The sequence below is a fragment of the Streptomyces sp. HD genome (assembly GCF_028369295.1).
Taxonomy (GTDB): Bacteria; Actinomycetota; Actinomycetes; order Streptomycetales; family Streptomycetaceae; genus Streptomyces.
On the sequence record NZ_JAQMYP010000011.1, the window covers coordinates 113,761 to 171,431 of the forward strand.

42 protein-coding genes and 7 pseudogenes (2 of these 49 only partly in view) are annotated in these 57,671 nt (G+C 70.8%); 20 read left to right on the forward strand and 29 right to left on the reverse strand.

Going from position 1 to position 57,671, the window contains the following annotated elements:
• Positions 1-513, reverse strand: the start of a protein-coding gene (locus POF73_RS13535) for a peptide MFS transporter (RefSeq protein ID WP_272114945.1). Its footprint begins 993 nt before the window's first position; only the first 513 of its 1,506 coding nucleotides appear in the window; it begins with the start codon at positions 511-513; its stop codon lies beyond the left edge, outside the window.
• Positions 514-993: 480 nt separating this feature from the next.
• On the opposite strand from POF73_RS13535, the gene POF73_RS13540 reads away from it, so the two are divergent.
• Positions 994-1,671 carry a response regulator transcription factor gene (locus POF73_RS13540; RefSeq protein ID WP_272114946.1) on the forward strand — a complete coding sequence of 226 codons (678 nt, stop codon included), beginning with the start codon at positions 994-996 and terminating at the stop codon, positions 1,669-1,671.
• Between the two features lie 163 nt (positions 1,672-1,834).
• Positions 1,835-3,109 (forward strand): ATP-binding protein, encoded by a 1,275-nt coding sequence (locus POF73_RS13545; protein ID WP_272114947.1) that lies wholly within the window; start codon positions 1,835-1,837, stop codon positions 3,107-3,109.
• A 241-nt stretch (positions 3,110-3,350) separates the two neighbouring features.
• On the opposite strand, the gene POF73_RS13550 is transcribed toward POF73_RS13545, so the two are convergent.
• Entirely contained in the window at positions 3,351-3,923 is a 573-nt protein-coding gene (locus tag POF73_RS13550; protein WP_272114948.1) for a GtrA family protein, read from the reverse strand.
• Between the two features lie 176 nt (positions 3,924-4,099).
• Between POF73_RS13550 and POF73_RS13555 the strand changes: the two genes are divergently transcribed.
• From POF73_RS13555 to POF73_RS13565, 3 genes are read left to right on the forward strand one after another with little or no spacing between them, the layout of a single operon-like run.
• Positions 4,100-5,239, forward strand: coding sequence for a 5-(carboxyamino)imidazole ribonucleotide synthase (locus POF73_RS13555; protein ID WP_272114949.1), 1,140 nt, complete (start codon positions 4,100-4,102; stop codon positions 5,237-5,239).
• Positions 5,236-5,775: a 5-(carboxyamino)imidazole ribonucleotide mutase gene (gene purE, locus POF73_RS13560; protein ID WP_272114951.1), complete on the forward strand. Its 540-nt coding sequence runs from the start codon at positions 5,236-5,238 to the stop codon at positions 5,773-5,775. The genes POF73_RS13555 and purE overlap by 4 nt, the downstream gene beginning before the upstream one ends.
• A gap of 5 nt (positions 5,776-5,780) precedes the next feature.
• Positions 5,781-6,971 (forward strand): dipeptidase, encoded by a 1,191-nt coding sequence (locus POF73_RS13565; protein WP_272114952.1) that lies wholly within the window; start codon positions 5,781-5,783, stop codon positions 6,969-6,971.
• Between the two features lie 68 nt (positions 6,972-7,039).
• Here the strand turns inward: POF73_RS13565 and POF73_RS13570 are convergent, their stop codons facing one another.
• On the reverse strand, positions 7,040-7,399 hold the full coding sequence (locus POF73_RS13570) for a VOC family protein (RefSeq protein ID WP_272114953.1): 360 nt from the start codon (positions 7,397-7,399) through the stop codon (positions 7,040-7,042).
• A gap of 128 nt (positions 7,400-7,527) precedes the next feature.
• On the opposite strand from POF73_RS13570, the gene POF73_RS13575 reads away from it, so the two are divergent.
• Positions 7,528-8,043, forward strand: coding sequence for a CGNR zinc finger domain-containing protein (locus POF73_RS13575; RefSeq protein WP_272114954.1), 516 nt, complete (start codon positions 7,528-7,530; stop codon positions 8,041-8,043).
• A 193-nt stretch (positions 8,044-8,236) separates the two neighbouring features.
• Here POF73_RS13575 and POF73_RS13580 read toward each other — a convergent pair whose 3' ends face one another.
• Positions 8,237-9,580, reverse strand: a complete 1,344-nt coding sequence (locus tag POF73_RS13580) for a UDP-glucose dehydrogenase family protein (protein ID WP_272114955.1) — start codon at positions 9,578-9,580, stop codon at positions 8,237-8,239.
• 188 nt (positions 9,581-9,768) lie between these two features.
• Here POF73_RS13580 and POF73_RS13585 point away from each other — a divergent pair, with 188 nt between their 5' ends.
• The gene (locus POF73_RS13585; protein WP_272114956.1) at positions 9,769-10,926 is read left to right on the forward strand and encodes an acyl-CoA dehydrogenase; all 1,158 of its coding nucleotides are present in this window, start codon (positions 9,769-9,771) and stop codon (positions 10,924-10,926) included.
• A gap of 162 nt (positions 10,927-11,088) precedes the next feature.
• On the opposite strand, the gene POF73_RS13590 is transcribed toward POF73_RS13585, so the two are convergent.
• The gene (locus tag POF73_RS13590) at positions 11,089-11,646 is read right to left on the reverse strand and encodes an acyl-CoA thioesterase (RefSeq protein ID WP_272114957.1); all 558 of its coding nucleotides are present in this window, start codon (positions 11,644-11,646) and stop codon (positions 11,089-11,091) included.
• A 119-nt stretch (positions 11,647-11,765) separates the two neighbouring features.
• Between POF73_RS13590 and POF73_RS13595 the strand changes: the two genes are divergently transcribed.
• Positions 11,766-13,040: an LCP family protein gene (locus tag POF73_RS13595; protein WP_272114958.1), complete on the forward strand. Its 1,275-nt coding sequence runs from the start codon at positions 11,766-11,768 to the stop codon at positions 13,038-13,040.
• 63 nt (positions 13,041-13,103) lie between these two features.
• Here the strand turns inward: POF73_RS13595 and POF73_RS13600 are convergent, their stop codons facing one another.
• Together POF73_RS13600 and POF73_RS13605 are read right to left on the reverse strand one after the other, a co-directional pair.
• On the reverse strand, positions 13,104-13,466 hold the full coding sequence (locus tag POF73_RS13600) for a four-helix bundle copper-binding protein (RefSeq protein WP_272114960.1): 363 nt from the start codon (positions 13,464-13,466) through the stop codon (positions 13,104-13,106).
• A 198-nt stretch (positions 13,467-13,664) separates the two neighbouring features.
• Positions 13,665-15,119, reverse strand: a complete 1,455-nt coding sequence (locus POF73_RS13605; protein WP_272114961.1) for an LCP family protein — start codon at positions 15,117-15,119, stop codon at positions 13,665-13,667.
• Between the two features lie 146 nt (positions 15,120-15,265).
• On the opposite strand from POF73_RS13605, the gene POF73_RS13610 reads away from it, so the two are divergent.
• Entirely contained in the window at positions 15,266-16,294 is a 1,029-nt protein-coding gene (locus POF73_RS13610) for a glycosyltransferase family 2 protein (protein ID WP_272114962.1), read from the forward strand.
• 21 nt (positions 16,295-16,315) lie between these two features.
• Here POF73_RS13610 and POF73_RS13615 read toward each other — a convergent pair whose 3' ends face one another.
• From POF73_RS13615 to POF73_RS13635, 5 genes are all read right to left on the reverse strand, one after another.
• Positions 16,316-17,902, reverse strand: a complete 1,587-nt coding sequence (locus POF73_RS13615; protein WP_272115034.1) for an LCP family protein — start codon at positions 17,900-17,902, stop codon at positions 16,316-16,318.
• 400 nt (positions 17,903-18,302) lie between these two features.
• A complete protein-coding gene (locus tag POF73_RS13620; protein ID WP_272114963.1) occupies positions 18,303-20,105 on the reverse strand; it encodes an LCP family protein in 1,803 nt (600 codons plus the stop codon).
• 227 nt (positions 20,106-20,332) lie between these two features.
• A complete protein-coding gene (locus POF73_RS13625; RefSeq protein ID WP_272114964.1) occupies positions 20,333-21,514 on the reverse strand; it encodes an LCP family protein in 1,182 nt (393 codons plus the stop codon).
• 579 nt (positions 21,515-22,093) lie between these two features.
• Positions 22,094-22,882 (reverse strand): hypothetical protein, encoded by a 789-nt coding sequence (locus POF73_RS13630; protein WP_272114965.1) that lies wholly within the window; start codon positions 22,880-22,882, stop codon positions 22,094-22,096.
• Positions 22,883-23,186: 304 nt separating this feature from the next.
• Entirely contained in the window at positions 23,187-24,863 is a 1,677-nt protein-coding gene (locus POF73_RS13635; RefSeq protein WP_272114966.1) for a PucR family transcriptional regulator, read from the reverse strand.
• A gap of 375 nt (positions 24,864-25,238) precedes the next feature.
• Here POF73_RS13635 and POF73_RS13640 point away from each other — a divergent pair, with 375 nt between their 5' ends.
• The 5 genes from POF73_RS13640 to POF73_RS13660 all read left to right on the forward strand — a co-directional run bounded on the left by POF73_RS13640 (position 25,239) and on the right by POF73_RS13660 (position 32,059).
• Complete coding sequence (locus tag POF73_RS13640; protein WP_272114968.1) at positions 25,239-26,132, forward strand: FAD binding domain-containing protein; 894 nt, start codon at positions 25,239-25,241, stop codon at positions 26,130-26,132.
• The gene (locus tag POF73_RS13645) at positions 26,132-26,743 is read left to right on the forward strand and encodes a (2Fe-2S)-binding protein (protein ID WP_272114969.1); all 612 of its coding nucleotides are present in this window, start codon (positions 26,132-26,134) and stop codon (positions 26,741-26,743) included. The genes POF73_RS13640 and POF73_RS13645 overlap by 1 nt, the downstream gene beginning before the upstream one ends.
• A 5-nt stretch (positions 26,744-26,748) precedes the next feature.
• Positions 26,749-29,133: a xanthine dehydrogenase family protein molybdopterin-binding subunit gene (locus POF73_RS13650; RefSeq protein ID WP_272114970.1), complete on the forward strand. Its 2,385-nt coding sequence runs from the start codon at positions 26,749-26,751 to the stop codon at positions 29,131-29,133.
• A gap of 262 nt (positions 29,134-29,395) precedes the next feature.
• A complete protein-coding gene (locus tag POF73_RS13655) occupies positions 29,396-30,853 on the forward strand; it encodes an NCS2 family permease (protein WP_272114971.1) in 1,458 nt (485 codons plus the stop codon).
• Positions 30,854-30,901: 48 nt separating this feature from the next.
• Positions 30,902-32,059 carry an XdhC family protein gene (locus POF73_RS13660; RefSeq protein ID WP_272114972.1) on the forward strand — a complete coding sequence of 386 codons (1,158 nt, stop codon included), beginning with the start codon at positions 30,902-30,904 and terminating at the stop codon, positions 32,057-32,059.
• Between the two features lie 15 nt (positions 32,060-32,074).
• Here POF73_RS13660 and POF73_RS13665 read toward each other — a convergent pair whose 3' ends face one another.
• A complete protein-coding gene (locus POF73_RS13665) occupies positions 32,075-32,515 on the reverse strand; it encodes an SRPBCC family protein (protein WP_272114973.1) in 441 nt (146 codons plus the stop codon).
• Between the two features lie 239 nt (positions 32,516-32,754).
• Between POF73_RS13665 and POF73_RS13670 the strand changes: the two genes are divergently transcribed.
• Together POF73_RS13670 and POF73_RS13675 are read left to right on the forward strand one after the other, a co-directional pair.
• The gene (locus tag POF73_RS13670; RefSeq protein WP_272114974.1) at positions 32,755-33,765 is read left to right on the forward strand and encodes a DUF2278 family protein; all 1,011 of its coding nucleotides are present in this window, start codon (positions 32,755-32,757) and stop codon (positions 33,763-33,765) included.
• A gap of 106 nt (positions 33,766-33,871) precedes the next feature.
• Positions 33,872-35,101: a cytochrome P450 gene (locus POF73_RS13675; protein WP_272114975.1), complete on the forward strand. Its 1,230-nt coding sequence runs from the start codon at positions 33,872-33,874 to the stop codon at positions 35,099-35,101.
• Between the two features lie 14 nt (positions 35,102-35,115).
• Here POF73_RS13675 and POF73_RS13680 read toward each other — a convergent pair whose 3' ends face one another.
• Positions 35,116-35,316 (reverse strand): AbfB domain-containing protein, encoded by a 201-nt coding sequence (locus tag POF73_RS13680; RefSeq protein ID WP_443049511.1) that lies wholly within the window; start codon positions 35,314-35,316, stop codon positions 35,116-35,118.
• Positions 35,317-35,535: 219 nt separating this feature from the next.
• Complete coding sequence (locus POF73_RS13685) at positions 35,536-37,044, reverse strand: family 43 glycosylhydrolase (protein WP_272114976.1); 1,509 nt, start codon at positions 37,042-37,044, stop codon at positions 35,536-35,538.
• Positions 37,045-37,272: 228 nt separating this feature from the next.
• Between POF73_RS13685 and POF73_RS13690 the strand changes: the two are divergent.
• A pseudogene (locus tag POF73_RS13690) lies at positions 37,273-37,971 on the forward strand (FAD-dependent oxidoreductase); the annotation flags it as partial.
• Positions 37,972-37,976: 5 nt separating this feature from the next.
• Here POF73_RS13690 and POF73_RS13695 read toward each other — a convergent pair.
• From POF73_RS13695 to POF73_RS13710, 4 genes are all read right to left on the reverse strand, one after another.
• Positions 37,977-40,655, reverse strand: coding sequence for a SpoIIE family protein phosphatase (locus POF73_RS13695; protein ID WP_272114977.1), 2,679 nt, complete (start codon positions 40,653-40,655; stop codon positions 37,977-37,979).
• 141 nt (positions 40,656-40,796) lie between these two features.
• Positions 40,797-41,933, reverse strand: a complete 1,137-nt coding sequence (locus POF73_RS13700; protein WP_272114978.1) for a PP2C family protein-serine/threonine phosphatase — start codon at positions 41,931-41,933, stop codon at positions 40,797-40,799.
• Positions 41,934-42,035: 102 nt separating this feature from the next.
• On the reverse strand, positions 42,036-42,794 hold the full coding sequence (locus tag POF73_RS13705; protein WP_272114980.1) for an IclR family transcriptional regulator: 759 nt from the start codon (positions 42,792-42,794) through the stop codon (positions 42,036-42,038).
• Between the two features lie 35 nt (positions 42,795-42,829).
• The gene (locus tag POF73_RS13710) at positions 42,830-44,902 is read right to left on the reverse strand and encodes a SpoIIE family protein phosphatase (RefSeq protein ID WP_272114981.1); all 2,073 of its coding nucleotides are present in this window, start codon (positions 44,900-44,902) and stop codon (positions 42,830-42,832) included.
• Between the two features lie 346 nt (positions 44,903-45,248).
• On the opposite strand from POF73_RS13710, the gene POF73_RS13715 reads away from it, so the two are divergent.
• Entirely contained in the window at positions 45,249-47,756 is a 2,508-nt protein-coding gene (locus tag POF73_RS13715; protein WP_272114982.1) for a SpoIIE family protein phosphatase, read from the forward strand.
• A gap of 135 nt (positions 47,757-47,891) precedes the next feature.
• Here POF73_RS13715 and POF73_RS13720 read toward each other — a convergent pair whose 3' ends face one another.
• The 7 genes and pseudogenes from POF73_RS13720 to POF73_RS13750 all read right to left on the reverse strand — a co-directional run bounded on the left by POF73_RS13720 (position 47,892) and on the right by POF73_RS13750 (position 53,725).
• Positions 47,892-48,647: an SDR family NAD(P)-dependent oxidoreductase gene (locus POF73_RS13720; RefSeq protein WP_272114983.1), complete on the reverse strand. Its 756-nt coding sequence runs from the start codon at positions 48,645-48,647 to the stop codon at positions 47,892-47,894.
• A pseudogene (locus POF73_RS13725) lies at positions 48,644-49,572 on the reverse strand (fumarylacetoacetate hydrolase family protein). The gene POF73_RS13720 and the pseudogene POF73_RS13725 overlap by 4 nt, the downstream one beginning before the upstream one ends.
• A gap of 13 nt (positions 49,573-49,585) precedes the next feature.
• Positions 49,586-49,819: pseudogene (locus POF73_RS13730) on the reverse strand (VOC family protein); the annotation flags it as partial.
• Positions 49,813-50,206: pseudogene (locus POF73_RS13735) on the reverse strand (amidohydrolase family protein); the annotation flags it as partial. The pseudogenes POF73_RS13730 and POF73_RS13735, both read right to left, overlap by 7 nt.
• A gap of 32 nt (positions 50,207-50,238) precedes the next feature.
• Positions 50,239-51,401, reverse strand: a pseudogene (locus POF73_RS13740) (FAD-dependent oxidoreductase).
• A gap of 384 nt (positions 51,402-51,785) precedes the next feature.
• Entirely contained in the window at positions 51,786-52,748 is a 963-nt protein-coding gene (locus POF73_RS13745) for a cyclase family protein (RefSeq protein WP_272114984.1), read from the reverse strand.
• Positions 52,745-53,725 (reverse strand): fumarylacetoacetate hydrolase family protein, encoded by a 981-nt coding sequence (locus POF73_RS13750; protein WP_272114985.1) that lies wholly within the window; start codon positions 53,723-53,725, stop codon positions 52,745-52,747. Before POF73_RS13750 ends, POF73_RS13745 begins: the two co-directional genes overlap by 4 nt.
• Positions 53,726-53,944: 219 nt before the next feature.
• Here POF73_RS13750 and POF73_RS13755 point away from each other — a divergent pair.
• Positions 53,945-55,064 (forward strand): annotated as a pseudogene (locus tag POF73_RS13755) (IS630 family transposase).
• Between the two features lie 18 nt (positions 55,065-55,082).
• Here POF73_RS13755 and POF73_RS13760 read toward each other — a convergent pair.
• A complete protein-coding gene (locus POF73_RS13760) occupies positions 55,083-55,847 on the reverse strand; it encodes an alpha/beta fold hydrolase (protein WP_272114986.1) in 765 nt (254 codons plus the stop codon).
• Between the two features lie 108 nt (positions 55,848-55,955).
• Between POF73_RS13760 and POF73_RS13765 the strand changes: the two genes are divergently transcribed.
• Positions 55,956-56,867, forward strand: coding sequence for a LysR family transcriptional regulator (locus tag POF73_RS13765; protein WP_272114987.1), 912 nt, complete (start codon positions 55,956-55,958; stop codon positions 56,865-56,867).
• 178 nt (positions 56,868-57,045) lie between these two features.
• Here the strand turns inward: POF73_RS13765 and POF73_RS13770 are convergent.
• Both POF73_RS13770 and POF73_RS13775 read right to left on the reverse strand, forming a co-directional pair.
• A pseudogene (locus tag POF73_RS13770) lies at positions 57,046-57,281 on the reverse strand (MFS transporter); the annotation flags it as partial.
• Positions 57,282-57,329: 48 nt separating this feature from the next.
• A protein-coding gene (locus tag POF73_RS13775) for a recombinase family protein (RefSeq protein ID WP_272114988.1) crosses the window boundary here: on the reverse strand, positions 57,330-57,671 show its end. It continues 543 nt past the right edge of the window; the window shows 342 of its 885 coding nt (coding positions 544-885); its start codon lies off the right edge, out of view; the stop codon is at positions 57,330-57,332.

Here is a 57,671-nt window from a genome sequence, read left to right on the forward strand (position 1 = left end):
GGCGAAGGCACCGGTGTTGATACCGATGTAGAAGACGGTGAAGGCACCGTCGCGGCGCGCGTCGTTCGGGCCGTCGTAGAGGTGGCCGACCATCGTGGAGATGTTGGCCTTCAGCAGACCCGAGCCGATCGCCACGAGGGCGAGGCCCACGTAGAACACGCCTGCCGACGGCAGGGCCAGGGTCAGATGGCCGAGCATGATGACCAGGCCGGCCACGGCCACCGTCTTGCGGGGGCCGAGGAAGCGGTCCGCGACCCAGCCGCCGGGCAGTGCCAGCAGGTAGACGAGCGACACGTACACCGAGGCGATGGTGATCGCCGTCGGACCGCTGAGGTTCAGGCCGTTGTCGGCCACCAGATACAGCGGGAGCAGGGCCTTCATGCCGTAGTAGGAGAAACGCTCCCACATCTCGGTCATGAAGAGAGTGGCCAGGCCGCGGGGGTGGCCGAAGAAGGTCTTCTCGGAGCCGGGGGTGCCCGGGCGGGCCGAGTCCTTCGTCAGGCTGGACGCCATGGTGATCCTTGTTGGTCGGGACGCGTATGCGTGAGCGGTGACGCGCCCGGTGGGGGGCTGGCCGATACCGGCGGGACCCGCCCGCCCTACCACCCCACGCCCACGGGGAGTTCCGCTCCGGGTCACGAAGCGGCGGACGGCGGTCACCGGGATCCACGCCCCCGTCCTTGAGGGCCCGGCCACAGGTCATTCCAGGCACAAAAGAGACCTTCAGCGTCAAATGCTGCCGAAGGTCCCGCAGTGCTACAGGCGTAGATTCACCATACGTCAGGAAAGGGCCGGATATGGAAGGACTTGAGACCGGGATCACAGGTGTCCAGGGAACCGCGGCTGACCTTTCCAAGGTCCTTTCCAGGATCGCACCTTCTACGCATAGGTCTGCACCACGCGGTCGAAAGTAAGGCACGGGTCGGCGGCGAGTAAGAATCAAGGAGTCCGATCACACTCCAGCTCTTGTCATGGGCGGACTACCATCAGCTCATGACCCGTGTACTGCTCGCCGAGGACGACGCGTCCATTTCGGAGCCGCTGGCCCGCGCACTGCGCCGGGAAGGGTACGAGGTCGAGGTGCGGGAGGACGGACCCACCGCACTCGACGCCGGACTGCAGGGCGGGATCGACCTGGTCGTGCTGGACCTCGGTCTCCCCGGCATGGACGGCCTGGAGGTGGCCCGCCGACTGCGTGCCGACGGCCACACCGTGCCGGTCCTCATCCTGACCGCGCGCGCCGACGAGGTGGACACCGTCGTCGGTCTGGACGCGGGCGCGGACGACTACGTCACCAAGCCGTTCCGGCTCGCCGAGCTGCTCGCCCGGGTGCGGGCGCTGCTCCGGCGCGGGGCGGCGGAGCCGCAGCAGCCGCCCGCCACGCACGGGGTGCGGATCGACGTCGAGTCGCACCGGGCGTGGATGGGGGACGAGGAACTCCAGCTCACCGCAAAGGAGTTCGACCTGCTGCGGGTGCTGGTGCGGGACGCCGGGCGGGTGGTCACCCGGGATCAGCTGATGCGGGAGGTCTGGGACACGACGTGGTGGTCGTCGACCAAGACGCTCGACATGCATATCTCGTGGCTGCGGAAGAAGCTGGGCGATGACGCGGCGAACCCTCGGTACATCGCCACGGTGCGGGGTGTGGGTTTCCGGTTCGAGAAGAGCTGAGCAGCGCCTCATCGCCGTTCGGGCCGTGCCGCTCCGCGCGACTGCGGGCCGTCGTGGGCTGGTCGCGCCCACGCGGCGGAGCCGCGGATCGATACAGCCTCGCGCCCCTTTTGGGGCGTTGCCCTGCTGGGCGTCGTGAAGTTCTCGCTCGAAGGATCACACCGTGCGTCGCCGCCTCATCCAATCGACCCTCGCTGTCGTGCTCGTCGTGATCGCCGTGTTCGGTGTGTCGCTCGTCATCGTCGAGACGCGGACGATCACCAACACCGCGCAGGAGCGGGTGGACACCGAGGCGGTCCGGCTGGTCAGCATCGTGGACAGCCGGCTGCTCGGGGAGGAGACCGTCGACGCGTCCGTGCTGCGGGACCAGATCCAGGGGGACCGGTACGCCGAGATCCGGATCCCGGGCAAGTCGGTGATCGAGGTGGGCACCAAGCCCACCGGTGAGGTCATCAGCGCCCGTGAGACGGGCGAGGAGGGCGAGACGGTCACCGTGCAGGAGCCGCGGTCGTCGGTGACGCGGGAGGTCGGCCGTACGTTGCTGATCATCGGGGCGGTGGCGCTGCTCGCGGTGATCGCGGCGGTCCTGCTCGCGGTCCGTCAGGCGAACCGGCTGGCCTCGCCGCTGACCGACCTCGCGGAGACCGCGGAACGACTGGGCTCGGGCGACCCGCGTCCCCGGCACAAGCGCTACGGCGTCCCGGAGCTGGACCGGGTGGCGGACGTACTGGACTCCTCGGCCGACCGCATCGGCCGCATGCTGACGGCGGAACGCCGCCTTGCCGCGGACGCCTCGCACCAGCTCCGCACTCCCCTCACGGCGCTCTCGATGCGCCTGGAGGAGATCACCCTCACCGACGATCCCGACACGGTGAAGGAGGAGGCGACCATCGCCCTGACGCAGGTGGAGCGCCTGACGGACGTGGTGGAACGCCTGCTGACCAACTCCCGCGACCCCCGCAACGGCTCCGCCGTCACCTTCGACCTCGACGAGGTCATCCAGCAGCAGCTGGCGGAGTGGCGCCCGGCGTACCGCAGCGCGGGCAGGGCGATCGTCAGCTCGGGCAAGCGGCACCTGCAGGCGGTGGGAACGCCGGGCGCGGTGGCCCAGGTGCTGGCGGCCCTGATCGAGAACTCCCTCATGCACGGCGGCGGCACCGTGGCGCTGCGTACCCGCGTCACCGGCAACCAGGCGGTCATCGAGGTCACCGACGAGGGCCCCGGCATCCCGGCCGACCTCGGCGCCCGTATCTTCGAGCGCGCCATCAGCGGCCGCAACTCCACGGGCATCGGCCTCGCGGTGGCCCGGGACCTGGCCGAGGCCGACGGCGGCCGCCTGGAAATGCTCCAGACGAACCCCCCGGTCATCGCCCTGTTCCTGTCCCGCACACCCCCGGCGAAGAAGCCGACGGAGGATTCGGGGCCGACGGTCAGGTAAGAGGCAGCATGCAGCACCGGGCTCCGCTTCTTTTCTTTCAGCCCGTCCGGCGTTCGAGAACAGGACGGCCGTCTCTCGACGCCTGTCCATTCCTTCAGCCCGTCCGGCGTTTGAGGACAAGGCCCTTCAGGGGCCGGAGCGGGGGTCTGGGGGCGGCAGCCCTCAGAAGGGCCGGGGTCGAAGGGGCAGCGCCCCTGGAGGATGGGACGGGTAGGGGCGGTGGGGGCGAGGAAAGCCCCGGTCAGCCCACCCGCTGCCGAACCCGAGGCTTGGCAGGCGCGGCCGTTCGCACGTCCAGGAACGATTCCGCACCGTCCGCAACACCGGCAACCGCCGGCTCTTCGGAAGGCAGCGCGCGGAACACCCACGTCCGGTACGACCAGAACCGGAACAGCGTCGCGATCCCGATGCCGAGGAACTTGAAGACGTTGCTCTGGAGTGGGCTGTCCCACCCGAAGCCGTACGTCGCCGCGTACAGCACGCCGTTCTCGATCACCAGGCCGACCACGCTGAACAGCAGGAACAGGCCCAGTTCCTTCGTACGGCGGCTCTTGTCACGATCGCGGTACGTGAAGTAGCGGTACCCGATGTAGTTGGTCAGGGTCGCGACCGCCGTCGCGATCACGCTCGACCGCACGACCTGGAGGTCGGTCACATGCCGCACCAGGTTGAACACGAGGAAGTTGACCAGAACCCCGGCCCCGCCCACCGCCCCGAACTTGGCGACCTCCCGTACCAGCCGGTCGAGTCGCTGTCGAAGAGCGCTGCGAGACACCGGAGGCGCCGCATGAAGCCCCGAGGAACCACGTCCCATGGTCGTGAAGGCTCCTGTCGGTCGATGTGTCGGTCGATGTGTCGTTCTGTTTCGTCAACCCAGCCATGCTAACCACCCCCCTCGGCGATTGCCTGTGCGCGAGCTCATAGGTCGGGGAAGAGGCCGGGAAAAGTCCGGTAAGAGGGTCGCGTCGGCCCGGCCGATACCCTAGGGGCGTGACGTTCCCGGTAGTCGGCATGGTCGGCGGGGGCCAGCTCGCGCGTATGACGCACGAGTCAGGCATCCCGCTGGGCATCAGGTTCAAGCTCCTCAGTGACACCCCTCAGGATTCCGCGGCGCAGGTCGTCAGCGATGTCGTCATCGGCGACTATCGCGACCTCGACACGCTGCGCGACTTCGCGAGGGGCTGCGATGTGATCACCTTCGATCACGAACATGTACCCACAGAGCACCTCAGGGCCCTGGAGGCGGACGGCATCCCCGTGCGCCCGGGCCCGGACGCGCTGGTGCACGCCCAGGACAAGGGCGTGATGCGCGCGAAGCTCGACGCGATCGGCGTGCCCTGCCCACGGCACCGCATCGTGACCGACCCGGAGGACGTGGTCGCCTTCGCGGAGGAGGGCGACGGCTTCCCGGTCGTCCTCAAGACGGTCCGCGGCGGCTACGACGGCAAGGGCGTCTGGGTCGTGGACTCCGCGGAGGAGGCCGCCGACCCGTTCCGCGCCGGCGTCCCGGTCCTCGCCGAGGAGAAGGTCGACTACGTACGGGAACTCGCGGCGAACGTCGTCCGCTCCCCGCACGGTCAGGCAGTGGCGTACCCGGTCGTGGAGTCGCAGCAGGTCAACGGCGTCTGCGACACGGTCGTCGCGCCCGCCCCCGACCTGGACGGAGCCCTCGCCCTCAAGGCCGAGGAGATGGCCCTGACCATCGCCAAGGAACTCGGCGTCGTGGGCCACCTCGCCGTGGAGCTGTTCGAGACCCGCGACGGGCGCATCCTCGTCAACGAGCTCGCGATGCGCCCCCACAACTCGGGCCACTGGACCCAGGACGGCGCCATCACCTCGCAGTTCGCCAACCACGTCCGGGCCGTCCTGGACCTCCCCCTCGGCGACCCGCGCCCGCGCGCCAGGTGGACGGTCATGGTCAACGTCCTCGGCGGCGACTACCCGGACATGTACTCCGCGTACCTGCACTGCATGGCCCGCGACCCCCAGCTCAAGATCCACATGTACGGCAAGGACGTGAAGCCCGGCCGCAAGGTCGGTCACGTCAACACCTACGGCGACGACCTGGACGACGTGCTGGAGCGCGCCCGTCACGCTGCCGGCTACCTGAGAGGCACGATCACCGAATGAGTACGTCTGCCGGCCCCGTCGTGGGCATCGTGATGGGCTCGGACTCCGACTGGCCCGTCATGGAGGCCGCCGCCCAGGCCCTCGACGAGTTCGAGATCGACTACGAGGTCGACGTCGTCTCCGCGCACCGTATGCCGCGCGAGATGGTCACGTACGGCGAGCAGGCGGCCGAGCGCGGACTGAAGGTGATCATCGCGGGGGCGGGCGGTGCCGCCCACCTCCCGGGCATGCTCGCCTCCGTCACCCCCCTCCCGGTCATCGGCGTGCCCGTCCCGCTGAAGTACCTCGACGGCATGGACTCCCTGCTGTCGATCGTCCAGATGCCGGCCGGCGTCCCGGTCGCCACGGTCTCGGTCGCCGGTGCGCGCAACGCGGGCCTGCTCGCCGCCCGCATCCTGGCCACCCAGGACGACGAACTCCTCGGCCGTATGCGCGAGTTCCAGCAGGACCTGAACGACCAGGCCACCGAGAAGGGCAAGCGGCTGCGGGCCAAGGTCGAGGGCGCGGGCGGCTTCGGCTTCGGCGCGGGGAAGTGACGGCGATGACCTCCGCCGCGTTGGCGGCGGCCCGGGAACTCCTGCGCGAGTTCCCGGTCGTCGACGGCCACAACGACCTCCCGTGGGCCCTGCGCGAACAGGTCCGCTACGACCTCGACGCCCGTGACATCGCCGGTCACCAGGGCGCCCATCTGCACACCGACATCCCCCGCCTGCGCGAGGGCGGCGTGGGCGCGCAGTTCTGGTCGGTGTACGTCCGCTCCGACTACGCCGGCGACAGGGCGGTCAGCGCGACCCTCGAACAGATCGACTGCGTACGGCAGTTGCTGGCGCGCTATCCGCAGGACCTGCGCCCGGCGCTGACGGCGGCGGACATGGAGGCCGCCCGCGCCGAGGGCCGTATCGCATCGCTGATGGGCGCGGAGGGCGGCCACTCGATCGCCGACTCACTGGCCACCCTGCGCGCGCTGTACGCGCTCGGCGTCCGCTACATGACCCTCACCCACAACGACAACATCGCGTGGGCGGACTCGGCGACGGACGACCCCGGGGTGGGCGGCCTGTCGGCCTTCGGCCGCGAGGTCGTGCGGGAGATGAACCGCGAGGGCATGCTGGTCGACCTCTCGCACGTGGCGCCGTCGACGATGCGCGACGCGCTCGACACCTCCACCGCGCCGGTGATCTTCTCCCACTCGTCCTCCCGCGCGGTCTGCGACCACCCGCGCAACATCCCGGACGACGTCCTGGAACGCCTCCCCGGCAACGGCGGCATCGCGATGGTGACCTTCGTGCCGAAGTTCGTCCTCCAGGCGGCGGTCGACTGGACGGTCGCGGCCGACGACAACATGCGCGCCCACGGCTTCCACCACCTCGACACCACCGCCGAGGCGATGAAGGTGCACCGCGCCTTCGAGGAGACCAACCCGCGCCCGATCGCCACGGTCTCCACGGTCGCCGACCACCTGGACCACATGCGCGAGGTCGTCGGCGTCGACCACCTCGGCATCGGCGGCGACTACGACGGCACCGCCTTCACCCCCGAAGGCCTGAACGACGTCTCCGGCTACCCCAACCTCATCGCCGAACTCCTGGACCGCGGCTGGTCCAAGCCCGACCTGGCCAAGCTGACCTGGCAGAACGCGGTACGAGTGCTCGGCGCGGCAGAGGACGTCGCCCGCGACCTCCGGACGACGCGGGGCCCGTCCAACGCGACCATCGAGGCACTGGACGGCTGATCACCGAGGGCGGGGGCGACCGGTGCGGCCGGTCCCTCCGCCCCCAGCCCGCACGGGCAGCCGCATCATCAGCAGGCGCACAGGCAGAACGGATGCCCCGCAGGATCCGCGTAGACCCGGAAACTCCGCGAGCGGTCCTCGGCGTCCAGCGGCTTCGCCCCCAGCGCCAGCACCCCCGCCTCGGCCGCGTCCAGGTCCGTCACGGTCAGGTCCAGATGGAACTGCTGCGAGTGATCGGGCGCGGGCCATTTCGGCGGTACGAAGCCGGTGGCGGCCTGGAACGCCAGCGACCGCCCGCCCGGCAGCTTCAGGTCCACCCAGTCCCCCTCGCCCTCGACGCTGCCGCCGAGCACACCGGCGTAGAAGTCGGCGAGTGCGCGGGGCTCGGGACAGTCCAGGACGACGACGCCCAGTTCGGCGATGGCCATGACTTCCTCCTTGAAGGATTGTTACCTGTGTCTTGCCTTTACAGGTAACGCAGTTACCTCATGCTCCCGCATAGGAGGTAACGTCGCAAGGGAGTAAACGCCGGCCGAGGGAGAGATAGCGTGCAGCCATGAGTGAGAGATCGCCCGCGCCCGGAGGACTGGAGCTGATCCAGTCCCTGGTCAACACGCTGGACATCGAGTCGGGCGCCGACTCGCTGGACACGGCGGAGGGGCGGGCGCACTTCGGGCTGGCCGAGGAGGATCTGCCGCGGGCGCGGGAGCTGCGGGAGTCCCTGAGGGTGGCCCTGCTCGCCCACGCCGGGCATCCGCCGCACCGCGCGGTGACGCCGCTGGGGGAGCTGCTGACGGCGAGCCCGCTGGTGGTCGCGGTCGACCCCGCCGACGGCTCGGCGACCCTGGCCCCGGCCGCCCTCGCGTCGGCGGGGGAGGGACCGCTGCTCTCCCGGGTGGCGGCGGCCATCGCCCACGCCCTGGTCGAGGGCACCTGGCATCGGCTCAAGGCCTGCGAGGCGGCCGACTGCCACTGGGCGTACTACGACCGCAGCCCGGCGGGGCGCGGTCGCTGGTGCTCGATGCAGGTGTGCGGGGCGCGGGCGAAGATGCGGCGCTACCGCGCGAAGTGAGCCACAGCGAAGCCCGGCAAGGCGACGTGAGCGAAGCCGGGCGGCGCGACGTGAGCGAAGCCGGGCAGCACCAAGTGAGCCATTCCGAAAGGTTGTTGAAGATTCATTCGGCGTGTTGCGGCGGTGTGCGGCAGAATGCGAAGGGCGCCGTTTCGGCCGACTGAGCCTCGGCCGAAACGGCGTCGCCTGTCTCTCAGGCCGTCGGCCGCCCCATCGCCCGATAGCTCCACCCGGCCTTGCGCCACACCTCCGGGTCGAGGGCGTTGCGCCCGTCCAGGATCACCCGGGCCGCCGTGACCTCGCCGAGCGCCGCCGCGTCCAGCTCGCGGAACTCCCGCCACTCGGTCAGATGCAGGACGACGTCGGCGCCCCGCACCGCGTCCAGCGCGCTGTCGGCGTAGCCGAGGGTCGGGAACAGCCGGCGGGCGTTGTCCATGCCCTTGGGGTCGTACACCGTGACCTGGCCGCCCTGGAGATGGATCTGCCCGGCGACGTTCAGCGCGGGCGAGTCCCGTACGTCGTCCGAGTCGGGCTTGAAGGTGGCGCCGAGCACCGCGACCCGCTTGCCCAGGAAGGGCCCGCCGCCCAGCGCCTCCCGGGCGAGCTCGACCATCTGACCGCGCTGGCGCATGTTGATCGAGTCGATCTCGCGCAGGAAGGTCAGCGCCTGGTCGGCGCCCAGCTCGCCGGCGCGGGCCATGAAGGCGCGGATGTCCTTGGGCAGACAGCCGCCGCCGAAGCCGATGCCGGCCCGCAGGAACTTCTTGCCGATCCGGTCGTCGTGCCCGATGGCCTCCGCGAGCTTGGCGACATCGCCGCCGGCGGCCTCGCAGACCTCGGCCATCGCGTTGATGAAGGAGATCTTGGTGGCGAGGAAGGAGTTGGCGGACGTCTTCACCAGCTCGGCGGTGGGGAAGTCGGTGACGACGAAGGGGGAGCCCCCGGCGACCGGCGTCGCGTACACCTCGCGCAGCAGCTTCTCGGCCCGCTCGCTGCCCACGCCGACCACGATCCGGTCCGGGTGCAGCGTGTCGTCCACGGCGAAGCCCTCGCGCAGGAACTCCGGGTTCCAGGCCAGCTCGGCGCCCTCGCCGGCCGGCGCGTGCTCGGCGAGGTAGGCGGCGAGGCGGTCGGCGGAGCCGACGGGGACGGTGGACTTGCCGACGACGAGGGCGGCGTCCTTCAGATGCGGGGCCAGCGAGGCGAAGGCGGCGTCGACGTACGACATGTCGCAGGCGTACTCGCCGTGCCGCTGCGGGGTGTTCACGCACACGAAGTGCACATCGCCGAACTCTCCGACCTCGGCGTAGTCGGTGGTGAACCGGAGCCGCCCGCTGGAACCCTCGATCCCCGCCACGTGCTTGCGGAGCAGATCCTCCAGCCCCGGCTCGTACATGGGGACCTCGCCCCGCCGCAGCATCTCGATCTTCTCTTCGACGACATCGAGCCCGAGCACCTCGAACCCGAGCTCGGCCATGGCCGCGGCGTGTGTGGCGCCGAGATAGCCGGTGCCGATCACGGTGATCTTGAGGGCCATGGGTACTCCAGAAAGCGGGACGGTGGCATGCGGGCCCGAGCATAGTCGGAGGGTCTGACGGGCAACTTCCCCGCTGTCGCCAAGCTCACGTATCACTCCCGTGGGCCGACCTCTAAAATTTGAGTTACTTAACGGTAATTAGCGCCAGCAGCACCCTTGCTATCAGCGTCCTTGGAGCGTGAGAGACCTTGGCCGGATCGGCTGACTTCGACCTGTACCGCCCGTCCGAGGAGCACGACATGCTCCGTGACGCCATCCGCTCCCTGGCCGAGGCGAAGATCGCGCCGCACGCCGCCGCGGTGGACGAGGAAGCCCGTTTCCCGCAGGAGGCGCTGGAAGCGCTGGTCGCCAATGACCTGCACGCCGTGCACGTACCGGAGTCCTACGGCGGTGCGGGCGCGGACGCGCTGGCGACGGTGATCGTGATCGAGGAGGTCGCGCGGGTCTGCGCGTCGTCCTCCCTCATCCCCGCGGTGAACAAGCTGGGCTCGCTGCCGGTGATCCTCTCCGGCTCCGAGGACCTGAAGAAGAAGTACATGACCCCGCTCGCCAAGGGCGAGGGCATGTTCTCGTACTGCCTCTCCGAGCCCGACGCCGGCTCCGACGCGGCCGGTATGAAGACGAAGGCGGTCCGCGACGGCGACCACTACGTGCTGAACGGCGTGAAGCGCTGGATCACCAATGCCGGCGTCTCCGACTACTACACGGTGATGGCCGTCACCGACCCCGCCAAGCGCTCCAAGGGCATCTCGGCCTTCGTGGTCGAGAAGTCCGACGAGGGCGTCTCCTTCGGCGCCCCGGAGAAGAAGCTCGGCATCAAGGGCTCGCCGACCCGCGAGGTCTACCTCGACAACGTCCGTATCCCGGCCGACCGCATGATCGGCGAGGAGGGCACGGGCTTCGCGACGGCGATGCAGACGCTGGACCACACCCGCATCACCATCGCCGCGCAGGCGCTGGGCATCGCGCAGGGCGCCCTCGACTACGCCAAGGGCTATGTCCAGGAGCGCAAGCAGTTCGGCAAGCCGATCGCCGACTTCCAGGGCATCCAGTTCATGCTCGCCGACATGGCCATGAAGATCTCGGCCGCCCGCGCCCTGACCTACCAGGCCGCCGCCGCCTCCGAGCGCGGCGACGCCGACCTCACCTACCTGGGCGCCGCCGCCAAGTGCTTCGCCTCGGACGTGGCGATGGAGGTCACCACGGACGCGGTCCAGCTGCTCGGCGGTTACGGCTACACCCGCGACTACCCGGTCGAGCGCATGATGCGCGACGCCAAGATCACGCAGATCTACGAGGGCACCAACCAGGTCCAGCGGATCGTGATGGCGCGGAACCTGCCGTAGCGGGACAGGCAGCCCGCCGCAGACGCACACAGCCCCCGGCGCCATGCCGGGGGCTGTTGCCGTTCCGGGAGCAGAACTCCTGCGGCCCCTGCGCCAGTTGCCCGAAGCCGTCTCCGGTTCAGTGGGGTCGGGTGTTCGTGTAACAGAGCCACGGCGGCGCCGTCAGTCCTCGTACCCCTCGGCCGCCCGCTTCTCCCGCAGTTCCTTGATGGCGCGTCGCCGGGCCAGCCGGTGTGTCCGGCGGATCTGGGCCTCCTGGTTGCGCCGCCTGTCCCGCTCGGTCTCCGGCATCACCTGCGGCACCCGGCGCGGCTTGCCGTCCGCGTCCACCGCCGCGAACACCAGGTACGCCGAGCCGACCTGGGTCGCCGGCGCCGATTCGTTCCAGCGCTCGGCCAGGACGCGTACGCCGACCTCCATCGAGGTCCGGCCGGTCCAGTTGACCTGGGCTTTCACATGGACGAGGTCGCCGACGCGGACCGGTTCCAGGAAAACCATCTCGTCCATGGACGCGGTGACGGCGGGGCCACCGCTGTGCCGGCCGGCCACCGCGCCCGCGGCATCGTCGACGAGTTTCATGATCACGCCGCCGTGCACCGTGCCCAGAAGGTTGGTGTCGTTGTGGGTCATGATGTGGCTGAGGGTGGTGCGGGACGCGGACGTCGGCTTGCCCGGGATCTCCGGAGTGCCTGATTCCGCTGCGGTGACCTGGTCTGTCATGGCGTCCACCTTATGCCGACCCGACAACCGCGGACTTTGTGTTGGCTTCGCAACAGCCGTGACCCTATTTTCCCCCGAACCTTGTAAGACCCCTGGGCGCGCCCTGCACACTGGGGCGCATGAATGACTGGCCCCAGGCATGGTCCGACGACAACCGCGGCAACCGTTACGGACGCGGCAGCGCGAGTGCACAGCCCGAAGGCGCGCGCGTGATGCGGCAGGTCCGCCGTGGTCCGACGGCGCCGCCCGGCCAGGGCTACGGCGGGGTACCGCCGCAGCCGTCGTATGTGAACGGTCAGGGCCACGGTGGCTACGACGACGACGCCTACGACGACGGCTACAACACCGGCCAGGTCTACGGCGGCGGCTCGGGCGGCTCCGGCGGCCGGGGGATGCGTGAGCCGCGGCCCGCGCCGAACTGGCGGCGCCGGATAAAGGTGACCTCGATCACCGTGGTGACGCTGCTGCTCGTGACGACCGTCGCCACCTACTTCTGGGCCGACTCCAAGCTCAACCGCGAGGTCGACCTGTCCAAGGTCATCGAGCGGCCGGAGGCGGGCGAGGGCACGAACTACCTGATCGTCGGCTCCGACAGTCGTGAGGGCATGACGGCCGACCAGAAGAAGGAGCTGCACACCGGGTCCGCCGAGGGCAAGCGCACGGACTCGATGATGATCCTGCACGTCGGCGGCAACGGCGACACCCTGGTGTCCCTGCCGCGCGACTCGAACGTCACGATCCCGTCGTTCAAGGGCTCGGACTCCGGGAAGTTCTACGAGGGCACCGGCCGGCAGGTGAAGCTGAACGCGGCGTACGCGGAGGACGGTCCCGAACTGCTGGTCCGTACCGTCGAGGCCAACACCGGTCTGCACATCGACCACTACGTCGAGATCGGCTTCGCGGGCTTCGCGAACATCGTGGACTCGGTCGGCGGCGTCGAGATCGACATCCCGCGGGACATCAAGGACTCCAAGTCCGGCGCCGACTTCAAGAAGGGCAAGCAGACCCTGAACGGCGAGGAGTCGCTCGCCTTCGTCCGTACCCGGTACGCGCTGCCCGGCTCGGACCTGGACCGTACGAAGAACCAGCAGAAGTTCCTCTCCGCGCTGGCCAACCAGGTGGCGACGCCGAGCACGGTCCTCAACCCGTTCAAGCTGTACCCGACCATGGGCGCCGGCCTGGACTCCCTGATCGTCGACAAGGACATGGGCCTGTGGGACCTGGCGTCCATGTTCTGGGCGATGAAGGGCGTCAGCAGCGGCGAGGGCAAGTCCATGAACATGCCGCTCTCGGGCAACTCGCCGAACGGCAACCTCCAGTGGGACAGGGCGAAGGTGAAGCAGCTGGTGGAGCAGCTGAAGAACGACGAGGCCGTGACCGTCTCCGGCAACTGAGCGGCTCGCACCGCGCGAACGCCGAGGGCACCCCGAATGCCGTGGGGTGCCCTCGCGCGTTGGTCACATGATGGCGCCCGCCATCGAGCGACAGCTCTCGGCGCAGCGACGACACGCCTCCGCGCAGCGCATCATCTGGGGATCGTCCGGCATGGACATACACGCCTCGGCGCACATCTCGCATGCCTTGGCGCACATCGCGCACATCTCGGCCGACATGGGCGAGCGGCGCATCATCATGTCCGCGCACATACGGGTCGTCTCGGCGCAGTCCATGAGCGCCCGCATGATCTGCATCTGCGGCTGGCCGCCCATCTGCATGCAGGAGCTCATCGTCTCCTCGCAGACCACATGGCAGGACATGCACGCGTCGACGCAGGCCTGCATCTCCTTGCTCATCGCGGGCATGGTTCCGGGCTGGGTCATGGCTCCTCCTGGGGGGTACGGGAGCCCGGGGCGGGCCCCGTGCCCTTCCGTTCCTACGCCTGCGCGGCCCGGGGCGCCATCGGGCGGACGGGAATAATCCGCATCGAATGCCGCAGGGGAACCCGGTCCCGCAACCTCCGCCGTGGGTGACGGCACAGGTCCATTGGGGTTACGGATTCCCGCGCGGGCGCGAGGAGCCTAGGAGCACCCCGCCTCATCGCCGCGCACCACATAGGACTCGCCCTGCGTGGGGTCCTCCGACCTGACCTTCCGCACCTGCCGGAAGTCCTCCCCGACGATCACCTTCAGCGTCGGCCCGAGTCCCTTCACCGGCCGCAGCACGCTCCCCGGCAGGGCGGCTGCCAGGGACTTCGCCGAGCGGTCCCAGCGAGGGTCGTGGGCGACGACCGTGCGGGGTTCCGTGCGGTCGGTCGCGGGGAGCGGTCGGCCGGTGGTGCGGAAGCCGGTGGCCGCCAGGGCCTCGTCGACGCGCTTGGCGAGGCCCTCCGTCTTGGTGCCGTTCTCCACCTGGACGTGGATCTCCTGCGGGGCGACCTCCACCCGGACCACCTTGTTGCGCGTCCGGTGCGGGGCCAGCGGCTGGTCCTCGCGCAGGGCCTTGAAGAGGCGGTCGGCCTTCTCGGAGTCCCACTTCACCGTGGAACCGATGCCCTTCACGGCGTATGCCATCTGCCGGATGGGCACGGTCGTGAACTCCGAGGACGACGGTGAGAAGTTGCGCATCGCCCGCCCGAGGTCCAGCAGCTCGCCCGTCCCGAAGCCCTTGTCGGCCCGCACCGAGCCCAGCACCGCCCGTGTCACGTCCCGGAACCGCATCGGGTTCAGCAGGATCCCGGACGACGTGGCCCGCTCGATCAGCCCCGCCATGAAACGCTGCTGGCGCTGCATCCGGCCCAGGTCGGAGCCGCTGTCGATATGCCGGGCGCGCACGAACTGCAGCGCCTCGCCGCCCATCAGCCGGTGTGTGCCGGCCGGCAGGTCGAGTCCGGTGTACGAGTCCTTCATCGGCTCGGAGGTGCAGATCTGCACGCCGCCCACCACGTCCACCGTCTTCATGAAACTGGTGAAGTCGACCTCCAGGTAGTGGTCGATCTTCACATGGGTCATGTGCTCGACGGTGCGCACGGTGAGGTTCGGGCCGCCCTCCGCGTACGCCGCATTGATCTTGATCGGGTGCGCCTCGCGTCCCTCACCGGCCGGTACCTCGGCGTAGGAGTCACGCGGCAGGCTCACCACGCTCGCCCGCTCCCGGTCCTCCGAGATGTGCACGATCATGATCGTGTCGGTGCAGTGGCACGGGGCCCCGCCCAGCCGGTACCTGCGCCGGGCCTCGTCGCTGATGCGGTCGCGGCCGTCGGTGCCGACGAGCAGGACGTTCATCCCGGTCCCCGCCTGCGGCCGGTTCTTCATGTCCTTGAACGGGTCGACGCGTGCGATCTTCGCGTCCAGGCTGGTGACCACCGCGTGCCCGATCCCAGCGGAGGCGAGGACCACGACGGACAGCGTGGTCACCGCCCGCATGGCCCACCGCGGCCTTTTCCGCCGTACCGGCGCGACCGGCCGCGCACCGTGGCGCGACGGCTGCGGGCGGCGCTGCGCGGGGGACGGGGACTGGCGGGGCGGCGTGGGCATGGGGAGATACCTCCGCGGGAGCTTGCCTTGCCCTGGGGGCCGTACGTGGGTCCGTGAGCACCGTAGGGCCATACGATCTCCTGCCCGGTGCAGCGGCCCCGGCGGCGCGCAAAGGTGTCCCCCGTTCGCGGTAACGTGAGCCCCCTATGAACGCCAATCCCGACGTGCAGCTCCCCGCCGTGTCCGTCATCATGCCCGTCCTCGACGAGGAGCGGCATCTGCGCGGCGCCGTCCAAGCGATCCTCGCGCAGGAGTACGCCGGCGAGATGGAGGTCGTGATCGCCCTGGGTCCGTCCACGGACCGCACGGACGAGATCGCCGCCGAGCTCGTCCGGGACGACTCCCGTGTGCACACCGTCCCGAACCCGACCGGCCGCACCCCCGCCGCCCTCAACGCCGCGATCAAGGCCTCCCGCCACCCGATCGTCGTCCGCGTCGACGGCCACGGCATCCTCTCGCCGAACTACATCGCCACCGCCGTGCGGCTCCTGGAGGAGACCGGCGCGCAGAACGTCGGCGGCATCATGCACGCCGAGGGCGAGAACGACTGGGAGCACGCCGTCGCCGCCGCGATGACCTCGAAGGTCGGAGTCGGCAACGCCGCCTTCCACACCGGTGGCGAGGCGCAGCCGGCCGAGACCGTCTACCTCGGTGTCTTCCGGCGCGAGGCGCTGGAGCAACAGGGCGGCTACAACGAGGAGTTCATCCGCGCCCAGGACTGGGAGCTCAACTTCCGGATCCGGGAGGCGGGCGGGCTCATCTGGTTCTCGCCCGAGCTGAAGGTGTCCTACCGGCCGCGGCCGAGCGTGAAGGCCCTCGCCAAGCAGTACAAGGACTACGGCCGCTGGCGGCACGTCGTCGCCCGCTACCACTCCGGCTCCATCAACCTGCGCTACCTCGCCCCGCCGACGGCGGTGTGCGCGATCGCGGCGGGTCTCGTGCTGGGCGCACTGGTCACCCCGTGGGCCCTGGTGGTCCCCGGCGGCTACCTCGCGGCGATCGTCGCCGGGTCCGTCCCCGCGGGCAGGGGGCTGCCGCTGAAGGCCCGGCTGCAGATTCCCGTCGCCCTCGCCACCATGCACATGTCGTGGGGCTACGGCTTCCTGACCAGCCCGCGTGCGCTGGCGAAGAAGGTCATCGCGTCCCGGCGCCCGGCGGTACTCAGCGCCGGCTGAGCCCGCCGGGCCGGGCGCCCGTCACCAGGTGAAGTCCGGGTCCACCTTCATGCACGCCTTGGTGTCGGAGGCGTTCAGCGCCTCCGCCGTGTCCGGCGTCTTGTCGTCCTGCTTCGGGGCCTTGTACGCCGTCCCCTCCCGCCAGTCCGCGCCGATGACGAGGGTGACGCCGGAGACGTCCGTGGACTTCTTCACGGCACTGGTCGGGATGCCGAGGGCCTTGGCGACCCGCCGGGCGTCGCCCTCCAGGTCGGCGCTCGGGTAGCGGACCAGCGTCTTCTCCGCGACCGGCGTGGCCGACCCGTCCGCCACGGCCTGCGTGAAGCCCTTGGAGACGAGCAGCCCGGAGACGGTCGTGGCACGGCCGGAGACCGGGGCGAGACTGTCGGTGCGGGTGCCGTTCTGCACCTGGACGCCGATCTCGCCGTCCGCCGCGGCCGGGTCGGTGGAGGGCTTCTCCTCGGTGGACTTCTTCTTGTCCTTGCCGTCGAGCGCGATGTCATCACGCACCAGCCGGAACAGCTGGGTGGCGTCCTCGGTGGGCACCACCCGGCCGGTCTGGATCGTGTCGTACGTGTTCGGCATCGTCGTCATGGTGATGCGCGAGGTCGGTACCTTCTTGAGCTCGCCCGCCAGGTCGTACAGCTTGGCCACGGTGCCCAGGCCCGGGTCCACGGTGAGTGCCTTGGTGGCCGCCTCGGCGAGGGCGCGCAGCTTGCCCGGGTTGCTGAGCTTCGCGTTCTTGCGCAGCTCGCGGACCATCGAGTTCATGTACATGTGCTGCGCCTTGGCGCGGGCCAGGTCGCTGCCGTCCTCGAAGCCGTATCGGGTGCGCAGCCACTGCAGGGCCTGCTCGCCCTTGACGTACGTCGTGCCCTTCTCCAGCTTCAGCCCTGAGCCGTGGCCCTGGCTGTCCTTGGACTTGATGTTGGCGTTCACACAGACCGGGACGCCGCCGATCGCGTCCGCCATCGACACCACACCCGAGAAGTCGATCATCATGAAGTGGTCGATGTGGATGTCGGTGAGCTTCTCCCACGTCGCCACCGTGCACCCCGGTCCGCCACGGCCGAGCGTCTGGTTCGTCATCTTGCGCGTGGCGGCCTGGTACACGTCCCCGCTGTCCGGGTCCGTGCACTTGGGGATGTCGACCAGCGTGTCGCGGGGCATGCTGACGACCGACATGTTGGTGCGGTCGGCGGAGATGTGCAGCAGCATCTGGACATCGGCGAGCGGGATGCCGCCGAACGTCTCCTTGGCGCCGCCGAGTTTCTGGTTCTCCTTGCTGTCGCGCGCGTCCGAGCCGATCAGCAGGATGTTCAGCGGCGTCTGGCCGGCCGCGTTCGCCTCGGTCTCGGCGGCGCGGTCCTTGGCGTCGCCGATGTTGAGGTCGTCCTTCTTCAGATTGCCGTTGAGGTGCTGGTAATAGAGATACCCGGCACCCGCGGTGCCCAGTATCACCACCGCCAGAACCGTCGCCGACCAGCGCAGCACACGCCGTCTGCGGCGCCTGCTGTCCGTTCCCCGGCCGCCTCTGCGTCCCCCGCCGCTGTGCCGGCCGGCCTGGTCGGCCGGCGTGTCCTGGTCGGCCTGCGCGGTGAGCGACATGGTGTCGTCCACCGCGGGGGCCTCCCCTCGCACACTGCTCTGCGCCAACTCTCTGCCCTTCCCCACCCTTGACCGACACGGATCGGCTCCGCGCCGGACCTCCCTGTCCGGTGCGGGCGAACCATGACAGGCCACCCTGTCCGACACCGGTTCGCAACCTTTCAGACCACTGTGGATCCGAACCGGGTTGGCCACGTGTCGGCAAAATCCACGCCAGGTAAGCAGCGTGGTGTGTTCGGCCAATACCGACTGACACAACCGTGTCGTGTGTCAGACCAACGAGTGTCCCGCACAGTTGCGTTCCCGCCGGAGATTCCATGCCGGGTTCACAACCGAAACGGGCCCGTCCCACCCCGAATCGGCGGTGGGACGAGCCCGTTGAGCCACTACCGGCGTTCCGTCACTTGGCGCACTCGACCTTGTCGGCCGTGGACTTCTCCACGTCGGGTGCCTTCGTCGGAGCCGTGAGGGACACGCCCGCGCCCTTGAAGTCCTTGCCCAGCGTCAGGGTCATCGTGGGCAGGCCCTGGGAGTTGGTCACGCTCTTGCCGGGCTTCAGCGCGGCTCCGGAGAGCCCCATGATCGCGGCCAGCCGGCGTGCCTGGTCCGCCTGGTCCGGCGCGTACTCCAGGGTCGTCTTCGCCAGCGTCGCCGGGGCGTTGCCCGCGTTCTCCGACTTGGTGACGTTCTCCTCGGTCTGCAGCCAGGAGAGGGTCTCCTGCGCACTGCCCGCGGGGGCACCGCCGTTGAAGACCTGCACCCGCACCTCGGAGGCGTCCGCCTTGGTGCCCTTGAGCCGGGCGGCCACGGCGGCGGCCTCCTTCTTCTTCTGCTGCTTGACCGCGGTGAACGAGACGTCGTTCTGGATCGCCTGGAAGACCTGGGGAGCCGTGGTCGGGTTGGGGACGACCGTCGCCCTGACCTTCTCGGTCGGGTTGTCGATCACCGGAACCGTCGTGAAGGTCAGGTTCTTGGTGTTGAGCTTGCCCAGCTCCAGACCCAGGTCCTTCAGCTTGTCGATGGTGTCCAGCTGGGAGTCGACGGTCAGTGCCTTGGTGCCCGCCTCGGCCAGCTTGATCATCTTGGTCGGGCTGGTGAGCGTGTCGTTCGACTTCAGCTTGCGCATCAGCGCGCTCAGGAACTGCTGCTGCAGGGTGATCCGGCTCAGGTCGCCGCCGGTGCCGACGGCATGCCGGGTGCGGACGAAGGCCAGCGCCTGCTCGCCCTCGATGACATGCGCGCCCTTGGGGAGGTCGAGCTTGGAGTCGGGGTCCTTGATGTCCTTGGCCAGACAGACCTCGACGCCGCCGACCGCCGTCGTCAGCGTCTTCACCGCGTTGAAGTCGGCCACCATGAAGTTGTCCGGCTTGATCCCGGTCAGCTCCGTGACCGTACGAGCGGTGCAGCTGGGGGTACGCCCCTCCTGGCCGAGGCTCGTGTTGAAGCGGACGTCGGTCTCGCCCGAGATGACCTTCTGGGAGCCGTCCTCCTGCGTCGTCGGGCAGTCCGGGACGTCGACGATCAGGTCACGGGGGATGCTCAGCGCGGTCGCGTTCGAGCGGTCCTTGGAGACGTGCAGCAGGATCGTGGTGTCGGCGTGTCCGGCGCTGCCCGTGTCGCCGTAGCTGCCGTTGCCCGCGCCGGTGCGCTTGTCCGTGCCGATGAGCAGGATGTTGATGGCCTTGTCCTTGCTGAAGCCACCGGTGCTCGCGCCGTCGTCGGAGACGGACTGGATGTTGTCGTTGAGGTGCTCGATATAGAGATAAGCACCCGTCGCGCCCGCCACCAGCACGAACGCCATGATGCCGCCGGTCCAGAGCACGGCCTTCTTCGCCTTGCTCTTCTTCACCGGCCGGCGACCGCGCCGCCCCGCCTGCGTCTCCTCGGGCACACCCCGGCGCCTGCGCTGCGGCGGGACCTCACGGCCCGGTGCCGGGCGCGCCTCGCGCTCGGGTGCCGCGGACCGGTTGCGGACCGTCCCGCCCGCGCCGCCCGCGGCGGCCACACCGGCCGCGCCCTGGGCGGGCGAACCGGCGGCGCGTGAGGCGGCGCCGGCCCGGGAAGCGGATCTGCGGGGTCCGGGGACCGATGACTGCGGAGCGGAAGGAGTCAGTCGCAGTTCGTATTCACCGGTGTTCGGATTGAGTACCCACTGGTCTGCGGGATCGATGTCTTCCGCCCGCCCACGGCCTTGCGCGTCCACGGTTGTCTGAATCCTCCGCCGTCGGGGCCACGCGGCGCCTTCCCCCTCCAAGGCGCTCGGGTCTCGGTCAAACAGTGCGCAAGCCTAACTACGGCAGGGAGCACCGGATCGCTCACACTATCCGCCCAGTTCAGCGTCGAGCCACGACGGTGACAAATTCCACGTCCCTACAACTGGGCAATCTGCCCCATTTCTTAGAATTGGGGTTCGCCGACTTGGTGAGCGCTTTACCCGCAGGGGTTCTCAGCGGCGGTGTTGCCCCGGAACGTGGGGGGCGGGGGAGTGGGGTCGGCGGGCCGAACAGGCCGCTTCTTGCCAAAGGCCGGCCCTTTGGAGCCGTGCCGCATTTCGGGCGAATCAGCTACTTCCACCGGCGTGTCGGTGCGCAGCCGATCGAAGAGCCGCTCCGCCTCGGGCTTCACCAGTTGGTCTCGATTGGCGTTGTGGATGTACGACTCTCTGGGAACGGTAAGGAATTGCACGCGTTCGGTGGGGATGTCGCGCACGCCACGCACGAGTTCGTACAAACCGCGCAAGCTGGCCAGTGCGGGGTCGGTGGTGAGGGACGACGTGGCGGCGTCGAGCACGGGGTAGAGACGGACCGGATTGAGCAGTACGTCGTTGCTCTGGACCTTGTTGACCAGCGCGGCGAGGAATCGCTGCTGGCGGTCCATGCGGTCGGTGTCGCTGCCGTCGCCGAGGGATTTGCGGGCGCGGACGTAGCCGAGGGCCTGTTCGCCGTTGAGGGTCACCTTGCCGGCCGGGAGCCTCAGTTTGGCGGCCTTGTCGTTGATGGGCTCGGAAAGGCAGATCTCCACGCCGTCGAGGGCGTCGATCATCTCCTTGAAGCCCTGGAAGTCGATGACCACGTGGTGGTCGAGGCGGATGTTCGTGAGCCGCTCCACGGTGCGGACGGTGCAGGCCGAACCGCCCATCTGGAAGGCGTAGTTGAACATCGCGAACATCGGGGTGCTGCGGGTGCCGTCGGGGCGGCGGCAGCCGGGGACGTCGACCATGAGGTCGCGGGGTATCGAGACGGCGGTGGCGCTGCCGCGTCCTGCGGACAGGTGCAGCAGGATCGTGGTGTCGGAGCGTTCGGTGCCGGAGTCGCGGCCGTAGCGGCGGTTCACGGTGCCGGCCCTGGAGTCCGAGCCGATGAGCAGGATGTTCTGGGCGCCGTGTACGAGCGAGGTGGGGCGGTCCTTCTCGTACCGGGCGAGTTCCGCGGCGGCGGCCTCGTCGGGGGTGATGTTGGAGTCGAGCTTGGCGTAGATGGCCCAGCCGGCTCCGGTGGCCGCCACGAGGATCAGCCCGACCCCGAGCGCGCCTCGCCGCACCCAGCGCCATCTGCGCCGCCTGCCGACGCCGGGGCCGGGGCCTCCGGGGTATGGGCGTGCGGTGCCGGTCACGTCGGGCTCCACTCCTCAGGGCGTGCTGCGTGTGGTGTGGGCTGTTGTTACGACCATGGCTCGGGTGGGGAGTGGGGGGTGGGTGGTGGTGGACCGAATGGGTGACGGTTGCCTCCGGCGGTGGGGCCGGGATGCGGGTGGTGGGGGTGCGCGTCCATGCCTGCGGCGGCCTGCTGGTGTTCGGTGGGGGCGTGCGTAGCGCCTGCGGGTGCGTTGTGGGTCGGGGCCGTGCCGGGGGGGTGTCCGTCCTCGGACCGGCGGCTGGACCTGGCCTGGAGGTTCTGTTTCTTGACGCCGGCCACTGCGGGCGGACACCCCCCGGCACGTCCCCTTCCCGCCGTGGGCGACTGCAGGCCGGTGGGGGTGCGCCGCCCCACCTCGGAGCAGGGCGGCACTTCTCGACGCGGTCCGCGCCTCTCAGCCCGTCCGGCGTTTGAGGACGAGGCCCTTTCGGGGCCGTGGCGGGGTCTGGGGCGGCAGCCCCAGCGGGGTGCAGGGGCGGAGCCCCTGGCGGGGTCGAAGGGGCGGAGCCCCTGGGGATGGGACGGGTAGGGGCGGCGGGGGCGAGGGGGATGGGGGTCAGGCGGTTGCGGCGTCTGCTGCTGGTGGGGTGGGGGTCAGTTGGCGGGAGAGCCAGGTGGGGACTCCGCCCAGGAGGCGGAAGAGGCGGCGGGCCTCCTCGCGTAGGCGGGAGGCTTCCGGTTCTGCTTCCGCGTCGGCCAGGGAGGCCAGGGCGGGGGCCGTGCCCACCAGGTAACCCAGTTCCTCCCGGATGCGGAGGGACTCCGCGAAGCCGTGGCGGGCTTCTGCCAACTCGCCGTCGCGGAGGGCCAGTCCGGCCAGGTGGCGCCACGTGAAGGAGAGCAGGAGGGGGTCGGCGTGGGCCGTCGCGCCCGCGTGGGCCCGGCGGTAGGCCGCACGGGCCGCCTGGGGCGAGCGGGCGAGGTTCTCGGCCAGCAGACCGCGGCGGAAGTCGAGGAGGGCACGTCCAGCCGCCCCTGGAGGGATGAGCGCCGCCGCCCGCCCCAGCGCGGCCCGTGCCTCGTCGGCCCGGTCGCGCACTGAGTGCAGCGTCGCCGCGTAGGCAAGTTGCCCGCGTTCACAAGCGGCCGCGCCCCGCTCGTCGTCGCTGTGGGCCAGCGCCTCGGCCGTCCGCAGTGCGTCCTCGGCCTCCTCCCAGCCCTGCTCGGTGTACAGACACCGCTCCACCAGCAGCGCGGCCCGCTGCAGCGCGGCCTGCGCGGTGACCGGCTGGAGCAGTGCCGCCGCGTCCGCCCAGCAGGCGCGTGAGCGCAGCCGCCATACCGCGGTCTGGAGTGGATCGTCACCGGCGTTCGTTCCGTTACCAGACATGGCGGTATGCGCCACCTCGCCCTCCCCAAGGTCTGTCCTGCGGATCAGCTCGGGGTCGCGGGGCGGGGTACGCGCGGACGGAGGCGTTGCTTCGCCTCGCAGCCGCACGCACCGCACTCCGCTCGCCGGCGTCGCCGGGCACCGTCCCTTGACACCGACCTGGTCCGCAGGACAGGCCCAGCACGCCATCGAGCTGTTGAGTCGTGGCGGCATCTCAGCACGAATCGTCGGGCCCGGCCAAGAGGGTGGGTGAAGGATTTCACAAAGTCGTGGGACAGCGGCGGCACTTGGTGCCATCCGGGTGAGGGCCGGGTGCAGCTCAACTCATCCGCAATGCCAAGAAGAAATCCAGCTTGTCCTCCAGCCGGGACAGGTCCCGGCTCGTCAACTGCTCGATCCTGCCCACTCGGTAGCGCAGCGTGTTGACGTGCAGGTGGAGGCGGGTCGCGCAGCGGGTCCAGGAGCCGTCGCACTCCAGGAAGGCCTCCAGGGTGGGGATGAGTTCGGCGCGGTGGCGGCGGTCGTAGTCCCGGAGCGGGTCAAGGAGGCGGGCGGTGAAGGCCCGGCGGACGTCGTCGGGGACGAAGGGGAGCAGCAGGACGTGCGAGGCCAGCTCCTGGTGGCCGGCCGCGCAGACCCGGCCCGTGCGGGCCGCCGCCACCCGGCGGGCGTGGCGGGCCTCCTCCAGGGCGCCGCGCAGCCCCTCCGCCGAGTGCACCGCCGCGCTCACGCCCAGCGTCACCCGGCCGTCGTCGTCCAGGCCCGCCGACAGCGGGTTGCGGATCGAGTCGAGGAGGACGTCGGCGTGGATGCCGGCCTCCGAGCCGTCGTGCTCGGCGGAGACCGCGGGTAGCGGGACCAGGGCGATGGCCTCGTCGCCGGTGTACGCCACGGCGATGCGGTCGGAGGGCTCCGGGCCGGTCGCCAGGGGGTCCACCAGGACCTCTTCCAGGAGGGACTGGGCGATGGGGCCCGTTTCCAGGTCCCCGCCCTCCCACTCGACCCGGGCGACCACGACCTGCCAGTGCGGGGCCGCGCCGAGGCCCGGCAGCAGCACCGGAGCCGCGACCCGCAGGCGCGCTGCGATCTCGGCGGGCGCCGCGCCCGTCTGGACCAGCTCCAGGACCTCCTGCGCGAGGCGGCGGCGGACCGTGCGCGCCGCGTCCCTGCGGTCCCGCTCCACCGCGATCAGCTGTGTGACGCCCTGGAGGAGGTCGAGCCGCTCCTCGGGCCAGTCGCTCGCGTCCGCCTCCACGGCCAGCAGCCAGTCCGACAGGACCGTCTCGCGGATGTCCCGCGCGGCGGCCTGCGGGGTGCGGCCGCTGCTGCGGACCGGGAACAGGGAGTACGGGGTGGAACCGAGGGCCGTGCGGTGCGGGCCGCGGCGGCCCGAGCGGGCCGCCGTCAGGTGTTCGGCTGCCAGCTTCGCGCAGACCTCGGCGGGCAGCGCCGGGCCCCCGACCTTCGAGCCCGCGATCAGCCGGCCCGTCGGCGACAGCACCCAGGCCTGCAGGTCCAGGTCCGAGCCGAGGAGGTCGAGGACCACGTCCGGGCCGCCGCCCGCCGGGCCCGAGGTCATCATCCGGCGGTGCCGGTCGACGACGGCCGCGAGGTCACCGGCCCGCTCGCCGCTGACCTGCCGTACGACATGCTCGGTGATCGTCGCGAACGCCACCGACTCGTGCACCGCGAACAGCGGCAGACGGTGCTGGGCGCAGGCCAGCACCAGGTCGTCGGGGATGTCGCCGAGCTCGGCCTCACCGGCCGCGAGGGCCACCACCCCGGACTGCACCAGGAGGCGCACGAACGGCTCGGAGTCCGCGGCGTGGCGCCGCCAGGCCAGCCCCGTGAGCACCAGCTCTCCGCCCGAGAGATAGCGGCTGGGGTCCCTGAGGTCGGTGGTCATCACACCGCGCACGGTGCGGTCCAGCTCGTCCTCGCCGCCGAGCAGCTTGAGGCCCAGCGCGTCGGTGTCCAGCAGTGCGCGCAGCCGCATTCTCGTCGCCGCCGTTCTTTGTCTCGATATCTACGATGAATCTTGATGGGTCTGTGGGTGAGGCCCGGTCGGCGGGCCGATGAGCGGCGCCGGGGGCGGTGCTCGTCGTCTTTCGGACGGTGCCGCAGGTCACAGGGCCGTGGCCGGTGTTTCCAGAGAAAGACGTGGAGGTTACTGAGGGCCTCTGTTCATATGAATCTACAAGATGTCCGCCCTGGCCAGCCAACTCCTTCATGGTTTCCGTGACTGACCCAGGTCGAGCCGGGCGCTGTGTACTGACGTCAAAGTGCGTTAACAACACATGAACGAGCCGGACTCGCCGCACCAGATCTGGCTCAAACCGTACGGCCCACGAGACGAGGAAGAGAGCCGGCCATGGACTTCCTTCGCCCCGCCAGCTGGGAGGAGGCGCTCGCCGCGAAGGCCGAGCACCCCACCGCTGTGCCGATCGCGGGTGGTACCGACGTGATGGTCGAGATCAACTTCGACCACCGCCGGCCCGAGTACCTCCTGGACCTCAACCGCATCGGCGACCTCTACGAGTGGGAGGTCGGCGAGGACAGCGTGCGGCTCGGCGCCTCTGTGCCGTACACGCGGATCATGGAGAGCCTGCGCGCCGAGCTGCCGGGCCTCGCCCTGGCCTCGCACACGGTCGCCTCCCCGCAGATCCGCAACCGCGGCGGCGTCGGCGGCAACCTCGGCACCGCCTCCCCGGCCGGCGACGCCCACCCCGCCCTCCTCGCGGCCGGCGCCGAGGTCGAGGTCGAGTCGGCCGAGCGCGGTACCCGCCTCATCCCGATCGACGAGTTCTACACCGGGGTCAAGCGCAACGCCCTCGCCCCTGACGAGCTGATCCGCGCCGTCCACATCGACAAGGCCGACGGGCCGCAGCAGTTCTCCAAGGTCGGCACGCGCAATGCGATGGTCATCGCCGTGTGCGCCTTCGGGCTCGCGCTGCACCCCGAGTCGCGGACCGTTCGGACCGGCATCGGCTCGGCCGCCCCCACGCCCGTGCGGGCCAAGACCGCCGAGGAGTTCCTGAACGCGGCGCTCGAAGAGGGCGGCTTCTGGGACAGCGGCGAGATCATCACTCCGTCGGTCGCCAAGCAGTTCGCGGAGCTGTGCTCCGGGGCCTGCAGCCCGATCGACGACGTCCGGGGCACGGCGAGCTATCGCCGGCACGCGGTCGGCGTCATGGCCCGCCGCACGCTGACCTGGACCTGGGAGTCGTACCGCGGCGCCCGCCGCGCCACGGAGGGAGCTGCGTGATGCGCGTCAACTTCACTGTCAACGGACGCCCGCAGGAAGCCGACGACGTGTGGGAGGGCGAGTCCCTGCTGTACGTGCTGCGTGAGCGGATGGGGCTTCCGGGGTCGAAGAACGCCTGTGAGCAGGGTGAGTGCGGGTCCTGCACCGTTCGGCTGGACGGCGTGCCCGTGTGTTCCTGCCTGGTGGCTGCGGGTCAGGTCGAGGGCCGCGAGGTCGTCACCGTCGAGGGGCTCGCGGACTTCGCCAAGCAGCGCGCCGAGCACGGCGGTTGCGCCACCGGAGCGTGCGGCACCTCCCTCCAGGACGCCCAGCCGGGGGTCCCCCCGGGCGAAGCCTGGCGGTGGGACGCCAAGGGGCAGGACTCGCAGACCGGTGAGGGCACCGAGCTCTCCCCGATCCAGCAGGCGTTCATCGACGCCGGCGCCGTCCAGTGCGGCTTCTGCACGCCGGGTCTGCTGGTCGCCGCCGACGAGATGCTGGAGCGCAACCCGAACCCGACCGACGCGGACATCCGCGAGGCGCTGTCGGGCAACCTGTGCCGCTGCACCGGCTACGAGAAGATCATGGACGCGGTCCGCCTCGCGGCCGCCCGGCAGGGAGAGGCGGTCTGAGCAGCATGCCAACCAATGGCGCTCCCACGAAGATCACCCAGGGATCCCGGACCAAGGGCGGCATCGGCGAGTCGACGCTCCGCCCGGACGGCACCCTCAAGGTCACCGGTGAGTTCGCGTACTCGTCCGACATGTGGCACGAGGACATGCTCTGGGGACAGATCCTCAGGTCCACCGTCGCGCACGCCGAGATCGTGTCCATCGACACGAGCGAGGCCCTTGCCACGGCGGGCGTCTATGCCGTCATGACGTACGACGACCTGCCGACCGACGTGAAGAACTACGGCCTGGAGATCCAGGACACCCCGGTCCTCGCGCACGGCAAGGTACGTCACCACGGTGAGCCGGTCGCCATCGTCGCCGCCGACCACCCGGAGACCGCGCGTCGTGCCGCGGCGAAGATCAAGGTCGACTACCGCGAGCTGCCCGTCATCACCGACGAGGCCTCCGCGACCGCCCCGGACGCGATCCTCGTCCACGAGGACCGCGACGACCACCACAGCGGCCACGTTCCGCACCCGAACATCGTCCACCGCCAGCCGATCTTCCGCGGCGACGCCGCCGAGGCCGCCAAGCGGGCGGACGTGATCGTCAAGGGCGAGTACACCTTCGGCATGCAGGACCAGGCCTTCCTCGGCCCGGAGTCCGGCCTCGCCGTGCCGGACGAGGACGGCGGCGTCCACCTGTACATCGCCACCCAGTGGCTGCACTCCGACCTGCGCCAGATCGCGCCCGTCCTCGGTCTGCCCGAGAGCAAGGTCCGGATGACGCTGTCCGGCGTCGGCGGCGCCTTCGGTGGCCGCGAGGACCTGTCGATGCAGATCCACGCCTGCCTGCTGGCGATGCGGACCGGGAAGCCCGTAAAGATCGTCTACAACCGCTTCGAGTCCTTCTTCGGGCACGTCCACCGTCACCCGGCCAAGCTCTCCTACGAGCACGGGGCCACCCGCGACGGCAAGCTGACCCACGTCAAGTGCCGGATCGTGCTCGACGGCGGCGCGTACGCCTCCGCCTCTCCGGCGGTCGTCGGCAACGCCTCCTCGCTCAGCATCGGCCCGTACGCGGTCGACGACGTCGACATCGAGGCCATCGCCCTCTACACCAACAACCCGCCCTGCGGCGCCATGCGCGGCTTCGGCGCGGTCCAGGCGTGCTTCGCCTACGAGGCGCAGATGGACAAGGTGGCCAAGGAACTGGGCCTGGACCCGGTGGAGTTCCGGCAGCTAAACGCCATGGAGCAGGGCACCGTCATGCCGACGGGCCAGCGCGTCGACTCCCCGGCGCCGGTCGCCGAACTGCTGCGCCGCGTCAAGGCGATGCCGCTACCGCCGGAGCGCCAGTGGGAGTCCAGCGAGGGCGCGGACGTACGGCAGCTGCCGGGCGGTCTGTCCAACACCACGCACGGTGAGGGCGTCGTACGAGGTGTCGGCTACGCGGTCGGCATCAAGAACGTCGGCTTCTCCGAGGGTTTCGACGACTACTCCACCGCCAAGGTGCGCATGGAGGTCATCGGCGGTGAGCCCGTCGTCACCGTGCACACGGCCATGGCGGAGGTCGGCCAGGGCGGTGTCACCGTCCACGCGCAGATCGCCCGCAGCGAGCTGGGCGTCACCCAGGTGACCATCCACCCGGCGGACACGCAGGTGGGCAGCGCCGGCTCGACGTCCGCGTCCCGGCAGACATACGTCACCGGCGGCGCCGTCAAGAACTCCTGCGAACTGGTCCGGGAGAAGGTGCTGGAGATCGGGCGTCGCAAGTTCGGCTCCTACCACCCGGCCTGGGCCACCGCCGAGCTGCTCCTGGAGGGCGGCAAGGTCGTCACCGACGGCGGCGAAGTGCTCGCCGACCTGATCGACGTACTGGAAGAGGAGTCGGTCGAGATCGAGGCCGAGTGGCGGCACCGTCCGACCGAGGCCTTCGACCTGCGCACCGGCCAGGGCTTCGGCCATGTCCAGTACTCGTTCGCCGCGCACCGGGCCGTCGTCGAGGTCGACACCGAGCTCGGCCTGGTCAAGGTCATCGAGCTGGCCTGCGCCCAGGACGTCGGCAAGGCGCTCAACCCGCTGTCCGTCCTGGGCCAGATCCAGGGCGGCACCCTCCAGGGCATGGGCATCGCGGTGATGGAGGAGATCATCGTCGATCCCAAGACCGCGAAGGTCAGGAACCCGTCCTTCACGGACTACCTGCTCCCCACGATCCTCGACACGCCGATCATCCCCGTCGACGTGCTCGAACTCGCCGACGACCACGCCCCGTACGGGCTCCGTGGCGTCGGCGAGGCCCCGACCCTGTCGTCGACCCCGGCCGTCCTCGCGGCGATCCGGAGCGCGACCGGGCTGGAGCTCGACCGGACGCCTGTACGGCCGGAACACCTCACCGGCACGGCGTAAGGAATCCCGCAAGACCCTCCGGGCGGTGTGAGGGAACGTCACACACTCCGCCGCGCCGCCCGGAGTACTCGATGTGCCGCACCGCTCGCGGCACTCGGGAACCAGGCAAGTACCAGCACCACAGATCCTGTTCGTTCGTCTCGGGCCGTCCCCCGGGTCGTGCGGCCGTAGCACCTTCCCAAATCCCGTAGCCGCGCACGCGGTTGACCGACCGTCAGGGCGGTTGTGCGGGTGCCCCTTTGAACCTTGGGAGTAGGCCCACATGACCCAGCAGTCACTGGAGCCGGCGACCACAGCCGACGACGCGGGAGAAGGCACCCGCGTCCCGGCCGGCAGGTCCTGGCTCGACCGGTACTTTCACATAACCAGGAGAGAATCCACGGTCGCGCGCGAGGTGCGCGGCGGCGTCACCACCTTCATGGCGATGGCGTACATCCTTCTGCTCAACCCGCTCATCCTGTCCGGCAAGGACGCGGCAGGGGACACCCTCGCCCAGAAGGCGCTGATCACCGCGACCGCGTTCGCGGCGGCCCTCAGCACGCTGCTGATGGGCTTCTTCGGCAAGGTGCCGCTCGCCCTCGCCGCCGGCCTCTCCGTCTCCGGCGTCCTGTCCTCCCAGGTCGCCCCGCAGATGACCTGGCCGCAGGCCATGGGCATGTGTGTGATGTACGGCGTGGTCATCATGCTCCTGGTCGTGACCGGCCTGCGCGAGATGATCATGAACGCGATCCCGCTCGCGCTGAAGCACGCGATCACCATGGGCATCGGCCTGTTCGTCGCCCTGATCGGTCTGGTGAAGGCCGGCTTCGTGCACCAGGGCAAGGCGACCCCGGTCACCCTCGGCCCCGAGGGCGAACTGGCCGGCTGGCCGGTGCTGCTCTTCGCCGTCACCCTGCTCGCGATCTTCATGCTCCAGGCGCGCGGCATCCCCGGCGCGATCCTGATCGGCATCGTCGGCGGCACCGTGATCGCCGTCGCCCTCAACGCACTCGACGTCATCGACCCCAAGCAGTGGGCCAGCGGCGCTCCCGAACTGCACGGCAGCGCGGTGTCCATGCCCGACTTCTCCATCTTCGGCAACGTCGAGTTCGGCGGCTGGGGCGAGGTCGGCGCCATGACGGTCGGGATGATCGTGTTCACCCTCGTGCTCGCCGGGTTCTTCGACGCGATGGCGACGATCATCGGCGTCGGCACCGAGGCCAAGCTGGCCGACGACAAGGGCCGGATGCCGGGGCTGTCCAAGGCGCTGTTCATCGACGGCGCGGGCGGTGCGATCGGCGGCGTGGCCGGGGCCTCGGGCCAGACGGTGTTCGTCGAGTCGGCGACCGGCGTCGGCGAGGGTGCCCGTACGGGTCTTTCCTCCGTCATCACCGGCCTGTTCTTCGCGGCCTGCCTCTTCTTCACCCCGCTGACGGCGATCGTGCCGGGCGAGGTCGCGGCGGCGGCCCTGGTCGTGATCGGTGCCATGATGATGATGAACGCGCGGCACGTGGACTGGGCCGACCGGGCCACCGCGATCCCGGTGTTCCTCACCGTTGTGATCATGCCGTTCACGTACTCGATCACCGCGGGTGTGGCCGCCGGTGTCATCTCGTACGTCGCCATCAAGGTCGCTCAGGGCAAGGCGCGGGAGATCGGGGCGTTCATGTGGGCACTGACAGGCATCTTCCTGGTCTATTTCGCCCTCAATCCCATTGAGAGCTGGATGGGCGTGCACTAGTCAGTGTCTGAACCGCCCTCCACACAACCGCTTTGAGGGGACCGACAGATGCTGGACATCGCCGAAGAGCTGCACCGGTGGGTCGAGCAGGGACGCGAGTTCGCCGTGGCCACCGTGGTGGCGGTCGACGGCAGCGCACCCCGCCAGCCCGGCGCCGCGCTCGCGGTGGACGCCGACGGCGCGGCGATCGGCTCGGTCTCCGGCGGTTGTGTGGAGGGCGCGGTCTACGAGCTGTGCCAACAGGCGCTGGAGGACGGCGAGACGGTCCTGGAGCGCTTCGGGTACAGCGACGAGGATGCCTTCGCGGTCGGGCTGACGTGCGGCGGCATCATCGACATCCTGGTGACGCCGGTACGGGTGCAGGACCCGGCCCGTCCGGTGGTCACGGCGGCGCTGGCCGCGGCGTCGGCCGGCGAGGCGGCGGCGGTGGCCCGGATCGTGTCGGGCCCCTCCGGCCTGATGGGCCGCGCGCTGCTGGTCCGCCCCGACGGCACGTACGACGGCGGCTTCGGCGCCCACCCCGAACTGGACCGTACGGTCGCGGCGGAGGCCGGCGCGTTCCTGGACGCGGGTCGCACCGGGACCCTGGAGATAGGTGAGCAGGGTTCGCGCTGCGGGGCCCCGCTCACTCTCCTCGTCGAGTCGTCCGTCCCGCAGCCCCGGATGATCGTCTTCGGCGCCGTCGACTTCGCGTCGGCGCTGGTGCGGATCGGCAAGTTCCTGAACTACCACGTGACCGTGTGCGACGCCCGCCCGGTCTTCGCGACCGAGGCCCGCTTCCCGGACGCCGACGAGATCGTCGTGGAGTGGCCGCACAAGTACCTGGAGCGTACGGAGATCGACGGCCGGACGGTGCTGTGCGTGCTGACCCACGACGCCAAGTTCGACGTACCCCTGATCCGGCTCGCCCTGCGCCTGCCGGTCGCGTACGTCGGTGCGATGGGCTCCCGACGCACCCACCTCGACCGCAACGAGCGGCTGCGCGAAGTCGGCGTCACCGAGCTGGAGCTGGCGAGGCTCCGCTCCCCGATCGGCCTGGACCTGGGTGCCCGTACACCCGAGGAGACGGCCCTGTCGATCGCCTCGGAGATCGTAGCCAACCGGCGTGGCGGCAGCGGGGGGTCACTCACGGGCGCACACACTCCGATCCACCACGAGGCGACGTCCACGTCGTCCCCGGCGGGGCGGATCGGGTCGGTGGCCTGAGCGCCCGGGGAGCCCTCAAGCCCTCCTGAGCAGCCGATTCGCCGCCCGCCCGAACACATACCGAGCCATACGCTCCACCACCGCGTCCAGCGGCGCCGGCACGAACCGCACCCGCAGCTCCTCCCGCCACACCACCCGCGCCCGCCCGCCCGGACCGGGCCGTACCTCGATCTCGGCCCAGCCCGTGATCACGCGGCCCCGCTTCTCCAGTCGGCACCTGCCGGGTGTGCCGTCCCCGGGTGGCTGCCACACCGTCACCTCCATCGGGTCGTCGAAGGAGAGCGGGCCCAGGCCGGAGCGGGCGGTGAAGCGGGTGCCCTCGTGGGTCGGCCCGGGGGTGGTGACATGGACGCGGGTCAGCGGGACGACCTCGGCGTGGCGGGGCCACTCCGTCAGACGGCGCCAGGCCTCGGCGAGGGGGAGTGGAACCGTGCGTTCGAGCAGGAAGTTCGCCACGGAACGATCTTACGGAACGGCCCGGTGGATCAGGGCTGGTCACCAGGGCCGGTCGGCAGCGCGGGTCATCGGCGCGGTCGGCGCGTCGGGCATGGCGTATACGGGGTGTGCCGACGGTCCGGACAGGGGTCGGACGACGGACGTACGCGGGGTGAACTCACCTCCGGGCGCGCCGCCCACGCCCTACGCTTCCGGCCAAGGGCGGGCAAACCGTCCGCCCAACGGGGGAGTTGGTCGTCATGCCACTGAAAACGTACGGCGTACTCGTCGGACGAGCCGTCGACACCCGGCGCGAGGGCGCCCACGACACACCGCACTACCAGATCCACCTCACCGACGATCAGGGCACGCACTACCGGGCCGCCGTCAACGTCCAGTCCCAGCAGAAGCCCGCCGAGCTGCTCTACTTCGTCAGCGAGGACTTCCGGCACCCGATCACGGACCGGCTGGCGGGACTGCAGAGCGGCTGGAACACCCTGCCGTCCGGGCCCGGCGGCCCGAACCTCGACTTCGTGCGCGGCAACCTCTTCGACCCGGCCCTGATGCGGAAGCTGCCCCCGGACCTCGAAGGGCCCGACAACGACCTCGCCGACCTCCTCGACCACTCGGTCCGCCGCGCGGTCGCCGACTCCGAGGCCCGCGTGTACCTCTTCGGCGAGCGCTGGGGTCCCGAACCGAAGGTCAAGGACAAGGTCTTCGGCTTCCTGCCCGGCAACGGCGTCCACGACATCCATATGAACCAGGGCAACAGCGGCCGCTTCCGCGACTCCGACGGTGTCTGGCAGGACGGCGGGATGCTGGTCCACTTCCCGGCGCAGTCCCGCTGGGTCGGCGTCTTCCTCGCCTTCCAGAGCCAGTCCTGGAAGACGGACGACGTCACCGGCCACCCCATCGACGACGTCGACGGTTCGCGCCCCGTGCCCGGCACTCGTCCCGTCCGGATCGTCGCCGCCCTCGTCAACCCGCGTGGTCCGGCCCCCGAGGCCGAGACGGTGACCCTCGTCAACGCCTCGCCCGACCCCGTCGACCTGACCGGCTGGCAGATCCAGGACCGGCTGGGCCAGCGCTCCGCTGTGACGCCCGGCCCGCTCACGGCCGGCGCCTGCCTCACCGTCCGCCTCAACGGCGGCGCCCAACTCGGCAACCATGGCGGCGAGATCAGCCTCCTCGACGCGAAACGGCTGAAGGTGGACGGCGTCTCGTACACCGCCGAGCAGGCCGGGCGCGAGGGCTGGTCCGTCGTCTTCTGACGGGACCGTACGACCTGGTACCCGGACCGGGGCGCGCCGTCTGTCGCACCCGTACCCCCGTACGGCACCATGAGCGCGACCCGCACCACCGTCGGGAGGGCGTCTCGTGGACCGTGAACGGCACGACGTACTCGACGAGTTGCAGCGCGATCCGTATCCGCACTACGACCGGGCCCGCCGGGCCGAGGGGCTGACCCGTGTCCCCGAGCTGGACGCCTGGCTGGTCGCCCGGGACGCCGACGTACGCGAAGTCCTTCGCCGTCCCGACGACTTCTCGTCGGCGAACAGCCTGCGGCCGGACGTCATGCCCTCGCCCGCCGCGCTCGCCGTCCTCGGCGGCGGATTCGGCGGGCGGCCGGTCGTCGTCACCACCGACGGCGACCGGCACCAGCGGCTGCGCGCGCCCATCGTCCGCGCACTGTCCCCGGCCCGGGTCGCCGCCGTCCTGCCATACGCCGCCGAGCGGGCCGCCGCCCTGGTGGACACGTTTGTCAAGGACGGCCGGGTGGAGCTGATGTCGGCCTACGCCCAGCGCCTGCCCGGCGATGTCGTCGGCAGGATCGTCGGCCTCGATCCGGTCGACGTGCCGGGCGTAGTGCACGGCGGACACCGCGCCGAGGAGCTGCTGTTCCGTCCCTTGGCGGAGGACGAGCAGATCGCCGCTGCCGAGGACGTGGTCGCGATGCAGCGCACCCTCGACCGGTACGTACGGGAGCGGCACGCCCATCCCCGCGAGGACCTGGCGACGGAGATCACGGCCCAGGTCACCGAGGGCTCCGAGGGCTCCGAGGGCGAACTCGCCCTGGAACACCGGCACGAGGCCGTCTCACACCTCCAGAACCTGCTCATCGCGGGCCACCTCACCACGACCGCCCTGATCGGCACGACCGTCCTGCACCTCCTGCGGCATCGCCGTCAGTGGGAGCTGCTGTGCGCCGAGCCCGGGAGGATCCCGGCGGCGGTCGAGGAGGCGGCCCGCTACGACACCGCCCTCCAGGGTTTCCGTCGGCTCACCACCTGCCCGGTCACCCTGGCCGGCACCGAACTCCCGGCCGGGGAGGCGGTGTTCGTGGCCTTCGGCGGGGCCAACCGTGACCCCGCCCGGCATCCGCGCCCCGACGAGTTCGACATCACCCGCACCCCGGAGCGCCACCTGGCCTTCGGGTTCGGTGCGCACGGCTGCCCCGGCGCGCAGCTGGCCCGCGAGCAACTCAGGCTCACACTGGAGGAGTTGACCCGCAGGCTGCCCGGTCTTCGGCTCGCGGTGGACCACCCGGTCAGCATGCGACCGACGATGATCCACCGCTCCCCGTACCGTCTGCACCTCACCTGGTGAGGTGCCTCACCGCCTCACTGGGCGTAGAACGTGGCGTCTGCCCTGTCCGCCGCCGTGCTCGGTGCCTGCACCTTCAGCAGGTAGTCGTAGTGCCGGATGTAGCGCCCGGCGTAGTTGTACGACTCGTACGACACCCCCGCCGAGTCGGACAGCCCGGCCCGCTTGTGGAAGCAGGCGCCGGACGCGAACGCCGCCGTGCCGTCGTTCTTCGCCACCCACACCTCGAAGTTCTTGTGCCGCAGGTGGTAGCCGGGCCGGCGCCCAGATGTGCGCGCCCATCACACCGCTGGAGTGCTTGGTCCAGATCGTCACCTCCTGGGCCGTGGACAGGCCCTGGATGGTGGTCGCGCGGCGCAGCACGATGCGGTCGTACTCGGGGACGGTAGCGGTGAAGTAGTAGTAGCCGTCGGAGTTCTCCAGTCAGGGCGGAGTGATCAGGTGGTGGGGACGAGGCGCCACTGCTGGCAGTTGTTGTTCAGCCAGGTCCACTGGCGTACGTCGGCGCCGTTCGCGGTGGAGCAGTCGGCGACGTCGGCGACCTTGCCGGTGGACTCGTTGACGATCCGGACGTGGTCGCCGCTCGCCGTGAACACGAGGCGGTAGCGCTGGCACTTGTTGTTCAGCCACGACCACTGCCGGATGTCGGCGCCGTCGGCGGTGGAGCACTCGGCGGTGTCCATCACCTTGCCGGTGGCGACGTTGACCAGGCGGTTGGTGTCGTCGCCGAGGTCCTCGACCTTCCACTTCTGGTTGGCCCCGCCGGTGCAGCTCCACTGGAAGATGTCGGTGCCGTCGGCCGTGTTGCCGCCGTTCACGTCCAGGCACTTGCCGCTGTTGCGGTTGACGAGGGTGTACGACGTCGGGGTCGCCGCCGTCTCGCCGGACGGGCCCGGGAGGGTGGTGCCGAGCTTGACCGGCGTGCCGAAGTCCGGGGTGCCGTCGGCGTTCCAGGAGAACTCCTGGGCGCGGGTGGTGCGGCCGTTGCCGCAACCGCCGTTCGACGCGGAGTTGGCGTGGTAGACGATCCAGTTCTCGGTGCCGTCGGGCGAGCTGAAGAAGCCGTTGTGGCCGGGGCCGTAGACGCTGCCCGCGTCATTGCGCTGGAAGACCGGGGTCTGCTTCTTGGTCCAGGACGCCGGGTTGAGCGGGTCGGAGCCGGTCAGCTCCAGCTGGCCGAGCTTGTAGTCGGAGGTCCCGCAGAAGCTCGCGGAGTACGTCAGGAAGGTGCGGCCGCCCCGGTACAGCGGCTCGGGGCCCTCGTTGACCGGGCTGCCGGACCGCTCCCAGGCCAGGGTCGGGCTGGAGATGATCGTGAAGGTGTTGCTGGCCAGCGTGTACGGGTTGCTCAGCGGGGCGATGACCAGGCTCTGCGTACTGCCGTTGATGAAGCCGCTGCCCACCAGGTACAGCTTGTTGTTCGCCTGCAGCACGCTCGCGTCGATCAGCCAGCCGCCCGGCGTGAGGTTGGAACCGGTGAGTGAACCCTTGTAGGTGTACGGCCCCATCGGGTCGGTGCCGGCGCTCTCCAGGACATGCGTGCGCTGCGAGTCGCAGCAGGCGACGCCGCTCTGGCCGGCCGAGTAGTACACGTACCAGTGGCCGTTGAACAGGTGCATCTCCGGCGCCCAGATGTTGGTGTTGCGGGTCGGCGTGGTGTCCGACCACACCTGCACGTTGGGCGCGGTGGCGAGGCCCGCGAGCGTCGGCGACTTGCGGATGCCGAGGATGCCGGTGAACGTCGTGGTGATCAGGTAGTAGTTGCCGTCGTGGTACTGGAGCCAGGGGTCGGCGCCCTTGAACGACTTCAGCGGGTTCGTGTACGGGCGGCCGTCTGCCGCGGACGCCGGCTGCGTGGTCGCCACCAGGGCGAGAAGGGCAGCGAGGACGCAGAGGATCAGTGATCCACGGCGTTGCCTGAGCGGCCGGTGAGACATCCGGGGCATACGAGACCGTCCCTGTCCGTTATTTCGAACGGAGTTCGTGATTCCGATCGTGATTGAGACAGAAGATAAAAGTGGGCCATGTCCCCGTCAACGGTTTCGTCATACGTGCTTTACAAACCCGCTTGCGGACGCACGCCCGGCGCGGCTGCGTGATGGTGCGCTCGCCGTTCAGGTGATGAACCGACCGATGGGCTGCCGAAGCCCCAACTTCCCCCGTATTCAAGGCACATGGACAATCACCGCGCGTCTGTCGGCTCAACTCCCGTATCCCGGCGGCAGTTCACCGCAGCTTCCGCCACGACGGCCGCCCTGGCCGCGTTGGCCCCCACGTCAGCGGCCGCCGCGCCCGCCGCGGCCCCGCACCGCCCGCGGTCCACCGCCGACTGGGACACCTGCCTCGACGTCGCCCGCGCCCTTCTGCTGGTCGACGACCACGACCAGCCGCTCGCACCGGCATACCGGCAGATCCTCGACTCAGGGCTCCCGCGCGCGAAGACGAAGACCGCCAAGAAGGTCCTCGTCATCGGTGCCGGGCCCGCCGGCCTGGTCGCGGCCTGGCTGCTGAAGCGGGCCGGGCACCACGTCACCCTCGTCGAGGCCAACGGCAACCGCGTCGGCGGCCGGATCAAGACCTTCCGCACCGGCGGTCACGAGCACGCCGCGCAGGCGTTCGCCGACCCGGCCCAGTACGCGGAGGCCGGCGCCATGCGCATCCCCGGCAGCCATCCGCTGGTGATGAGCCTGATCGGCCAACTCGGCGTCGAGCACCGCCCGTTCCACCTCGTCGACGTCGACGGCGAGGGCAAGCCCGTCAACAACGCCTGGCTGCACGTCAACGGCGTTCGCGTACGCCGCTCCGAGTACGCCAGGGCGCCCCGCAGGATCAACCGCTCCTTCGGCGTCCCCCGCGAGTACTGGGACACCCCCCGGCCTCATGGGCTGATGCCGTGCGGCAGGGGCTGTTCCGTCCAGATCACCTTGCCGACGGTCGTGTAGCGCGTGCCCCACCGCTCGGCGAACTGGGCCACCAGGAACAGCCCTCGGCCGCCCTCGTCCGTCGTGGCCGCGCTGCGCAGGTGCGGGGCGGTGCTGCTGCCGTCGGAGACCTCGCAGATCAGGGCGCGGTCGCGGATCAGACGGACGTGGATGGGGCCGGTGGCGTGGCGGAGGGCGTTGGTGACCAGCTCGCTGAGGATCAGCTCGGTCGTGAACGCCTCGTCCGCCAGGCCCCAGTCGTCCAGGGTCCGGGCGGCCACCGCGCGGACCCGGGCCACGGCCGAGGGATCGGCCGGCACGTCCCAGGCCGCCGTGCGGTCGGTGGGCAGCCGTCGCGTCCGGGCGACCACGAGGGCCACGTCGTCACGCGGCCGCTCGGGCAGCAGCGCCCCCAGCACCGCCTTGCAGGTCTCCTCCGGCGTCCGGCCCTGCGTCGGCGGGGCCGCGGCGAGCGCCCCGCGCAGCAGCTCCAGCCCTTCGTCGATGTCCCGTCCCTGGTCCTCGACCAGCCCGTCCGTGTACAGCACCAGGCCGGAGCCCTCCGACAGGCGCAGCTCCGTCGCCTCGAACGGCAGGCTGCCGCCCAGGCCCAACGGCGGGCCGCCGGGGACGGCGGGGAACTCGACGTCGCCGTCCGGGTGGACGAGGGCCGGTTCGAGATGGCCGGCGCGGGAAAGGGTGCACAGCCCGGAGGACGGGTCGTACACCGCGTACAGACAGGTCGCCCCGGTGACCGGCGCGGCCTCGCCGTCGCCCTCGTCCTGGTCGATGCGGACCACCAGCTCGTCCAGATGGCCGAGGAGTTCGTCGGGCGGGATGTCCAGGGTGGAGAAGTTGTGGACCGCCGTGCGCAGGCGTCCCATGGTGGCCGCCGCGTGCAGCCCGTGTCCCACGACGTCCCCCACCACCAGCGCCACCCGCGCGCCCGGCAGCGGGATGACGTCGAACCAGTCCCCGCCGACCCCGCCCTGCGCCGCGTGCGCGGGCATATAGCGGTAGGCGACGTCCAGGGCGCTCTGGCCCGGCAGGGCCCTTGGCAGCAGGCTGCGCTGGAGCGTGATCGACAGAGTGTGCTCGCGGGTGTAGCGGCGGGCGTTGTCGATGCTGACGGCGGCCCGCGCCACCAGCTCCTCGGCGAGCGAGACGTCCTCCCGCTCGAAGGGCTCGGGCCGGTCGCCGCGCCAGAAGGTGGCCATGCCCATGATGACGCCGCGGGCGCGCAGCGGGACCGTGAGCATCGTGTGGATGCCGAAGTCGACGATCCTGCGGGCGTTGTCGGGATTCTGCACCTGCCAGCCGGAGAAGGTCGACATGTCCGTCTCCAGCACCGTCTCGCCGGTGCCGAAGCCGAAGGCCTGCGGGCTGTCCGGGGCGAAGTGGATCAGCTTGCCGATCGGGTACAGCGGGCTGCGCTCCCGTACGCCCCGGAGGGCGACCCGGCGCATGTCGGTACGGCCCTCCTTCGGCTCCTCGCCGCGCAGCACCGGATCCGCCAGATCGACGGAGACGAAGTCGGCGAACCGCGGCACCGCGAACTCGGCCAGCTCCTGCGAGGTGCGGGTGACGTCGAGCGTGGTGCCGATCTCAAGGCCCGCGTCGTACAGCAGCTTCAGCCGCTCCTGCGCCACGTCCGCCCGGCCGGTCATGGTGCGCAGCTCGGTGGTGTCCCGCAGCGTCGCCACGCTGCCGGGCGGCCCGCCCTCGCGGTCGGTCGAGCGCTGGCTCACGGCCAGCAACCTGCCCTGCGCCAGGTGCACCTCGTCGGTGGCGTCCCGCCCGGAGGAGAACAGCTGGGCGAGGTCGCGCCCGATGCCCAGATCGCGGCAGCGCCGCCCCTGTGCGTCCGGGCCCAGCCCGAGCAGCCGCCGCGCCTCGTCGTTGGCCAGGGCCAGACACCGCTGGTCGTCCAGGATCAGTACACCTTCGCGTACGGAGTGCAGGACGGCGTCGTGATGCTCGTACATCCGCGTCATCTCTTCGGGCCCCAGCCCGTGCGTCTGCCGCAGCAACCGCCGGCTGACCAGCGCGGTCCCGCCGGTGGCGAGGGCGAGCGCGGCCGCCGCCGAGCCGAGCAGCATCGGCAACTGGTTGTCCACGGTGCTGCCCACGCTGGCCAGCGTCACCCCGGCGGCCACCAGACCGACGACCTTGCCGTCGTCCTTCACGGGGACCACGGCCCGCACGGACGGCCCCAGGGTTCCGGTGTACGTCTCCCGTACCACCCCGCCCGCCGCGGCCGGCGCGATGGTGCCGACGAAGTGCTTGCCGATCTGCTTCGGGTTGGGGTGTGTGTAGCGGATCCCGTCCGTGCTCATCACGACGACGAAGTCCACGTCGGTCGCCTCGCGCGCCGCCTCGGCACGCGGCTGCAGCACCGACGACGGATCGGGGCCGGCCAGCGCATCGACGACGCCCGGCGAGTGCGCGAAGGCCTCGGCCACCGCGAGGGAGCGGTTGCGGGCCTCCCGCTCGGTGTCGTTGCGGACCTGCAGTACCAGGGCCACCACCGCGGCGACGACGAGGAGCACGACGATCGCCGCCTGCAGCACGAAGACCTGCCGGGCGACGGTACGCGCGCTCAACAGGGAGCGCAGGCGGCCGAGGAATCCGGCCATGCTCTATTTCTAACACCGTTCGGTGGGGCCGGCACGGGGCGCTCCGCGGGTGGAGCCGGGAGGTTGTGCCGGGTTCGGGGCGTCTTTTGTGTGCGGCTGCGTTGTGGCTGGTCGCGCCGTTCCCCGCGCCCCTTGGTACGTCTATGGCGAGCACGATTCGATGCACCCGGCATCGGACGTGGCACGCCTGACCGGCGTTTCGGGGGCCGTCGGCTTCTGGAGGAGCAGCAGGGCCGCGTCGTCGTGGAGTCGGCCGCCGACGTGGGTCAGGAGTTCGTCGTGCAGGGCGGTGACAGTGTCGGCCGGTTCGCCGCAGGTGTGGCGGGCCAGGCCCTCGGCGAGGGGGTAGAACTCCCGGTCGTGGTTGCGGGCCTCGGTGACGCCGTCGGTGTACAGCAGCAGCTGGTCGCCGTCGGCGAAGGGCAGCACCTGCAGTGCGGGCGTCTCGCCCGAGAGGGTGCGCAGACCGAGCGGCGGGGCCGGACGGTCCGGCTCGACCGGTACGACGACGGAGTCGCGCACCAGCAGCGGCGGCGCGTGGCCGCAGTTGACCACCTCCAGCTGGCCTTCCCGGGGGTACCCGGCGACCACGGCGGTGACGAAGTCGTCGCTGCCCAGGTTGCGCGCCAGGCTCCGCTCGATACGGGCGACGACATCAAGGAGGTCGGGCTCGTCGTAGGCGGCCTCCCGGAACACGCCGAGCACCAGGGCGGCGGTCCCCACGGCCGGCAGCCCCTTGCCGCGCACGTCGCCGACGATCAGCCGGACCCCGTACGGCGTGGACACCAGGGCGTAGAGGTCGCCGCCGATCCGGGCCTCCGCCGCGGCGGCGCTGTAGCGGACGGCCACCCGGAACGGGCCGACCGTCGCCGGGATGGGCTGCAGCAGCGCGTGCTGGGCGGCCTCGGCGACGGACCGGACGGCCGCCAGCACCCGCTCGCGGCGCCCGCGCAGGGTGCTGGTGAGGGCGCACGCCAGGGTGACCACCAGCAGGGCGGACATCGCGACCGCCAGCTGGCTGCCCGGGGCGCCGCCGCGGATACCGAGGGTCACGCTCATGGCGGCGGCGAACAGCCCCACGCACAGGACGGAGCGCGGCCCGCAGGTGGTGGCGGCGAGCGCGGGTCCGGTGGCGAGCAGCGGTACCCAGGTCATCCCCGTGCCGCCGACGACATCGACGAGTACGAGGGCGGAGACGATCAGGATGGGCAGAATGGGCACGGCGGCGATCAGCCGCCTCGGCCAGTGGTCATCACCGTGGTGGGGGGCCATGCTCATGTCTTGTCCGCTGTCCTCACCTTGTGCGGGGCCATACGCCCGTGAAATGTCCGGTTTATTCAGGAAAGCGTTTCGCCCCCGGACGGGACAAGGACAGCGTTTTCAGATAGTGAGCGAGAGGCCGCGGGTCACACGGTCGGCGGCGGGGATCAGCCGTGCCCTGATCTCCTCCAGACGGGAGCGCCGGCCGGCCCGCAGCGAAACGCCCAGCGAGCCGAGGGTGGAGCCGGCGTAGACGGGCACCGCCACGCACACCGTGCCCAGCGAGTACTCCTCCATGTCCGTCACCGCCGGCGCCAGGGGTGAGGATTCGAGGCGCCGCAGCAGCTCGGGGGTGTCGGTGATCGTCCTGGGCGTGAGGTCGGAGAGCGTGTGCCGGGACAGGTACTCCTTGCGCGCGTCCTCGTCCAGCTCACGCAGCACCGACTTGCCCAGCGCCGTGGCGTGCCCCGCGTCCTCGAACCCCACCCACAGGTCGACCCGGGGAGCGCGCGGGCCGTCGACGATCTCCGCGACTCGGATCTCCCCCTCCTCGTAGAAGGTGAGGTAGGCGGCGCTCGACAGCTCGTCCCGCAGCGCGGCGAGCGTGGGGCGGATCCGGCTGAGCAGCGCCTGGGTCCGGCCCGCCGTGTGCAGGGTCTGGAGCCGCTCGCCCAGGATGAACCCGCCGTCGGCGAGCTTGCGCACATAGCCGTCGTGGACCAGCGTGCGCAGCAGGTGGTACGCCGTGGCCAGCGGCAGATCCGTCTCCCGGGCCAGCTGCTTCGCCGGGGCACCGTTCTCGTGTGCGCTCACTGCCTCCAGCAGACGAAAGGCCCGCTGCACAGAGTTGATCAGCGTAGGGCCGCTGTCAGCACCCATAGGAACAGGGTGCGCCGGGCGTACCGAAGGAGCAACTAAAGAACCCGTGCCACGAGCAGCGCCACGTCGTCGTGGTCGTCGGGATGGCGCAGGCCGTACAGCAGCAGGTCGCAGGTCTCCTCCAGCGGGCGGCGGGGTTCGTCGAGGAAGCCGAGGAGAACGTTCAGCCGGTCGTCGATGGAGTGGTGGCGGGTCTCGACCAGGCCGTCGGTGTACAGGACCAGCAGATCGCCGGGGCCCAGCTCGACCGTGGTCGTCTCGAACGGGATGCCGCCGACACCGAGGGGGGCTCCGGAGGGCAGTTCGAGGAGTTCGGCCGGGCGGCCGGGACGGACCAGCGCGGGCGGCATGTGTCCGGCGTTGGCGATGTGGCACCGCCCGCTGCCGGGGTCGTACACGGCGTACAGGCAGGTGACGATGTAGTGCTCCAGATCGCAGGTGATCTTGTCCAGGTGCTGGAGCACGGCGCCGGGTTCGAGGTCGAGGTCCGCGTATGCGCAGGTGGCGGTGCGCAGCCGGCCCATGGTGGCGGCGGCGTCGATGCCGTTGCCCATGACGTCGCCGACGACCAGGGCGGTCTTGTCCTCGGTCAGCGGCAGGACGTCGTACCAGTCGCCGCCGACCTCGCTGGTGGCCTGCGCGGGCTGGTAGCGGGAGGCCAGTTCCAGACCGGTGTGGTGCGGCGGGTGGTCGGGCAGCAGGCTGCGCTGGAGGGTGAGGGCGGTGTTGCGCACGCTCTGGAACCAGCGGGCGTTGTCGATGGCCACGGCGGCCCGGCTGGCCAGCTCGCTCGCCAGGACCACGTCGTCCTCGTCGAACGGCACCGGATTACGGGTCCGCTTGAGGTCGAGGGCGCCCAGCACCTCGCCGTGCGCGATCAACGGCACCGCCAGATACGAGTGCACACCGGCCCGGGCCAGCAGGGAGGTGGCCTCCGCGTCCCGGGCGATGCGCGGCAGATCGTGCTCGCCGACATGGCGCACCAGCACCGGCCGGGCCGTGTGGACGCACAGGGTGACCAGCCGGTCGCCCTCGTAGGAGGCGAGGTCACCGGGCGGGTCCGCGGCGCGCAGGGCCACGCTGGGGTAGGCCGCCTTCAGGGCGAGGGCGCGGAAGAGTTCGGGGCCGTTGTCGGGTTGGCGCATACGGCGGCAGGCCAGGGCGGAGTCCAGGACGTCCACGGCGACCACGTCGGCCAGCTCCGGGGCGGCGATGTCGGCCAGTTCGCGGGCGGTCTGCTCCACCTCCAGCGTGGTGCCGACCCGGGTGGAGGCATCGGCGACGAGGGCGAGACGCCGCCGGGCCCGGTCGGCCTCGGCCGCCGCGCGGTGCCGCTCGGTGACGTCGACGAACGAGATGGCCGCACCCAGGGTCCGGCCGCCGGGATCCTCCAGCCGGTAGAAGGACAGCGACCAGGCGTGCTCGTGCTCGGGATCGGCAGGCGGGCGGCCCACGTGGTACTGGTCGAGCAGCGGGGTGCCGGTGGTGAGCACCTGACGCAGACAGGACTCGATGGTGTCGATGTCGGGCAGCGGCAGCGTCTCCCGCAGCCGGCGGCCGATGTGGTCCTCGGCCGGGGTGGCGTCGATGCGCTCCAGCGCCGGGTTGACCAGCAGATAGTGCAGGTCGGGGTCGAGCAGGGCGATACCGATCGGGGACTGGTTGATCAGCCGCTCGCACAGCGCCAGATCGGTCTCGACGCGCTGGAGCAGGGAGTGGTCGGCGGCGATGCCGAGCGCGTACACGTCCCCGAGATCGTCCAGCAGCCGCATGTTGCGGAACTCCGTCAGCCGGGTGCTGCCGTCCTTGTGCCGCACCGGGAAGGCGCCGGCCCAGCTCCGGCCGGTCTCCAGGACCTCCGCGAACAGCTTCGCCACGGCCGGCAGATGCTCGGGCTGGATGAACAGCCGCGCCGCGTACGTGCCGAGCGCCTCCTCGGACGTATAGCCGAAGAGATCCTCTGCCTGCGGGGTCCAGAACACGATGCGCCCGGCGGCGTCGACGACGACCGCGGCCACGCTCAGCATGTCCAGCAGGCCGGTCGGGCGGGGCGGCTCGGCGCCGTACCCGCCGCCGTCGGACTGGAAGGATTCGGATTCGGCTGTCATCCCAGCTCCTCCGCCACCGGCCCGGCCTCCCGCGCACCGGCCGACCGGACCCACCGGCCTCGGCCACGACCGGGTACCACGGCTACGAGGACCGGCACCTCCATGCTCTCTCCGCTCCCGCGCCTTGCCCAGTGAGGGCCTGTGAACAAACCCCCCGTCGTCCCGCCCGTAGGGCGAGCACGCGTGCCGGGCGTCGCAGCGCAGACGGGGTTGGTTCACAGGCTCTGAGGAGGCTGGAGCCGGCGAGGGGGGACGGCGAGGCGGGCGTCGGCCCGTGCGTATCCGGCGTACTAGCAGGAACATGGTCGTGTACGGGATGGGACCCATGGACGCTGCGTGAGGACCCATGGATGCTCCGCGAGAGGAACCGGACGCGCCCACGTCCGCAGGACCGAGCGCGCTCTTCGACGCGTCCTCCGACGCGGCGGCGGTGCTGTCCGCGCAGGGCGTCGTCCTCGGCTGGACCCGGGCCGCGGAGGAACTCCTCGGCCGCCCGGCGTCGGAGACGGTCGGCGGGCCGGCCGCCGGACTGCTGGCGATGCCCGGCGATCCGGTGCGGGTGGCCGGGGTCGCCGAGCGCTGCCGGGCCGGCATGGGGTGGAGCGGGCTCATCCCGCTACGCCACAGCGACGGCCGCCGTATCGACGTGGACCTGCGGGTCTCCGCGTCCTTCCGGATCGGCCCGGACGAGTGCTTCCTGATCTCGGCGCGCGAGCGGCGCCCGCAGTGGACCGTGGGCCAGTCCGTGCTGGACGGATTCCTGACCCGCTCGCCGGTCGGCATGGCCGTGATGGACACCCAGCTGCGCTACGTCTGGCTGAACGACACCCTGGAGCGGTTCGGCGGCGTGCCCCGTGAGCAGCGGCTGGGGCGGCGGCTCAGCGAACTGCTGCCCGGCCTGCAGGCGGAGACCATCGAGGGCCTGATGCGCAAGGTCCTCGACACCGGCGTCCCCGTCACCGACTACGAGTACGAGGGCTGGAGCTGGGCCGATCCGCACCGCCGGCACGCCTACTCCACCTCGTTCTTCCCCCTCGTGGACCCGGACGACTCGGTCACCGGGGTCTGCTACATGGTCCTGGACGTCACCGAACGATGGAACGCCCGCCAGCTGCTGGCGCTGGTCAACGAGGCCGGCACCCGGATCGGCACCACCCTGGACGTCATGCGGACGGCCCAGGAACTCGCCGACTTCGCCGTGCCCCGCTTCGCGGACTTCGTCGTCGTGGACCTGCTGGAGCCCGTGCTCAGCACCGAGGGACACGGAGCGTGGCTCCCCGACGCGGGCCCGGCCCCCGCCAAGCCGGTGATGCGCCGGGCCGGGATGAACTCCGTGCGCGAGGGCGTCCCCGAGGCCGTGGCCCAGATCGGGGACCGGGTGGACTTCGTGCCGCCGCCGCACGACGCGCATCTGCTCATCGACGGCGAGCCGATCCTCATCCCCGTCCTGGACCCGTCCGACGCCCTGTGGGCCACCGAACAGCCCGCCCGAGCGGCCAGCATGCGCGAGTTCGGCCTGCACTCCCTGATCTCGGTGCCGATGCGGGCCCGCAACACCGCCCTCGGTCTCACCACCTTCATACGGTCGCTCAATCCCGTGTCGTTCCAGCCCGACGACGTCCTGGCCGCCCGGGAACTGGTCGCCCGCGCCGCGCTGTGCGTCGACAACGCCCGCCGCTACACCCGGGAACACACGGCCGCGGTCACCCTGCAACGCAGTCTGCTGCCGCAGGCCCTGACGGGCGGTACGGCGCTGGAGGTGGCCTCCTCCTATCTGCCGGCGGACCCGACGGGCGGGGTCGGCGGCGACTGGTTCGACGTGATCCCACTGTCCGGCGCCCGGGTGGGCCTGGTCGTCGGCGACGTCGTCGGCCACGGCATCACCGCGGCCGCGGCCATGGGCCGGCTGCGCACCGCCGTACAGACCCTCGCCGACATGGAGATGCCGCCCGACGAACTGCTGGCTCACCTCGACGACCTGGTGCTCCGGCTCAGCGAGGAGCAGCCCGAAGACGAGCGTGCCCAGGGAGCCGAGGGCGTCGACGGAGCCGAGAGAGCCGGGGCGGCCCACCAGAGCACGACCGCCTTCCTCGGCGCCACCTGCCTGTACGCCGTCTACGACCCGGTCACCCGGCGCTGCACCATGGCCCGAGCCGGACATCCGCCGCCGGTCGTCGTCGCCCCCGACGGGCAGGTCTCCTTCCCCGAACCCCCGGCCGGACCGCCACTCGGGCTGGGCGGGATGGCGTTCGAGGCCACCGAGTTCGAACTCGCCGAGAACAGCCTGTTCGGCCTCTACACCAACGGCCTCGTCGAGTCGGCCGACGGCGACATGGAGCAGGGCATGGCCCGGCTCGGCGAACTGCTCTCCCGGCGCGAACCCGACATAGGCACCCTGTGCACGTCCGCGGTGCGGCAGCTCGTGCCGGTGCCGCAGCCCGACGACATCGCCCTGCTCCTGACCCGCACCCACGCCCTGGGCGCCGAACACGTCGTGTCCTGGGACGTGCCCGTGGACCCGGCCGCCGTCGCCGACGTCCGGGCCCGGGCGACCCGCCAGGTCACGGACTGGGGCTTCGGGGAGCTGGCCATGACGACCGAGCTGATCGTCAGCGAGCTGGTCACCAACGCGATCCGCTACGCCGAACCCCCCATCCGCCTGCGCCTCCTCCGCGACTCCCGCCTGACCTGCGAGGTCGCCGACGCCAGCAGCACCGCTCCGCGACTGCGGCACGCCCGGATCATGGACGAGGGGGGCCGGGGGCTGTTCCTGGTGGCCCAGCTGTCCCATCGGTGGGGGGCGCGGTACACGGCCGACGGGAAGATCATCTGGGCCGAGCAGGAAATTCCGTGAGGCTGCGGCGGACGGTCGGTCGCCCAAGAGCTCGGGTGGTCGGGCTGGTTGTGCGGGTGCGGGTGCGGGTGCGGGATGTGGGTGGTTGCTCGCGCAGTTCCCCGCGCCCCTTGAGGTCGACTGCACCGCCCCTGGTCACAACGGGCCCGGGTTGCGCAACGCGTCCGACAGGGACTTGACGCCGCCGTGTGCGGTGAGGCCTCCGTCCACCGGGATCTCGGCGCCGGTGATGAAGGACGCCTCGGCGGAGAGCAGGAACGCCACCAGCGGGGTGATCTCGTCCACGGTTCCGGTGCGGCCGAGCGGCGTCTCGCGGATGTTGGCCTCGCGGAAGGCGGGGGCCGCGGAGGCGGTCATGTCCGTCTCGATGTAGCCGGGGTGGATCGTGTTGACGCGGATGCCACGCGGGCCGAGCTCCAGCGCCGCCGCCCTCGACAGGCCCCGCAACGCCCACTTGCTCGCCGTGTAGGCGACCGGGTAGTGGCCGGTGAGCGCGGCCGTTGAACCCACGTTGACGATGGATGCACCCGGCGGCATCAGCGGCGCGAGATGCTGGATGCCGAGCAGCGGGCCGGTGACGTTGACCGCGTGGACACGGTCGAAGTCCTCCGGGCGTACTTCGCCGAGACGGGCCCGCCAGGTGACGCCGGCGTTGTTGACCAGGTCGTGGACTTGGCCGTACGACTCCCGTAGCCCGGCGGCGAGTTCGGCCCACTCCTGGTCGCTGGTGACGTCGAGGCGACGGCAGCCGGGTGCCTGCGTCACGTCGGTGGCGATCACCCGGGCGCCCTCGCGGGCCAGCGCCTCGGCCTCCGCGGCGCCCTGCCCGTGAGCCGCACCCGTGACGACCACGACCTTGCCCAGCAGCCTCTCGGGGCGCGGCACGCTCACGGCCGCTCCCGGCCGCGCCGTCGGCCCGTCGGCAGCGGCACCGGATCCGCCCCCGCAACCACCGTGTTGGACACGGAACCGATGCCCTCCACGGTGAGCGTGACGGTGTCACCCGGCTTCAGCGGCGGAGGCTCCTGTCGGCCGCGCACCCCCCCCACAGCTCGGCCAGACATCCGCCGTTGCCGCAGGTGCCGGAGCCGAGGACGTCCCCGGGACGCACCCAGGTCCCGCGCGAGGCGTAGGTGGCCATCTCCTCGAAGGTCCAGCTCATGTTGGACAGCAGGTCCGTGCCGACCACCTCGCCGTTCACCGCGGCCGTGAGCGCCAGCCGCAGGAAACCGTCGGCGTCCCGGTACGGCTCCAGCTCGTCCGCGGTGACGAGGTACGGGCCGAGGGTGGTGGCGGTGTCCTTGCCCTTGCACGGGCCCAGGCCCACCCGCATCTCCGCCGACTGGAGGTCACGGGCGGACCAGTCGTTGAGGATCGTGTAGCCGACGATGTGGTCGAGGGCCTGCTCGGGCGTGAGGTCGCGGCCCTCCCGGCCGATGACGGCGGCCACCTCCAGCTCGAAGTCGAGCACGGCCGACCCCGGCGGCATCGGGATGTCGTCGTGCGGGCCGTACACCGCGTAGGGGTTGGTGAAGTAGAAGGTCGGGGCCGCGTACCAGCGCTCCGGCACTCCCGCCGCCCCGTCTATGGAGCGGCGTACGCCCTCCACATGCTCCTCGAAGGTGACGAAGTCCCGCACGGTCGGCGGCTCCAGCGGCGGCAGCAGGCGTACGTCCGACAGCGGGACGGCGTCCCCCACGGGGCGGGTGCCGACGGCGTGCAGGGGGGAGGTGCCGTCCGGCAGAGCCCGTACGACGGCGCCCTCCACGACTCCGCACTGACGGTGTCCCTCGTACCGGTAAGTGGCGATGCGCAAGGGTCGGCGCCCCTTACACCGGCGGGGCGACGAACACGCCGCGGTCGACGTCGTTGAACGACTCCTTGGCGACCAGCTCGTTCATCGGGTTCGCCGTGCCCCACTGGTCGGTGGCCTCGGGCCGGGAGAAGTCGTAGACGTGCGGGTGCCAGGTGTCCTCGTCGAGCTCCTCAAGCTCGGTGGTGTACTCGACGGTGTTGCCGTGCGGGTCGAGGAAGTACGTGAAGGTGTTGTCCCCGGCCATGTGCGCGAGGTCGGGGTGCTGGAGGGGGACCAAGCCGAGGCCGTGCAGCCGGTCGGGGGCCTTGGCGCAGTGTGCGGCGGTGCCCTCGTTCGCCAACCGGCAGATCCTGTTCGCCAGTCGGGTGCCGGCCCAGTAGTGGTAATGGCCCGGCGAAGGGCTCACCAGCTGCACGTCCACGCCCGCCTCGTCCATCGCCGCCAGACGCACGGCGACGTCCGTCAGCCTCGGCACCCGAGCGCCCACCATGGGGCCGTTCACGGCGAGGGCCGCCGGACCGTTGCGACGGGCGTCGAGGTCACGGGCCTCGGCGAGGCCAGGGTGACCGGCGACGGCCTCCTCGATCTCCGGGAGCAGGAGGTGGGCGTGGACGTCGATCGTCGGAGTCGGCAGGGGCTCGGTCGCCTGCTCGGGCACGTGCTGTGTCACGGACGCTCCTTGAGGGCGTTCAACGTGCTGCCGACCAGCCCCGCGACATCGGCGTCGCGTACGCGGTCCAGCTGCCACTGGCCGATCTGCACCGACGCCTCGACGACCCTGCGCACCCGCGGGACCCGGCGGTCGTAGTACGCCTGGAGCAGTTCGTCGTCCCAGTCCCGTCCGCTGGTGAGCAGCTCGGCGAGGACGAGGGCGTCCTCCAGGGACATCGCCGCGCCCTGGGCCAGGGTGGGCGGGCAGCAGTGGGCGGCGTCGCCGATCAGCACGACGCGGCCCCGGTGCCAGGAGTCCTCGACCAGCAGGTGGTCGAACCAGGTGTAGTTGACCTTCGCCGGGTCGGTGATGTGCTCGGTGATCTCCGGCCAGGCCCCGCCGTAGCCGCGCGCGAGGCGGCGCATCTCGTCGGCGTAGGCGGCCGGGTCGATGGATGCGCGGTCCCGGCACGCCTCCACGACGTACGCATAGATGGTGTTGTCGCTGGTGGGGGTGTACCCGGCGATGTAGGCGGGGCCGCCGTAGGCGAGGTCGGTGCGGGTCACGCCGTGGGGGCGTGGGGCGGCGATGCGCCAGATGGCCATGCCGGTGGGCTCGGGTTTCGCGGTGATGCCGATCGCGGCGCTGGTGGCGGAGTTCAGGCCGTCGGCGGCGATCACCAGGTCGTAGCGGCTCTCGACGCCGTCGCTGAAACGCACCGAGACACCGTCGGCGTCCTGGTCCAGCGACTCGGCCGTGGTGCCGAGCCGAACCCGGGCGCCGGAGGCGCGGACCGCGGCGATGAGGATCTGCTGCAACCGGGGGCGCTGCATGCCCAGGGTGGCGGGCAGGTCGGGACCACCTGTCCGGATGTCCTCGGCGACGAACAGCACGGTGCCGTCCGGAGCGGTCACGCCCAGCGAACCGAAGGCACAACCGGAGGCGGCCGTCTCCTCCCACACCCCCAGTTCGCGCAGGACCCGCAGGGCGTTGCCCTGAAGGTGATGCCGGAGCCGGTCGTGGCGTTCCAGTCGGGTCTGGCCTCGATCAGGTCGACGGTGATGCCGGCGCGGCGCAGCAGGACGGTGACGGCGTTGCCGGAGGCGCCCCCGCCGATGACGAGGACGGTGGGCGTACCCCCGGCCGGAGGCTGGGGGAGGGTGCGGCTGTCGGTCATGTCGGGGTCCCTCCCGGGGTTGGGCCGCGCGGCAGCGGGCGGCCGGGGGTGCGGGGCGTGGGGATGGGGGGCGTGGGGATGGGGGTGCGGCGGTGTTCGTACGGGCGGTGGTTCGCCCGCATGGGTGCGGGCGGGACGCTCCGAGTGCGGGCCGGACGGTTCCGGCGGATACTCGAAGTCGGTGGTGTGAGGGGCCACCCGGCAGTGAGCGGACTGACGGGTGGCCAGGGGGCCGGACACATCGCTGGGGTGGGCCGGAAGGGGACACAGCCGGCAGGCTGCGGGACGGTGTCCGCGCGGGCCGCGGGGCCTGTCCGCGCAGCCCGCGGGCTGCGGACCCCACGTGACGGCGATCTGCTCGACAGCGATCTGCTCGACAGCGATCTACTTGACGGCGATCGGGTTGACGGGGGAGCCGACGGCCCCGGTGACGGGCAGCGGAGCGGCGGTCAGCCAGAACTCGTACACCCCGTCCGCGACGCAGTCCTCGGCCAGCGACTCCAGGTCCCACATCTCGCCGATGAGCAGTCCCATGTTGGGGATGACGACCTGGTGCAACGGCTGGAAGGCGTCGTCGAACTCGTTCGGCCGAACCTCGAAGCCCCAGGTGTCGGTGGCGATGGCGGCGATCTCGGTACGGTGCAGCCAGCCCGCCGTGGTGAACGACAGCCCCGGCGCGGGCCCGCCCGCGTAGTCGCCCCAGCCGTCGCGCCCGACCCGGGCGAGCCGGCCGGTGCGGACCAGGACGATGTCACCGCGCCCGACGCTCACGCCGTGGGCCTGCGCGGCCTGCGCGAGGTGCTCCTCGGTGATCGCGAACCCGTCCGGCAGCTCACCGTCGGCGCCGGCCACCCGGCCCACGTCCAGCAGGACACCGCGCCCGGCGACGTACGGCGCCATGTGCTCGATGCCGGTGACGAGGTCGCCGTCGGAGGTGACCACCTTCTCCGCCGGGCGCCCGTTCCAGGCCTTGCCGTGGTCGAAGATGTGGCCGAGCCCGTCCCACTGGGTGGAGCACTGCAGCGGCATCGCGATGACGTCGTCGGCGCCGCCGATGCCGTGCGGGAAGCCCTGGTTGCCCAGCGCCGCGTCGGTGCCGGTGTCGAGCATGGTGTGGACGGGGTTGGTCCGCCGACGCCAGCCCTTCTGCGGCCCGTTCATCTCGAACCGCTGCGACAGCGAGAAGCTCACGCCCCGCCGCACCAGCGCGGCGCCCTCCCGCCGCTTGGCCTCGTCGAGGAAGTTGAGCGTGCCGAGCACGTCGTCCTCGCCCCAGCGCCCCCAGTTGGAGTACGCCTTGGCGGCCTCGGCGATCGCGCCTTCGGGGTCGTGCCGGTCCAGGCTCATGACGCCTCCTCGACGCAGCGCGTGCGCTGTACGCCCAGCCCCGTGATCGAGCCCTCCAGCACGTCGCCGTCGCGCAGCAGCCGACCCCAGTGGATGCCGTTGCCCGCCGGGCTGCCGGTCAACACGAGGTCACCGGGCAGGAGTTGAGCCGACTGCGAGATGTACGACACCAGCCGCGCGATGCCGAAGAGCATGTCCTTGGTGGACTCGTCCTGCATGGTGTCGCCGTTCAGCTTCAGGGTGACCCGCAGATCACCGGGATCGGCGACCGACTCGGCCGGCACCAGCCACGGCGCCAACGGGGTGAAGCCCGGGGCGTTCTTGCAGCGCAGCCAGTCGGTGCCGATGGCCTTCATGTCCCGGCGGAACACGGTGGCGCGGTCGGTGAGGTCGTTGGCGATCGTGTACCCGGCGACGTACTCCAGGGCCTCCTCGACGGATACCCGGTGCGCGGGCCTGGCCATCACGGCCGCCAACTCCAGCTCCCAGTCCGGCTGTTCGGCCCAGGACGGCAGGACGACATCGTCGTACGGCCCCGCGATCGTGCTCGGCAGACCGATGAACACATACGGCAGGTCCTCGGCCGCCCGCCGGTCCATGACCGCGGCGATCTCGGCCCGCGCCTCCTCGACCGTGCGCGGGTCGTCGGGGGAGCGGTGGGCGACCTCCAGGTCGATCACATGCTGCCGGTAGTTGGCACCGGACTGGAAGATCTGCCGGGGCTCGACGGGAGCGTGCACCCGCAGCCCTTCCAGCGCCCGCCACTCCCGGTCGTCGTCGTCCGCCAGGACGCGCAGCCGGGGGAGCGTCTCCGCCCACCGTTCCAGTACGGCACGCATGTCGGACGGCGCCGGGTCCAGGGCCCGGCTCAGGTCGAGCACCCGGCCGCCGGCCAGGAGACCGGGGAACGGCTCCCCGTCAGGGGCGGAGAACGTGCCGAGTGCGAACGGGCCGGCAGGCTGCACGAGCGTGGCCATGAGATTTCCTCCTGCTGGGTCGCGGTCTACTCTGGCCTCGATCGCCAGATCACGGAAATCAATCTTGTGAAGTGCCAGATCCACGACATGGATGGCCTTCACTGACATGGATGGCCTTCGCTCGCTAGTGCTCTGACCGGAAACGATCACAGGGGTGGTGCTGACTGGCCTTGCGCCGGTTGGATGTGACGACACGTCCGATCGGTGTGAGGAGGCTCGATGGCAGGGCCGGTCAGGGTCCGCAGGCTGACCGAGCAGGAGGGGCAGAAGCTCCAGCGGATCGTGCGGCGGGGCAGTACCAGCACGGTGCGGTTCCGGCGGGCGATGATGGTGCTGGCTTCGGCGGGCGGGAACACCGTGCCGGTGATCGCGAATTGGTGCAGGCGGACGAGGACACCGTCCGTGACATCATCCATCGCTTCAACGAGGTCGGGCTGGCCTGCCGGACCCTCGGTGGGCGGGAGGCCGTCCCCGCCTGCTCAGCGATGACGACGAGGAGTTCGTCATCGAGACGGCCACCACCCGCCCCACCAAGCTCGGTAAGCCCTTCACTCGCTGGTCGCTCCGGAAACTCGCGGATCATCTGCGGCGTAACGTCGCCCGTCCCATACGCATTGGCCGCGAGGCCCTGCGCTGCCTGCTCGCGCGCCGCGGGGTGACGTTCCAGCGGACCAAGACCTGGAAGGAATCCAGCGACGCGGACTTCGACGCCAAGCTGGACCGGATCGAGTACGCGCTGACCGAGCGGCCCGACCGCACCTTCGCCTTCGACGAGTTCGGGCCGCTCGGCATCCGCCCCACCGCCGGGTCCTGCTGGGCGAGGAAGGGCCGGCCCGACCGGTTGCCGGCGACTTTCCACCGCACCCACGGGGTCACGTACTTCCACGGCTGTTACTCGGTCGGTGATGACACTCTGTGGGGCGTCAACCGGCGCCGCAAGGGCATCGCGCCGACCTGGGCCGCGCTCAAGAGCATCCGGGCAGCGCGTCCCGACGGCGCCCCGATCGACGTGATCCTGGACAACCTGTCCGCCCACAGGAACGTGCGCATCCTGCGTTGGGCGGCCAGGAACAAGGTCGAGTTGTGCTTCACGCCGACGAATGCGTCCTGGGCGAACCCGATCGAGGCTCACTTCGGGCCGCTGCGGCAGTTCACCCTCGCCAACTCGAACCACCCCAACCACACCGTCCAGACTGCGGAGTTGCACCGCTATCTGCGCTGGCGCAACCAGAACGCCCGCCACCCCGACGTGCTGGCCGCCCAACGACGCGAACGCGCCCGCGTCCGCAGCGAGAAGGGCATCCGCTGGGGTGGACGACCACTCGCCAACGCTGAGTGACAGGACATGCCCGGGGGCTCAATCGACAGGCACTGCCTGTCGCAGAAATTCGATCAATAGATCGGCGACGTCAGACGGCCGCTCCAGACTGGGAAGGTGACCTGCCCACGGCAGTTCAACATGGTGGGCGTTCGCGAGCAGATCCGGCAGGCGGGCAGCGATCTGTCGGAAGTCCGCTACATCATGCCTGCCCGACACGGCGAGGCAACGAGCCACGATCGCTGTCAGATCAATGTGGGCCTCGAGCGGCTCGAACTCTTCAGCGGCGGCCAATTGCACCTCAAAGGCGTGCCGTTGCATCTGGCGTACCGCTTCGCGGGCGGTGTCGTCGGCGTCCGGGCCCAGCCAGGTATCAACCATCAGTTCCGTCGCACCGGCGATGTCCCCCGCTTCGAGCAGCGCCTCCTCGCGCTCACCGAGCACACCCAGTTCGAGGGAAGGCTCATGCCCGGGAAGGGCAGAACAGAGCAACACCATGGCACTCACCCGGTCCGGCCAACGCGCAGCGATCTCCAGGGCAACCTCCCCGCCGTACGAGGATCCCACCAGTACCGCCTGCGCGATCCCAAGACCATTCAGGAGCTCCAGCACGTCCTCGGCATCGCTGTGAGGCCGGTCCGGAGCAGGAGTTCCGCCGAAGCCCCGAAGATCACAGCGCACCAGCCGGTAACCGGCATCGATCAAGGTCTGCCACTGTGCATCCCACATCCGTCGGTCACACACCCCGGAATGCAACAACACAACCACAGGACCGTCTCCGGCCACATCATGAGAGAGCGTCATTCGGCAGACCCTACGCAGCAGCTGTCCGAAGCACCTCCCAAAACATCAACGCCTGACTCACCCACCACCCCGGTGATCGTTTCCGGTCACAGCACTAGGTGGTGCCCGGTGAACCTGTCCAGACTCGACCTCAACCTGGTCGTAGCCCTGCGCGCCCTGCTGGAGGAGCGCAACGTCACCCGGGCCGGCGAGCGCGTCGGACTCAGCCAGCCGGCGATGAGCGCGGCACTGTCCCGGCTGCGCCGCCATTTCGACGACGAGTTGCTCGCCCGCAGCGGCAACTCCTACGAACTGACGCCGCTCGGCGTCGCGTTGCGGGACCGCAGCGCCACCGCCTGCGACCTGCTGGAGCGGGTGTTCTCCAGCCAGGCCGACTTCGACCCGGCCGCCGAGTCCCGCGAGTTCACCCTGCTCGCCTCCGACTACGGCGCGGCCGTGTTCGGCGCCGCGCTGGCCCACGCCGTCCACCACGAGGCGCCCGGCATCCGGCTCGCCTTCCAGCATCCGGCGCCGTCCGTCGAGGAGAACACGGCCGCGCTGCTGAGCACGGTCGACGGACTGCTGATGCCGCACGGCGTCATCGACGGCTTCCCCGCGGTCGACCTCTACCAGGACCGATGGCTGTGCATGGTCGCCGACGACCACCCCGAGGTCGGCGAGGCACTCACCCTCGACCATCTGGCCCGGCTGCCGTGGGCCGTCTACCAACGGCCCTACGACGCGCCGGCCGCCCGCCAGCTGAGCATGCTCGGCATCAGCCCGCACGTGGAGGTGTCCGTCCAGACCTTCCCACTGCTGCCGCACATGGTCGAGGGCACGCGCCGGGTCGCGATGATCCAGGAGCGGCTGGCCCGCAGGGCGGTGCGGTCGGCGGCGGTGCGGGTACTGCCCTGTCCTTTCGAGGCCGTACCGGTGCAGGTGGCGCTGTGGTGGCATCCGGTGCATGCGCAGGACGCGGCGCACATCTGGCTGCGGCAGAAGGCGGCGGAGGTGGGGGCGACGTTGCTGGAGGAGGGATGACCTTCGGTGACCCAGGTGAGCGCCGCGAGGGGGTGTCGTTCGGGTGCGGGGTGCGGGGTGCGTCGTGGCTGGTCGCGTCAACGCGGCGGAGCCGCATATCGATCACAGCCCCGCGCCCCTGGGCGTTGACGGAGCCGTCGGACGATTGCTTCAGCCCGATTGCTTCAGACCAATCGCTTCAGCCCAGTTGCTCCGGCAGTGGCCGTGGATCGACCGTCCCGGCCCGCCGCCGGGCTGCCACCCACAGCCCCGCCGCAACCAGGGCCGCCACCAGCCCCAGCACCCCACCGCACCGGCCAGCGATCCCACCCCCGCCTCCACCGCGATCAGCACCAGCGGGCAGACGAACTCGCCCCCGAAGAAGGCCGCCATCCACAGCCCCGTCCCGCGGCCACGATCCTCGAAGGCCAGCCGGGGGGCATGACCCAGATATGCCACAAACCCGCCACGGGATGATCTTGGTTACTGATCGAGGGCGTCGACGCGGTTCGCGTATTCGCGGCGGGCCTTGCGCTGTGCCGGGATCGCCGAGGCGCCGTCGAGCAGCTGGCAGCGGTCGAGGAGTCGGCGGTGGATCGCAGGCACGGCGGTGACGCGCAGGGTGTAGCCCTGGCCGCGCCGCACGGTCACGCCCTGGTCGAGGACGGCGCGCTCGGCGGGCTCCAGGTCGGTGTTGCGGAGGAAGTCGGCGACCTTGCCCGGCATGTCGAGGACGACCGGCAGTTCCGGGGCCGAGGCGCCCGGGTCGGCGGCTGTGTACTCGGGCAGGAGGTCGGCGACGGCGGTACGGATGGCGCCGCGGCT

Excerpts from the sequence above, each read along its gene's own strand:
- POF73_RS13650 (WP_272114970.1), top strand. The coding sequence starts at position 26,749 with ATGCCAACCAATGGCGCTCCCACGAAGATCACCCAGGGATCCCGGACC.
- POF73_RS13700 (WP_272114978.1), bottom strand. The coding sequence starts at position 41,933 with ATGAGCATGGCCCCCCACCACGGTGATGACCACTGGCCGAGGCGGCTG.
- POF73_RS13750 (WP_272114985.1), bottom strand. The coding sequence starts at position 53,725 with ATGGCCACGCTCGTGCAGCCTGCCGGCCCGTTCGCACTCGGCACGTTC.
- POF73_RS13615 (WP_272115034.1), bottom strand. The coding sequence starts at position 17,902 with ATGTCGCTCACCGCGCAGGCCGACCAGGACACGCCGGCCGACCAGGCC.
- POF73_RS13660 (WP_272114972.1), top strand. The coding sequence starts at position 30,902 with ATGCTGGACATCGCCGAAGAGCTGCACCGGTGGGTCGAGCAGGGACGC.
- POF73_RS13695 (WP_272114977.1), bottom strand. The coding sequence starts at position 40,655 with ATGGCCGGATTCCTCGGCCGCCTGCGCTCCCTGTTGAGCGCGCGTACC.
- purE (WP_272114951.1), top strand. The coding sequence starts at position 5,236 with ATGAGTACGTCTGCCGGCCCCGTCGTGGGCATCGTGATGGGCTCGGAC.
- POF73_RS13570 (WP_272114953.1), bottom strand. The coding sequence starts at position 7,399 with ATGGCCATCGCCGAACTGGGCGTCGTCGTCCTGGACTGTCCCGAGCCC.
- POF73_RS13655 (WP_272114971.1), top strand. The coding sequence starts at position 29,396 with ATGACCCAGCAGTCACTGGAGCCGGCGACCACAGCCGACGACGCGGGA.
- POF73_RS13600 (WP_272114960.1), bottom strand. The coding sequence starts at position 13,466 with ATGACCCAGCCCGGAACCATGCCCGCGATGAGCAAGGAGATGCAGGCC.
- POF73_RS13685 (WP_272114976.1), bottom strand. The coding sequence starts at position 37,044 with ATGCCCCGGATGTCTCACCGGCCGCTCAGGCAACGCCGTGGATCACTG.
- POF73_RS13670 (WP_272114974.1), top strand. The coding sequence starts at position 32,755 with ATGCCACTGAAAACGTACGGCGTACTCGTCGGACGAGCCGTCGACACC.
- POF73_RS13540 (WP_272114946.1), top strand. The coding sequence starts at position 994 with ATGACCCGTGTACTGCTCGCCGAGGACGACGCGTCCATTTCGGAGCCG.
- POF73_RS13595 (WP_272114958.1), top strand. The coding sequence starts at position 11,766 with ATGAATGACTGGCCCCAGGCATGGTCCGACGACAACCGCGGCAACCGT.
- POF73_RS13645 (WP_272114969.1), top strand. The coding sequence starts at position 26,132 with ATGCGCGTCAACTTCACTGTCAACGGACGCCCGCAGGAAGCCGACGAC.
- POF73_RS13715 (WP_272114982.1), top strand. The coding sequence starts at position 45,249 with ATGGATGCTCCGCGAGAGGAACCGGACGCGCCCACGTCCGCAGGACCG.
- POF73_RS13705 (WP_272114980.1), bottom strand. The coding sequence starts at position 42,794 with ATGGGTGCTGACAGCGGCCCTACGCTGATCAACTCTGTGCAGCGGGCC.
- POF73_RS13605 (WP_272114961.1), bottom strand. The coding sequence starts at position 15,119 with ATGCCCACGCCGCCCCGCCAGTCCCCGTCCCCCGCGCAGCGCCGCCCG.
- POF73_RS13580 (WP_272114955.1), bottom strand. The coding sequence starts at position 9,580 with ATGGCCCTCAAGATCACCGTGATCGGCACCGGCTATCTCGGCGCCACA.
- POF73_RS13550 (WP_272114948.1), bottom strand. The coding sequence starts at position 3,923 with ATGGGACGTGGTTCCTCGGGGCTTCATGCGGCGCCTCCGGTGTCTCGC.
- POF73_RS13745 (WP_272114984.1), bottom strand. The coding sequence starts at position 52,748 with ATGAGCCTGGACCGGCACGACCCCGAAGGCGCGATCGCCGAGGCCGCC.
- POF73_RS13575 (WP_272114954.1), top strand. The coding sequence starts at position 7,528 with ATGAGTGAGAGATCGCCCGCGCCCGGAGGACTGGAGCTGATCCAGTCC.
- POF73_RS13565 (WP_272114952.1), top strand. The coding sequence starts at position 5,781 with ATGACCTCCGCCGCGTTGGCGGCGGCCCGGGAACTCCTGCGCGAGTTC.
- POF73_RS13640 (WP_272114968.1), top strand. The coding sequence starts at position 25,239 with ATGGACTTCCTTCGCCCCGCCAGCTGGGAGGAGGCGCTCGCCGCGAAG.
- POF73_RS13710 (WP_272114981.1), bottom strand. The coding sequence starts at position 44,902 with ATGACAGCCGAATCCGAATCCTTCCAGTCCGACGGCGGCGGGTACGGC.
- POF73_RS13610 (WP_272114962.1), top strand. The coding sequence starts at position 15,266 with ATGAACGCCAATCCCGACGTGCAGCTCCCCGCCGTGTCCGTCATCATG.
- POF73_RS13590 (WP_272114957.1), bottom strand. The coding sequence starts at position 11,646 with ATGACAGACCAGGTCACCGCAGCGGAATCAGGCACTCCGGAGATCCCG.
- POF73_RS13760 (WP_272114986.1), bottom strand. The coding sequence starts at position 55,847 with ATGACGCTCTCTCATGATGTGGCCGGAGACGGTCCTGTGGTTGTGTTG.
- POF73_RS13635 (WP_272114966.1), bottom strand. The coding sequence starts at position 24,863 with ATGCGGCTGCGCGCACTGCTGGACACCGACGCGCTGGGCCTCAAGCTG.